The sequence below is a fragment of the Erwinia sp. JUb26 genome, from assembly GCF_003751505.1.
Lineage (GTDB): Bacteria > Pseudomonadota > Gammaproteobacteria > Enterobacterales > Enterobacteriaceae > Erwinia.
In genome coordinates this window covers 1,034,332-1,084,225 of record NZ_RJVB01000001.1, presented here as the reverse complement: position 1 = coordinate 1,084,225, position 49,894 = coordinate 1,034,332, and the positions used below count along the sequence as shown (strand labels likewise).

The 49,894-nt window shown below is 60.7% G+C and carries 40 protein-coding genes and 1 riboswitch (1 of these 41 cut by a window edge); of the genes, 32 read left to right on the top strand and 8 right to left on the bottom strand.

Going from position 1 to position 49,894, the window contains the following annotated elements; all coding sequences use genetic code 11:
* The first annotated feature begins 643 nt into the window (after nucleotides 1-643).
* Nucleotides 644-1,630, top strand: a complete 987-nt coding sequence (locus tag EC836_RS05100; RefSeq protein ID WP_123330683.1) for an IS110 family transposase — start codon at nucleotides 644-646, stop codon at nucleotides 1,628-1,630.
* Between the two features lie 397 nt (nucleotides 1,631-2,027).
* On the opposite strand, the gene EC836_RS05095 is transcribed toward EC836_RS05100, so the two are convergent.
* Together EC836_RS05095 and EC836_RS05090 are read right to left on the bottom strand one after the other, a co-directional pair.
* Nucleotides 2,028-3,161: an ABC transporter substrate-binding protein gene (locus tag EC836_RS05095; protein WP_123330681.1), complete on the bottom strand. Its 1,134-nt coding sequence runs from the start codon at nucleotides 3,159-3,161 to the stop codon at nucleotides 2,028-2,030.
* 91 nt (nucleotides 3,162-3,252) lie between these two features.
* A complete protein-coding gene (locus tag EC836_RS05090; protein ID WP_199735017.1) occupies nucleotides 3,253-3,390 on the bottom strand; it encodes a hypothetical protein in 138 nt (45 codons plus the stop codon).
* Between the two features lie 361 nt (nucleotides 3,391-3,751).
* Here EC836_RS05090 and EC836_RS05085 point away from each other — a divergent pair, with 361 nt between their 5' ends.
* From EC836_RS05085 to EC836_RS05035, 11 genes are all read left to right on the top strand, one after another.
* Nucleotides 3,752-4,690: a D-ribose ABC transporter substrate-binding protein gene (locus EC836_RS05085; RefSeq protein ID WP_123330679.1), complete on the top strand. Its 939-nt coding sequence runs from the start codon at nucleotides 3,752-3,754 to the stop codon at nucleotides 4,688-4,690.
* Between the two features lie 11 nt (nucleotides 4,691-4,701).
* Nucleotides 4,702-5,313 (top strand): DUF2291 family protein, encoded by a 612-nt coding sequence (locus EC836_RS05080; RefSeq protein ID WP_370346691.1) that lies wholly within the window; start codon nucleotides 4,702-4,704, stop codon nucleotides 5,311-5,313.
* On the top strand, nucleotides 5,313-6,833 hold the full coding sequence (locus EC836_RS05075) for a sugar ABC transporter ATP-binding protein (protein WP_123330675.1): 1,521 nt from the start codon (nucleotides 5,313-5,315) through the stop codon (nucleotides 6,831-6,833). The genes EC836_RS05080 and EC836_RS05075 overlap by 1 nt, the downstream gene beginning before the upstream one ends.
* 1 nt (nucleotide 6,834) lies before the next feature.
* On the top strand, nucleotides 6,835-7,944 hold the full coding sequence (locus tag EC836_RS05070) for an ABC transporter permease (protein WP_123330673.1): 1,110 nt from the start codon (nucleotides 6,835-6,837) through the stop codon (nucleotides 7,942-7,944).
* Nucleotides 7,945-8,126: 182 nt separating this feature from the next.
* A complete protein-coding gene (locus EC836_RS05065; protein WP_123330672.1) occupies nucleotides 8,127-9,119 on the top strand; it encodes a sugar phosphate isomerase/epimerase in 993 nt (330 codons plus the stop codon).
* A 337-nt stretch (nucleotides 9,120-9,456) separates the two neighbouring features.
* Nucleotides 9,457-9,960 carry an RNA polymerase sigma factor gene (locus tag EC836_RS05060; protein ID WP_123330670.1) on the top strand — a complete coding sequence of 168 codons (504 nt, stop codon included), beginning with the start codon at nucleotides 9,457-9,459 and terminating at the stop codon, nucleotides 9,958-9,960.
* A 102-nt stretch (nucleotides 9,961-10,062) separates the two neighbouring features.
* Nucleotides 10,063-11,010, top strand: a complete 948-nt coding sequence (locus tag EC836_RS05055; protein ID WP_233599106.1) for a FecR domain-containing protein — start codon at nucleotides 10,063-10,065, stop codon at nucleotides 11,008-11,010.
* Nucleotides 11,011-11,129: 119 nt separating this feature from the next.
* Complete coding sequence (locus EC836_RS05050; RefSeq protein ID WP_123330806.1) at nucleotides 11,130-13,844, top strand: TonB-dependent receptor; 2,715 nt, start codon at nucleotides 11,130-11,132, stop codon at nucleotides 13,842-13,844.
* A gap of 58 nt (nucleotides 13,845-13,902) precedes the next feature.
* Nucleotides 13,903-14,499, top strand: a complete 597-nt coding sequence (locus tag EC836_RS05045) for a biliverdin-producing heme oxygenase (RefSeq protein WP_199735015.1) — start codon at nucleotides 13,903-13,905, stop codon at nucleotides 14,497-14,499.
* 276 nt (nucleotides 14,500-14,775) lie between these two features.
* Complete coding sequence (locus EC836_RS05040) at nucleotides 14,776-15,555, top strand: Slam-dependent surface lipoprotein (protein WP_123330666.1); 780 nt, start codon at nucleotides 14,776-14,778, stop codon at nucleotides 15,553-15,555.
* Between the two features lie 170 nt (nucleotides 15,556-15,725).
* Nucleotides 15,726-17,243, top strand: coding sequence for a surface lipoprotein assembly modifier (locus EC836_RS05035; RefSeq protein ID WP_199735012.1), 1,518 nt, complete (start codon nucleotides 15,726-15,728; stop codon nucleotides 17,241-17,243).
* Nucleotides 17,244-17,256: 13 nt separating this feature from the next.
* On the opposite strand, the gene EC836_RS05030 is transcribed toward EC836_RS05035, so the two are convergent.
* From EC836_RS05030 to tenA, 5 genes are all read right to left on the bottom strand, one after another.
* Nucleotides 17,257-18,465: an FAD-dependent oxidoreductase gene (locus EC836_RS05030; RefSeq protein WP_123330664.1), complete on the bottom strand. Its 1,209-nt coding sequence runs from the start codon at nucleotides 18,463-18,465 to the stop codon at nucleotides 17,257-17,259.
* 88 nt (nucleotides 18,466-18,553) lie between these two features.
* Nucleotides 18,554-19,486, bottom strand: coding sequence for an ABC transporter substrate-binding protein (locus tag EC836_RS05025; protein WP_123330662.1), 933 nt, complete (start codon nucleotides 19,484-19,486; stop codon nucleotides 18,554-18,556).
* A 36-nt stretch (nucleotides 19,487-19,522) separates the two neighbouring features.
* On the bottom strand, nucleotides 19,523-20,284 hold the full coding sequence (locus EC836_RS05020) for an ABC transporter permease (protein WP_123330660.1): 762 nt from the start codon (nucleotides 20,282-20,284) through the stop codon (nucleotides 19,523-19,525).
* Nucleotides 20,281-21,012, bottom strand: coding sequence for an ABC transporter ATP-binding protein (locus EC836_RS05015; RefSeq protein ID WP_370346682.1), 732 nt, complete (start codon nucleotides 21,010-21,012; stop codon nucleotides 20,281-20,283). The genes EC836_RS05020 and EC836_RS05015 overlap by 4 nt, the downstream gene beginning before the upstream one ends.
* 5 nt (nucleotides 21,013-21,017) lie before the next feature.
* Entirely contained in the window at nucleotides 21,018-21,719 is a 702-nt protein-coding gene (gene tenA, locus EC836_RS05010) for a thiaminase II (RefSeq protein WP_123330658.1), read from the bottom strand.
* 64 nt (nucleotides 21,720-21,783) lie between these two features.
* Nucleotides 21,784-21,888: riboswitch (TPP riboswitch) on the bottom strand.
* Between the two features lie 1,319 nt (nucleotides 21,889-23,207).
* Between tenA and EC836_RS05005 the strand changes: the two genes are divergently transcribed.
* Nucleotides 23,208-24,242 carry a hemin-degrading factor gene (locus EC836_RS05005; protein WP_123330656.1) on the top strand — a complete coding sequence of 345 codons (1,035 nt, stop codon included), beginning with the start codon at nucleotides 23,208-23,210 and terminating at the stop codon, nucleotides 24,240-24,242.
* Between the two features lie 152 nt (nucleotides 24,243-24,394).
* On the opposite strand, the gene EC836_RS05000 is transcribed toward EC836_RS05005, so the two are convergent.
* Nucleotides 24,395-25,093 (bottom strand): extensin family protein, encoded by a 699-nt coding sequence (locus EC836_RS05000; protein WP_123330654.1) that lies wholly within the window; start codon nucleotides 25,091-25,093, stop codon nucleotides 24,395-24,397.
* A gap of 1,102 nt (nucleotides 25,094-26,195) precedes the next feature.
* On the opposite strand from EC836_RS05000, the gene EC836_RS04990 reads away from it, so the two are divergent.
* From EC836_RS04990 to EC836_RS04900, 19 genes are all read left to right on the top strand, one after another.
* Nucleotides 26,196-27,413, top strand: a complete 1,218-nt coding sequence (locus EC836_RS04990) for a nitrate regulatory protein (RefSeq protein ID WP_123330650.1) — start codon at nucleotides 26,196-26,198, stop codon at nucleotides 27,411-27,413.
* Nucleotides 27,414-27,694: 281 nt separating this feature from the next.
* Nucleotides 27,695-28,954, top strand: coding sequence for a CmpA/NrtA family ABC transporter substrate-binding protein (locus tag EC836_RS04985; protein WP_123330648.1), 1,260 nt, complete (start codon nucleotides 27,695-27,697; stop codon nucleotides 28,952-28,954).
* Nucleotides 28,955-28,966: 12 nt separating this feature from the next.
* On the top strand, nucleotides 28,967-29,878 hold the full coding sequence (gene ntrB, locus EC836_RS04980) for a nitrate ABC transporter permease (protein WP_123330646.1): 912 nt from the start codon (nucleotides 28,967-28,969) through the stop codon (nucleotides 29,876-29,878).
* Nucleotides 29,879-29,887: 9 nt separating this feature from the next.
* Nucleotides 29,888-30,682, top strand: a complete 795-nt coding sequence (locus tag EC836_RS04975; protein WP_123330644.1) for an ABC transporter ATP-binding protein — start codon at nucleotides 29,888-29,890, stop codon at nucleotides 30,680-30,682.
* Nucleotides 30,683-30,704: 22 nt separating this feature from the next.
* Nucleotides 30,705-34,913 (top strand): nitrite reductase large subunit NirB, encoded by a 4,209-nt coding sequence (nirB, locus tag EC836_RS04970; RefSeq protein WP_123330642.1) that lies wholly within the window; start codon nucleotides 30,705-30,707, stop codon nucleotides 34,911-34,913.
* Entirely contained in the window at nucleotides 34,910-37,579 is a 2,670-nt protein-coding gene (locus EC836_RS04965; protein WP_123330800.1) for a nitrate reductase, read from the top strand. Before nirB ends, EC836_RS04965 begins: the two co-directional genes overlap by 4 nt.
* A complete protein-coding gene (gene cobA, locus EC836_RS04960; RefSeq protein ID WP_123330640.1) occupies nucleotides 37,576-38,451 on the top strand; it encodes a uroporphyrinogen-III C-methyltransferase in 876 nt (291 codons plus the stop codon). The genes EC836_RS04965 and cobA overlap by 4 nt, the downstream gene beginning before the upstream one ends.
* A 362-nt stretch (nucleotides 38,452-38,813) precedes the next feature.
* A complete protein-coding gene (locus EC836_RS04955; RefSeq protein WP_105594307.1) occupies nucleotides 38,814-39,497 on the top strand; it encodes a response regulator transcription factor in 684 nt (227 codons plus the stop codon).
* A gap of 2 nt (nucleotides 39,498-39,499) precedes the next feature.
* On the top strand, nucleotides 39,500-40,963 hold the full coding sequence (locus tag EC836_RS04950) for an ATP-binding protein (RefSeq protein ID WP_370346674.1): 1,464 nt from the start codon (nucleotides 39,500-39,502) through the stop codon (nucleotides 40,961-40,963).
* A gap of 359 nt (nucleotides 40,964-41,322) precedes the next feature.
* Nucleotides 41,323-41,526: a Flp family type IVb pilin gene (locus tag EC836_RS04945; RefSeq protein ID WP_123330638.1), complete on the top strand. Its 204-nt coding sequence runs from the start codon at nucleotides 41,323-41,325 to the stop codon at nucleotides 41,524-41,526.
* Between the two features lie 5 nt (nucleotides 41,527-41,531).
* Complete coding sequence (locus tag EC836_RS04940) at nucleotides 41,532-42,083, top strand: prepilin peptidase (protein ID WP_233599104.1); 552 nt, start codon at nucleotides 41,532-41,534, stop codon at nucleotides 42,081-42,083.
* A gap of 32 nt (nucleotides 42,084-42,115) precedes the next feature.
* Nucleotides 42,116-43,000, top strand: a complete 885-nt coding sequence (gene cpaB, locus EC836_RS04935) for a Flp pilus assembly protein CpaB (protein WP_123330634.1) — start codon at nucleotides 42,116-42,118, stop codon at nucleotides 42,998-43,000.
* Between the two features lie 62 nt (nucleotides 43,001-43,062).
* Nucleotides 43,063-44,511, top strand: a complete 1,449-nt coding sequence (locus EC836_RS04930; RefSeq protein WP_123330632.1) for a type II and III secretion system protein family protein — start codon at nucleotides 43,063-43,065, stop codon at nucleotides 44,509-44,511.
* Between the two features lie 12 nt (nucleotides 44,512-44,523).
* Nucleotides 44,524-45,189: a CpaD family pilus assembly lipoprotein gene (locus EC836_RS04925; RefSeq protein WP_123330630.1), complete on the top strand. Its 666-nt coding sequence runs from the start codon at nucleotides 44,524-44,526 to the stop codon at nucleotides 45,187-45,189.
* Between the two features lie 15 nt (nucleotides 45,190-45,204).
* On the top strand, nucleotides 45,205-46,413 hold the full coding sequence (locus EC836_RS04920) for a MinD/ParA family protein (RefSeq protein ID WP_123330628.1): 1,209 nt from the start codon (nucleotides 45,205-45,207) through the stop codon (nucleotides 46,411-46,413).
* 25 nt (nucleotides 46,414-46,438) lie between these two features.
* Complete coding sequence (locus EC836_RS04915; RefSeq protein ID WP_123330626.1) at nucleotides 46,439-47,806, top strand: CpaF family protein; 1,368 nt, start codon at nucleotides 46,439-46,441, stop codon at nucleotides 47,804-47,806.
* A 9-nt stretch (nucleotides 47,807-47,815) separates the two neighbouring features.
* Nucleotides 47,816-48,793 (top strand): type II secretion system F family protein, encoded by a 978-nt coding sequence (locus EC836_RS04910; protein ID WP_123330624.1) that lies wholly within the window; start codon nucleotides 47,816-47,818, stop codon nucleotides 48,791-48,793.
* Nucleotides 48,794-48,805: 12 nt separating this feature from the next.
* Entirely contained in the window at nucleotides 48,806-49,774 is a 969-nt protein-coding gene (locus tag EC836_RS04905; protein WP_123330622.1) for a type II secretion system F family protein, read from the top strand.
* 14 nt (nucleotides 49,775-49,788) lie between these two features.
* Nucleotides 49,789-49,894 carry the beginning of a tetratricopeptide repeat protein gene (locus tag EC836_RS04900; RefSeq protein WP_123330620.1) on the top strand. It continues 749 nt past the right edge of the window, so 106 of the gene's 855 nt are visible here — the first part of the coding sequence; its start codon is at nucleotides 49,789-49,791; the stop codon falls past the right edge of the window.

Here is a 49,894-nt window from a genome sequence, read left to right as displayed (position 1 = left end):
CTGGGGCTGCGCAACTTCAGTCTGCCGGAGGACATTTTTAGCGTGGATGCTTCAGCCGCCGTGCAGGCGCTGACCGGAACAGAGAGCTCAGACGGTGAGAGGGAATAAAGGGTGTATCAACGATCTACTATGGCTCGATCTCGCGTGTCATTATGTTCGGGAAATCGCTTCAGTTCGTGCGCCTGGCTTATCGGGGTTGGTCGGAACGCGGACCCGCTGCCAGGTCCCTGTTCGCTCGGGAGCGTCGCCTTAATTTCCGCGCCTGGCGTATCGGGGATGGTCGGAACGCAGACCCGCTGTCACGTTCCTATCCGCTCGGTCTGCATATTACAGCACTTCAATCGCTATAGTTCGGGTGACTGGCGTATTGGTGCTATCCGGAACGCGGACCCGCTGTCACGTCCCTGTCCGCTCGGCCTCGCACATCCTTTGTATCTTGAACTGTGTGGTGGGTGGTGGTTAGCTACCATCACCTGAAACAGAGTGAATCTGGGCACCTCCATAAGGCATGACCTTGTAGCACAGCATAGATCCTCTGTTTCACCTTTCACGCCAGCATTAACTTTGAACGGTTGCCAGGAGCTCAGACTCCGTATGAACAAGGAAAACGGGCGTGATGGTTTATATGTGAAAGGAGACACGTATGATTCAGTTAGGAATTGATGTTGGAAAGAGCAAAATAGATTTATGCCTGAGACCGGATGGCCCGGAAGGACGCAGGAAAACCAAAGTTCTGCCCAACGGGCCTGATGTTGCAGCAAGAGTTCTGGAGTGGCTGACAAAGCAGAAGGTCAGTGGCACAGATGTCCAGGTAGTGATGGAGCCCACCGGGACTTATCATGAACATCTGGCTTACGGCCTTTACGAACGTGCCGTCCGGGTTGTCATAGCCAGTCCGGCCCGCGTCAGGGCGTTTGCACACGGCATGGGTATCCTCACCAAAAATGACACCGTGGATGCAGACGTCCTTGCGCGTTATGGTGCCCTGCGCCAGCCTGATGCGTGGCAGCCTCCTTCTGCAGCTATCCGGGAACTGAAGGCTTTACTCAGCAGGCGTGATGCACTGGTACGTGATGTTGGGCGCGAGCAAAACCGCCTTGAGAAACTGCTGTCATCCCGGCGTTCACAGCTTGTTGAGGCTTCGATCCGAAAAATACTGCATGCACTGGACGACGAGCTGCAGGTAGTACAGAAACTGATTAATGACCATATCAACAATCATCCCGGGCTGAAGCAGGATATGAAAAACCTGACGTCAGTGACGGGGATCGGACCGACAACGGGGAGTACCCTGCTGGCGGTTCTGCGCGGAAATCACTTCAGTAATGCGGAACAGGCGGCCTCGTGGGTGGGCGTGGTTCCGAGAGAAAAGCGTTCAGGCAGCTCAGTGCGTGGCCGGAGCCGGATGTCCAAAAACGGTCCGCCGGAGGTGAGAGCGAAACTGTATATGGCAGCCATGGCAGCAATAAAGCACAACCCATACCTGAAGGGACTTTATGAGCGGCTCATAGCCCCAGGGAAAGCGAAAATGTCAGCGCTGGGAGGAGTGATGAGAAAACTGGTACACATCTGCTACGGTGTGCTGATGAAACAGCAGACATATAACGAGAATTACGTGGCAGCAGCTTGACGTTTAACACGGTAGCTGTGCTCGGACGGTCTGCTTATCCGGATAGCACCGATTGCCTGTAGATACTGGTGTAGCTGCAAGAGAACGGTTTTTCTTCAGTTCTGACATTCTGACATTCTGACATTCTGATATTGCCGAGGAAGAATCGTTTTTTCCCCAGCAGCAACGCAACGAGCAGAAAGGGAGACCGCTACGGGACAGGTTAGCCGGGTGTCTGCCGCACGGATGCGGCAGCCAAGCCCCCAGGGACCGGATTCACGGCGCCCCGGCGATCTGCCCGTAACGGTCAACCCCTCCACCAATCCCGAAGCGATCTGCCCGTCACGGTCCCCACGCGGTCACCGAACATGCAGCAACGCCGCATCAGACACCGAACCTCCGGTAACCCACCACTAACTCACTCAGCCGGATGATACTCAATATTAATCGGCTCATCCGGCAGCCTGGTAAACTTCTGGATAATCTGATGGTAATCCGCCGTCGGATCCACATCCTTAAACTGCTGCGGATAGAAATCCTTCGCCAGCATCTCGATGCCGATAATATTGTACGGATGATTGTAGAAATGATGGTAAACCGCCGCCACCTTGCCCGCCTTTACCGCCGGAATATCCTTCACCCCGTTACGATTGCGCAGACGATCGAAGCTCTCTTTGATCTCCTCAACGCTGGTGTTGTAGCCCAGCGGGATCACCGTACTGGCCTTGCCACCGCGCTTTGAACCGCTCATCACGTAGTAATCAGGATTCATCGAAATCACTTTTTCCACCGCCACATTACCGCTGGTGCCCGGCAGCAGCTCGGAGCCGATATTGCGCGCGCCGGTGGCCTCAACCAGTGCTCCCCAGCCGTTACGGCCGTGGGTAAAGCAGCAGGCATCGCCGCCGCCGCCGATACCGGCAATCGGCTCAACGAACACCAGCGGCTTCGGTGAAATATCCTTCACCCTGTTTTGAATCGCCGTCAGCTTCTGCTGATAAAAATCGGTATAGGCCTTAGCGTTGTCTTCCTGATTCAGAACCTTGCCAAGCAGCGTGACGCTGGCGGCGGTGTTCTGTACCGGATGCAGCTCAACGTCCACAAACAGCACCGGAATATTCAGCGCCGCCAGCTGCTTCAGCACGCCGGTCTGCTGCAGTGAAGGCTTGGCACGCAGCTGGGCAATCATCAGGTCCGGATGCTTGGCGATCACCGTTTCCAGATTCACTTCACCCTGGTCGGAGAAGCCCATATCCAGGATTTGATCCGCCTGCGGCCAGCGGCTTTTCAGCATATTCCAGCTGCCGGTATCCTGCTTCTTCATCAGGTTGTTCCAGGACACCACGCGCTTAAACGGATCGTCGCGGTCGAGCAGGGCGAGGCTGAGGATCTCTCGGCCGTCCTGCAGGATAATGCGCTGCGGTTCCTGCTTGATCACCACCTGCTGGCCGTCCATATCGGTGACGGTCAGCGGATAGGTGGTGGCGAAAGCCAGCGCAGGCAAGGTGGTAACAAGGAGAGCAGAAAGCTTCAAAGCGGGAACAGTTTTCATATTCGGAAAGACTCAGAATAAAAAGGTGATGATAATTATTCTCATTTTTATCTAAACGGCATCTAAACTTTGTAACTTTTTTATAAAAAATTCACACTTTCCCCTGAGCCTGAGCCTGAGCCTGAGCCTGAGCCTGAGCCTGAGCCTGAGCCTGAGCCTGAGCCTGAGCCTGAGCCTGAGCCTGAGCCTGAGCCTTCACCGTCATCTGCACCTCCGCCTGCATCTTCACCCGTGCATCACCTTTATCAGCATCAGCATCTTCACCTGCACATCACCTTTATCTGCATCTGTAACTCAAACACCCTCCGTTTCCTTCAGGTGGCCTGCCCGGATACCGCAGGGCGTTTGCCGTTCGCAAGCCACGAAGAACCGCAGCAAACCACATTGATTATCTTTTGTTAAATCCATCATTACATTGAAATATAAGCTTAAATTTAAATAAACCTACTCATTAGTAATAAATTTAAACACAGATTGTGATCCCGCTCGCTTTTCCGTACGGATTGTTTGGACAAAAAAGGCGCAATAAATAATAGTGGTTGAATAATAAATCATGCTCGAATAATTATTCACAGCGGAGATAAAAAAAGATGAAACGTACCCTGCTTACCGGACTGTTGCTTTCTGCCATGAGCCTCTCTTCTGCCGCATTTGCGGCGGATAAAGGGCTGATCGTGATCATTACCCCGTCCCACGATAACCCGTTCTTTAAAGCCGAAGCCGACGGCGCATCGCAGAAAGCGAAGGCGCTCGGCTACACCACGCTGGTGGCCTCTCATGATGATGACGTCAGCAAGCAGAATCAGCTGATTGAAACCGCCATTGGCCGTAAGGCAAAGGCCATCGTGCTGGATAACGCCGGTGCGGATGCCACCGTTGGCCCGGTACAGAAGGCGAAAGATGCCGGTATCCCGACCTTCCTGATCGACCGGGAAATCAACAAATCCGGCGTCGCGGTGGCGCAGATTGTCTCTAACAACTATCAGGGTGCGCAGCTGGGGGCGGAGAAATTTGCCAAATTGCTTAACGGCAAAGGGGAATACGTCGAACTGCTGGGTAAAGAGTCGGACACCAACGCCGGGGTACGTTCGCAGGGCTATCACGACATCCTCGATGACTACCCGGATATGAAAATGGTTGCTCAGCAAAGCGCCAACTGGAGCCAGACCGAGGCCTTCAGCCGCATGGAAACTATTTTACAAAAAAATCCGAATATCGTCGGCGTGATCTCGGGTAACGACACCATGGCGCTGGGCGCGGAAGCCGCGCTGAAGGCTGCCGGAAAAACCAACGTGATCGTGGTGGGCTTTGACGGCAGTGACTACGTTCGCGACTCGATTATCAATAAGGGCAACATCAAAGCGACGGTACTGCAGCCGGGCTGGGCGCAGGCGCAGATGGCCGTTGAGCAGGCGGATTACTACCTGACCCACGGTAAAGCGCAGAAAGAAGAGAAGCAGCTGATGGACTGCGTGCTGATTGACGACGCCAACGCCAGCAGGCTGAAAACCTTTAACCTCGCCAACTGATCCGGGAGCCGATGATGGTGACGAAACTTCCGCTCGCCGTTCTGCTGGGTGCCAGCGTGCTGCTCAGCGGCTGCACGGTGGTCGACCTTGATGAAAACGGTCAGCCCATCCTGCCAAAGGATCCGGCAGCGAAAGCCAGCTTTAGCAGTCAGACCCCGCAGCAGATCGCGCAGGAGAACTGGGACAGCAGGGTACTGAAAGGGGCGCAGGAGCGCGCCCTCACCTGGAATGACATGAAGAATAAAGGCGCCGCGCTGAAGGCGGAGACCAGCAGCAGCGTCTTTGTGCAGGCTGCCGGAACGGTCACCGCGGTTAGCGATGCTGCCGACCGGGAACGCCTGTTGACGGTGACCATTAACGGCGAATCGGTGCCGGTCGCTATCGGCCCGGTGATCCGCAGCAACGCCATTCGCGATGCGGCCGGATTCAAATTTGAAGAATTCACCAACCAGGTGCAGTTCGCCAGGCTGACCAAAGCGCTGAACCAGCATAACGTTCAGCAGCTGCCGAAGATCGACGGCAGCTGGGTGGGCAAACCCGTTCAGCTGACGCTGGCCGTGACCCTGCAGCCGCAGCGGATTGAGGATGCGGTCGCCGTGGTGATCAAGCAGGAGCAGCCGTAATGAGCCAGAGCGATCCGATTATTCTGCACACCCGCGCGGTATCCATGCTGTTCCCCGGCACGCTGGCGCTGGACAACGTCGACTACCGCGTCTGGCGCGGCAAGGTCAACGTGATCATCGGCGAAAACGGTGCCGGTAAATCCACGCTGATGAAAATCCTCGCCGGCGTGCAGCAGCCGACCAGCGGTGAGATCTGGCTCAACGGCAAGCAGGTGCAGCTCAGCAGCACCCGCGCGGCGTCAAAGCTGGGGATTGGCATGGTGCACCAGGAACTGAACCTGTTTGAAAACCTGTCGGTGGCGGAAAATATTTTTCTTGGCCGCGAGCTGCAAAAAGGCGTACAGCCGATCGATGAAAAGGCGCAGGAGGCGCGCACGGCGGCACTGATGCAGCGGCTCGATCAGGCGATTTCGCCGCGTGAGCTGGTGGCTAATCTCAAGGTCGGCCAGCAGCAGCTGGTGGAGATCGCCAAGGCGCTGGCGGAAAACACCGACATTCTGATCCTCGACGAGCCGACCTCGGCGCTGAGTAAAACCGAGGTGGAGATCCTCTTCCGGGTGATCCGTGAACTGACCCGTCAGGGCGTGTCGATTATCTATATTTCGCACCGTCTGGAAGAACTGATGGCGATTGGCGACACCATCACCATCCTGCGCGACGGCCGCTTTCAGGCGGAAGCGCAGGTCAGCGACATCGACGTGCCGTGGATCGTGCGTGAAATGCTCGGCAGCGAGCCGGTCAGCAGCTTCCTGACCCCCGATCGCCAGTTCGGCGCGACGGTGCTGGAGGCGGAAAACATCACCTGCGTCGGCCCCGCCGGTAACGCGGTGGTCAACGACGTCTCGTTCAGCGTACGTGCCGGGGAAATCGTCGGCATTTACGGCCTGATGGGGGCGGGGCGCACCGAGCTGTTCGAATGCCTGCTCGGTACCCAGCCGTCGTATCTCGGCAAACTGTGGCTGGACAGCAAACCTGTGCCGCAGCGGCTGTCGACCGCCGACCGCATCCGGATGGGCATGAGTCTGGTGCCGGAAGACCGCAAGCGTACCGGTATTTTTCCCATCTCCTCGGTGGCCAGCAACCTGACCATTGCCAGCCTGTGGCAGCGGCTGGAGCACCGGTTTGCCATCTCTCACAAACAGGAAATGGCGGTGGTCAGCAGCACGGTCAGCAATCTGTCGATCAAAATCTCCTCGCCGGAGGTGGCGATCAACGCGCTGAGCGGCGGCAACCAGCAGAAGGTGGTAATTGGCCGATCGCTGTTAACCAATCCGCGCCTGCTGCTGCTGGATGAACCCAGCCGGGGCATTGATATCGGGGCGAAGGCCGACGTGTTCCGCATGATGGTTAAGCTGTCAGAGCAGGGGATTGCGGTGCTGTTTTCCACCTCGGATCTGAAAGAAATTATGGCGGTCTCCGACCGTATTCTGGTGATGTCCGGCGGCAAGCTGACCGCCGATATTCCACGCGCGGCGGCAGAAGAATCCGCGCTGGTGAAAGCAAGTGCACAGGGGTTCTGACATGACACAACTTTCCGGGAAAGCGCAGTCCGCGCCTGCGATGAAAGCCTTTAACTCGCGGGAGGGATTGATCCTGCTGCTGTTAAAAATGCGCACCTTTATTGCCCTGATTTTAATCGTTGGATTCTTTGCCATCACCGTGCCGGACTTCCTCGCCGTCGGCAGCATGGTGATCATGGTTAAACATATCGCCATCAACGCCTTCCTGGCGCTGGGCATCACCTTCGTGATTATTACCGCCGGGATTGACCTGTCGATCGGTGCCACGCTGGGGCTGTGCGGGATGATTGCGGGCTGGCTGATCACCAAAGGCATCGTGCTGCCCGCCTTCGGCATCGCGATTTTCCCCAGCGTCTGGGTGGTCGTGCCGCTGGTGCTGCTGATCGGCGGGCTGATCGGTGCGGCGAACGGCTGGATCATCACCCGCTATAGCGTGGCGCCGTTTATCTGCACGCTGGGCACCATGTATATCCTGCGCGGGGCGGCGATGCTCACCTCGGGGGGCGAAACGTTCCCCGGGCTGCAGGGCAATCCGCAGCTCGGCAATACCGGCTTTGACAAGATCGGCTCCGGCTACTTCCTCGGCCTGCCTTGGGCGATCTGGATGATGGTGCTGCTGGCGCTGGTGATTGCCTACGTCGCCCGCCGCCTGCCTTTTGGCCGCCAGGTCTATGCGATAGGCGATAACGAACGCGCCGCCGAACTCTCCGGCGTGCGGGTGAAACGCGTGAAGATCTGCGTCTATGCCATCTCCGGCCTTTGCGCGGCGATTGCGGGCATCGTGGTGTCCTCGCAGCTGGTGGCTGCCCACCCGGCAAACGGTACCGCCTTTGAAATGAACGCCATTGCCGCCGTGGTGCTCGGTGGCACCTCGCTGGCGGGCGGGCGCGGCACCATCCTCGGCACGCTGATCGGCGCCTTTGTTATCGGCTTCCTCGCCGACGGGCTGATCATGATGGGCGTCAGCGAATTCTGGCAAATGGTGATTAAAGGCATCGTGATCATCATTGCGGTGATTATCGATCAGATGCAGAGCCGGATGCAGCAGAAGGCGGCGGTGGTGGCGCAGAAGGCGCTGCTGGTTGAGGCCGAAGCCAGTCGGGCGGCCTGACACGCGCCGACGTTTACCCCGGGCGGCCCGACTGCCGCCCACGTTTTATCCGGGTCGGCCTGAGGCTGGCCCACGCATTCACCCCCGGGCGGCAGCGGCAGGTTAATCCGCAGCCGCCCGGCCAGTAAATTGACAACCTTGCAGCCCCGGCTGCGTGATATTCAGCATGGAGAAGACCCATTATGACAACCTACAACTACCCGAAATTTGGCGCTGGCCTCTGGCATTTTGCGAACTACGTTGACCGTTACGCGGTAGACGGTTACGGCCCGGCGCTCAGCACCCTGGAGCAGATCAAAGCGGCAAAAGAGGTCGGCGATCTCTCCTACGTGGATGTACCGTATCCCTTCTCGCCGGGCGTCACCATCAGCCAGGTAAAAGAGGCGCTGGCCGATGCCGGACTGAAAGCGATCGGCATCACCCCGGAGATTTACCTGCGCAAGTGGTCGCGCGGGGCCTTCACCAACCCGGACCCGGTGGCGCGTGCGGATGCGCTGAAGCTGATGAACGAAGCGGCAGACGTGGTGCGTGAGCTGGGTGCCAGCTACGTGAAAGTCTGGCCGGGCCAGGACGGTTGGGACTATCCGTTCCAGGTCGATCACAAGCAGCTGTGGAAGCTGGCGGTAGATGGGATGCGCGAGCTGGCGGCGGCCAACCCGGACGTGAAATTTGCCATCGAATACAAGCCGCGCGAGCCGCGCGTGAAAATGACCTGGGATTCGGCGGCGCGCACCCTGCTGGGCATCGATGAAATAGGCCTGGACAACGTCGGCATCCTGCTGGACTTCGGCCATGCGCTGTTCGGCGGCGAATCCCCGGCGGACTCCGCCCAGCTGATTATCGATCGTGGCCGCCTGTTTGGTATGGACGTTAACGACAACCTGCGCGGCTGGGACGATGACCTGGTGGTGGGTACCGTGCATATGACGGAGATCTTCGAGTTCTTCTACGTGCTGAAGATCAACAACTGGGACGGCGTCTGGCAGCTGGATCAGTTCCCGTTCCGCGAAGACAACGTTGAAGCGGCACGCCTGTCGATCCGCTTCCTCAAGCACATCTACCGCGCGCTGGATAAGCTGGATATCCCGGCATTGCAGGAAGCCCAGTCGCGCCAGGATGCGATGCAGGCCCAGCGCATTATTCAGAACGCGCTGCTCTCATCGATCGAAGAATAATCCTCAGAATATCAACCCGCCGGGAAACCGGTGGGTTTTCACCTTCCCTCCAATGTGTTAAATCCCCGTAATAATTAAGGTTTGATATCGAAAATCTTAATAAAAATACAAATGAAAATCATTACCATCTGTTTCAAATTTTATATATTCTAAACACACTTCGTTGACGTTGCTGCCAGCCAATAGCGATAAGGCCTTGCCCACTGCGCTTTTGCCGGATAAACGTTCACGTTTTACATATTTGGCCGCACAGGCTTTTAGCGGCCATCCCTGCTGGGAAACACAGCACTGCAGTAAAGATCGCTGTTATCCAGAGTGTTACTGCGAGGTTTGGTTGATGTGGAACCTGAAAAGCCTGTTTAATAAGCATGCTCAGGAAATTCAACGCTTTTTGCAGAAGCGCGGGCACGGCCCCGACGTGGCTGCGGATTTAACCCAGGATGTGTTTCTGCGTATTTTAGGTTCCGCAGCGCCAAAACGGGACGATAATCCACGTGCCTATCTGCATATGGTGGCGCGCAGCCTGTCGGTGGATCTCTATCGCCGCGAGAAAATTGCCTCGATCGACTACCTGTCGGAAGAGGCCTACTGCGAGCTGCCGGATGAATCGCCCGATCCGGAGCGAGTCACCTCGGATCGTCAGCAGCTGGCGGTGCTTGACCGTGGGCTGACGGCGCTGCCGGATCAGACCCGGCGCGCCTTTGAGCTTTATCGCTTAGGGGATATGACCATTGCTGAGGTGGCACAGGAGCTGGATTTATCGGTGTCGCATACCTGGACGCTGATCCGCCGCGCCTACCAGCATTTACGCACCACCCTGGATGATGATGCGAAGCACTAATGACTTTGCACAGCGACAGCGCGTGTAATTCCCTATAATCTGAATTACCTTTTCTTCCCGTCGCCGCCAGGCTGCCGGAATTTGCCAATAATGACTGAGAAAATGTCGCAACACGAAAAGCTGTTTGAAGAAGCCTTCGACCTGATCATTCGTCTGCACGGCGATCCGGGGAATCCGGCCGCGCGCGAACTGGCCGAACGCTGGCGCGCACGCGGCAAAGAGCATGAGGCAGTGTGGGCAGAAGCCGTCCATCTGCACGGCATGACCGGCAGGGTAGTACAGGCCCGCAGCCAGACAGTGCCGCAGCCGGTCGGAATTTCTCGCCGCCGCTTTGTGCTGGGCGGTTCCGTTGCCGTCGCGGCTGCCGCTACCGGTCTGGCGCTGGCACCCGGCATGCTGTTACAGATGAAAGCCAGTCATTTAACCTCCACCGGCGAAATCCAGCAAATCCCGCTGGAGGATGGATCGGAAATTATCCTTGGCCCCAACAGCGCTATTGCCTCCCGCTTCACCGCCGATGAACGCCGCATTGAACTCCTGAACGGAATGGCCTGGCTTAATGTTGCCGACGACGCCCGTCGGCCGTTTAACGCGGTGGTCGAAGGCATGCAGGTGGTGACGCAGAAAGGGGCTTTTGACCTCAGCCGCGATGCCGATCTGCTGACCGTTGCCGTTGAACAGGGCGTGGTGGACGTCGCCACTCCTGGCCTGTCGCTGTCGTTAAACGAATCGGTCACCGCCGGCAGCTGGCTGTCGCTGGATCGCGATGGCGGTCTGGTGGAACGCGGCACCCGCAATCCGCAGCAGTTTGCCTCCTGGCGCAGCGGCATGCTGGTGGCGGAAAGTGAAACGGTGGCCGCCGTGGTAGCGCGCATTTCCCGCTGGGTGCCGGGTAAAGTGCTGATTGCCAGCCGCGAGCTGGGCGAACAGCGTATCAGCGGTGTGTATAACCTCGCCAACCCGCAGCGTGCGCTGGCGGCGGTGATCCAACCCTACGCCGGAAAAGTGCGCGAAATCACCCCCTGGTTGACCATTATTTCCGCAGTCTGAAAAAAAATTTAAAATTTCTCAGAAAAATCTCAACTCTCGTTCGTTTTATTAAGTAAGAACTGGCTCGGATGCGAATCCGCAAAGCCAGCGTACTGATTAATAACGCCTGCGGGGTCAAAATGAAGTCTGTGAAGTGCAAACGCGCGAACTCGCGCAACGGCAAAAAGTGGCTGGTGGCAGCCGTGTTCCGTACCAGCGCGATCTCTCTGGCGCTGATGTCGATGCAGCAGGGTGCGTTTGCGCAAACTTCGCCAGTCTCCTTCAACATCCCGGCCGGTTCCCTTTCCGGTGCGATTGCCGAATTTGGCCGCCAGTCCGGCGTACAGGTCAGCTATCCACCGGAATTCGCCGCAGGCAAACAGTCGGCGGGCGTCAAGGGTGCCGTCTCGTCGGAAGCGGCGCTGGGGCGCATTTTACAAGGCTCCGGGCTTTCCTATCAGTTTGTGAACAGCGACAGCGTCACCCTGGTTAACGGCGGTGCGGCGGCCAACACGTCTGCGTCTGCATCAGCGGCGGACGACTCGCTGCTGCTGGGCACCATCACCGTCACCAGCCGCGCGGGCAGCGATCCGGCCGATGCGCCCTGGCAGGGGGCCAGCTCTCGCGCCCACCTCTCCGCCGAGCAGGTTGAGCGTTTTAGCGGCACATCTGTTGGTGATTTTTTATCGGGTATCCCGGGCGTACTGAACGGTGACGGCCGCAACTCCGGCGCGGTGGACGTTAACATTCGCGGCCTGCAGGGGCAGGGGCGTGTACCGGTGCTGGTTGACGGCGCCAGCCAGGAAACCACCGTTTATCAGGGCTATAACGGCTCCACGGCGCGCACCTATATCGACCCGGACTTTATCGGCTCGGTTGATATTGAGAAAGGGGCCAGCATGGGGGCCGATTCTACCGGCGCGGTCGGCGGGATTGTGCGAATGAGCACCATCGGCGTGAAGGATATCCTGCTGCCGGGCCACGATTTTGGCGTGCGTCTCAAAGGTAACTTTAACACCAACAGCCGCAGCGCGCCGTCGCCGGGCACCACCGGCGGCCTGACCAACCTCGGCACCTATTACAGCTGGGATGAGTTCCCGAGCGGCTTCGGTGATTCATCCGGGACAAATCGCCCGTCGGCGCTGAAGCCGACCGGCGGTTCCGGCAGCATCGCCATCGCTGGCACCACCGATGCGGTGGATGTGCTGGCCGCCTACGCCCAGCGTTATAACGGCAACTATTTTGCCGGTAAACGCGGTGGAGACGATGCTCACGCGGTGATTTCCGGCCCAACCGGGCCATTCGGAGAGGTTAACGTCACCGACGGTAATCCACTGACGGCATACCGTGCGGGCGAGGAGGTATTAAACACCTCGCGCGATACGGAGTCATGGCTGCTGAAAGGCACTTTCCGTTTCCAGGACAACCAGAAGTTTGAGCTGGGCTACTCACGCTATATGACCCGCTACGGCAATATTCTCGGTTCGCAGCTGATGAGCTACTTCAATTCGCAACCCTATCAGGGATTGCTGAGTACCATCGACCTGGCAACATGGACCGGTCGCTACAGCTGGAAGCCGGAAGACAGTAATCTGATTGATATCAAAGTTGATACTTTCTATTCCGACGTGGATAACCGAGTTAACTCGGTGTTTAACAGCAGCGGCACCCTGTATCCGCAATACTTCTGGCTGGCGTCGAATCGCTGGGGCGGCAACGCGTCGAACACCTCACGTTTCTACAGTGATATTGCCGATGTGACCTGGCAGTACGGCGGTTCATTTACCCGTGAAAACGTGGGATTGCCCGACGGCGTGGATGAAGCGACCATGTCCGGATCGCGTTTTGGCTGGCGCAAAGAGTACAGCGGATTCAGCACCCTGGAAGTGAAGCCGCTCGACTGGGTGACCCTGAGCGGAAACCTGCGCTATTCCACCTTTGAAAGCTTTGACCGCAGCCCGACGCTTGAATCGCCGTTTACACGCAAAGATCACGGCTGGTCACCGATATTCAGTCTGATGGTGGAGCCTCTGGATGGCTTCCAGGCTTATGGTAAGTACGGCAGCGTTCTGCGTTCGCCAAGCATCTTTGAATCGATCACCGGTCCGTCATTCTCGGTACCCACTGCGGATAATCCGGTGGCGCCTGAACGCAACAAGAGCCTTGAGTTCGGTGTTAACTATCTGATGGATGGCGTGTTCCTGCCGGATGATAAGCTGCGTTTCCACGGGGCCTGGTTCAGTAACCACATCGACAACTACATCACGCGCGGAAATATCAAACGCTATACGGCCAGTGGACGGGAAAACTACCAGCTGGGCCGCATGAATCTGGATTATGCAGAAATGCGTGGCATTGAGCTGTCCGCACAGTATGACAGCGGGCGGGTGTTCGGCAGCGTGGCGTGGAATCACTACACCGACATTATGTTCTGCGCCAAAGACGGCGTAATACATCCAGCCGCCAGCCGCTGTGCGCCGGGTGGCCTCTACAACAGCTTTGCGCAGCAGCAGGTCCCGCCAAAAGATACCGTGACGGTAAACCTGGGATCGCGCTTCCTGGACAGCGATCTGACTGTAGGAACACGTATTAGCTACATCGGCAGCCGTTTTGTTGAGGGGCTGGGTGCGGACGAAGGGCTCGGGCAGGTTTCAGGTATGTACTCCATCGCGCCGTCGGACTGGAAGCCTTACACCCTGGTCGATCTCTACGCCAGCTACAAACTAAACCAGAACGCCACCTTCGATCTGTCGGTGGATAACCTGACCGACCGTTACTACGTCGATGCGCTGAACACCATTCCGATCCCTGCGCCAGGCCGTACCGTGCGCGGTGGTGTGACGCTGAAATTCTGATGTTAAACAAATGCCGCCTGCCGCAGAGCAGGCGCATGGGAGAAAATCAATGAGCGATGTGAGTACCCAAACCGAAAACCTGACCCGCGCGCAGCGGCTGAAGGCGGCCACCACCAGCAGCCATGACAGCCTGGATCAGCGCATTATGGCGGGCGATCCGTTTGCCAGCCGCGAACGCTACGGTCTGTTTGTGAAGGTGCAGTACCAGTTTCATCGTGAAATCGATGCGCTGTATGAATCTGCGCTGCTGGAGCCGCTGCTGCCTGATTTAGCCGGGCGCCGCCGCTTCCCGCTGATTGGCCAGGATCTGGCCGACCTTGGGCAGGCTCTGCCGCAGCCGGAAAGCGCAACGGCATTCAGTACGGCGGAAATCCCGGATATTGCCAGTGCTCTGGGCTGGCTGTACGTCGCTGAGGGCTCCAATATCGGCGCCGGTTTCCTGATCAAACAGGCGGAGAAGCTGGGGCTGTCCGGCGAGTTTGGTGCGCGCCATCTTGCCGGTGCGCCGGAAGGGCGAGGCCGCCACTGGCGTACCTTTACCGCCGCGCTGGACCAGCTGCCGCTGGACGAAGCCGGGGAAGCGCGCGCTATTGCCGGTGCGCAGCAGGCCTTTGCCCGCGTGCGTGAGCTGGTTGAACACTATTATGCGCGTTAGACCATAGAGCCACTCAGGCAGTGAACAGTCGCCCAGGACGTTGAGGTTGTCAGTTAGCTGTTTTGCTGGTGGAAGGGATGCCTGCCAGCTGTCAGTCGTTGTGCCCGAACACAGGGAGTGTGAGGGAGTAAAGCAGTACCCGAAGTAAGCAGTACGAGTAAGCAGTAAATCCTCCCGCCGTCAGGGAGGATTGTACCTATATGATGTAATGATAATCATTTGTGTTTTCATTCAATGTATTTCCACTTTTAACTTATGCTTTTCAGGAAAAATGAAATGAATCAGATTATGAAGAAATCAGTACTTGCTCTTGCTCTGTTTGGCGCAGCCGGTGCTGCTCAGGCCGTAGTCGTCACTAACCAGAGCTACACGGAAACGGGTGGGATTCGCGTTGGTCAGACAACTGCAGCTGTACCGACTCCTGCCGCCGGTGTTGATGGTCAGCTGTATGGTGCCAAAGCTACCTTCACTCACTTTGCTTCACCGACCTATCAGGATGCGAGTGGGGCATTCCACTTCAGCGGTCGCGAAATGGTGGCGGATGGTGCACCGGGTCCTGCGGGTCCTGGCCCGGATCACACTAAACTGGGCGTCTGGTCATTTGCCAAAGTCGGCACTCAGGATGTCTGGTTCGGCGAATGGGATGGCGAAGCCACTTCAGGCGCCGTGGGCACCAAAACGGCCGGTACCCACACGGTGTTCTACGCGGGTGAAAACGGTGACGTAGCCACCACGCTGCCAACGGCTGCACCGGTTAGCTACACCATTAAGTCCATCAATCAGTACAGCGGCACGCTGCCAACCAGTACGCTGACCGCCAACTTTAATACCAAAGTGGCCAGCTCTTCCGGTGACATCAACTTCACCGGCGGTACCATCAGCACCGTGGGTACTGATGTGCGTCTGGCAGCAACCAGCGTAGGCGTGCTGAGTGCTTCCGGCACCGGCGGTACGCTGGACGGTAAATTCTTCGGCACCGGTGCCAGCGCAGTGGCCGGTATCGTTAAGTTTGCCGATCGTAACAAAGATACCGCATTCGGCGGTACCAAGAACTAATCCGGTGGCGAATCTCACCACCTTATATGCAGGGATCACACCCTCAGCGGGAACGACGCTGATGGCCTGATTCACTGCCTTCCCGGGAGCAAAGGCCGCTGGTCTTTGCTCTTTTTTGCGTCCGCTCTGCACGTTCCGAGCGGCACCGTTTGCCTCAGGGATCATGATCTATGCCGACCGTTCAGTTACCCGTTGCCCGCTACTTTACACCGCGCCGCGCCGCACTCAGCCTGATTGCGCTGCTGATGGCCTCCGTTACCGTCACGGCGGTGGCGCAGGAGCGTGAAGATACGCGGCGCATGCTTGAAATGAGCATTGAGCGCCAGGGGGCCGAACGCGAGCGTGAAATACTGAAAGACGAAACGGCCACTGGCCAGCGGCCCACGCTGACTATTGACGGCCAGACCTACCAGGTGGAGCACACCGCCAGCGCGCTGGGGCAGGCGCTCTATCTTTCACTCCAGCATCAGCAGTGGCAAGCGGCCAATCGTTTCCTGCAGGAGTACCTGACCCTGCCGGATCGCGACCCGCTGCTGGAACACTATGCCCGCGGAATGCTGGCGCGGGTAGTGGGCGATAACGACACCGCCATTACCGAGTTTCGCAAACTGCTGGCGCAGCAGCCGGACTTTATCCTCGGCAGGCTGGAGCTGGCGAGAACGCTGTTTGACGATGCGCAGGAGCGTGAAGCGAAAGAGGCCTTTGCCGATGCGCTGGCGATTATCGACGCCCGCGATCCGCAAACCGCCGGCGTGCGCAAAACCATTGGTGCCTACCAGCAGGCGCTGGAAAAACGCAGCGACTGGAACGGCGCATTCTCCTTCGGCCCCAGCTGGAGCGACAACGTCAACCGCACCTCCGCCAGCCGCACCTGTCTGATTAGCGACAGCACCGGTTTTTGCTACTACGAGCGCGCGCTGCCGGAGGCGTTAAAAGCCACCGGCACCGATTTTGACTTCAGCATTCAGCGCCGGCTGGCGATAAAAGGGCATCACGGCGTGTATCTGCGCTCGCTGCTGTACGGCACGCAGTATCGCAACCACGGTGAATTTAACGAAACCACCGTGACGTTACAGGGCGGCTACAGCTATCGCGATGCCCGCCAGCAGCTGATGCTGGCCCCGTCGTTTGAATATTACGAGTGGGGCAACGATGCGATGTACGGCGCGCCCGGGGTTCACGGCGAGTGGAGCTATATGCTGTCGCCCGCCTCGCTGGTGAAGCTGGAGGCGGACTATAAGGATATGCAGTATCGCCGCGCCGACTATGCCCGCAACTTCGACGGTGCGCAGCAGTCGCTCTACGGCACCTGGTACCGCGAGCTGACGCCGGGCTGGACGGTGTTTGGCGGGCTGGATTTCGTCAACAGCCACGCGGAAGATCCGACGGCGGAATATCAGCAGAAGGGTGTGCGGCTGGGGGCCTCGCTGCGCTTTGATGCCGGGTTTGACGGCACGCTTTCCGCCTCATACCGCCAGCGTGACTATGAGCTGTACAACCCGCTGATTGAAGTGCGCCGCCGCGACCAGGAGCAGAATTACACCCTGGTCCTGCGCGCGCCGCGCTGGGAGCTGGCCGGATTTGTTCCCAGCCTGACGCTGCGCCACAACCGGGTGAAAAGCAACGCCGACTGGATCTACTCCTACAACCGCAACGACGCCAGCCTGAAGCTGGAGTACAGCTTCTAGCCGGGTAATTCGGTCAGGCCTTCCCGACTCGGCGCGGCGTCTCGCGGCGGAAGCCCAGACCGATCATCCAGCCGAAAACGTAGGGCAGGAAGCGGTAGCGCTTCACGATGCGCGGTATCGGGCTGGTCTGGCCCGGCTCGCGTTTTTTGCCGCTCATTTTAATCTGAATAAACTGGGTGGCGCAGGTGGGGAACTGGCGGCGGCGCTGCACCTTATTCAGCTGGCGCAGGCTGACCTCGCCATTTAGCAGCGGACGAGTCAGCAGATTGGCGGTAGCCACCGCGTCCTGGATCGCCAGATTCACCCCCACGCCGCCAATCGGCGACATGGCGTGCGCCGCATCGCCGATGCACAGCAGCCCCTCTTTTGCCCAGCTGTCGAGCCGGTCGATGCGGATCTCCAGCAGCCGCAGCCGGTCCCAGCGGTCCAGCTCTGCCAGCCGGTCGGCGGGGAAAGGCGAAACGGTGGCGACCTGCTGCTTAAAGGCGTCAATACCTGCGGCTTCCAGCTCGCCAAACTGCCCCTTGGTGATGGAATAGCCGCACTGCCAGAAGCTGCCGCGATCGATCATAATAAAATTCTGCTTCGGCCCCTTATGGCCCATGCCCCACTGCGGATCGTCTTCGCGCTTATCCAGACGGAACCAAACCACGTCGCGCGGCGCGCCGAACGATTGCCCGCTCAGCTGCGCTTTTTCCCGCACCTTCGAATGGCGGCCGTCGCAGCCGACCACCAGCCGGGCACGAATTTCACGCGGCTGGCCGTCGGCGATAGCGCGCACACCGCATACCCGGCCATCGGCAGTGATCAGATCGTCGAAGGCGCAGGATTGCAAAAGGGTGAAACCGGGGAGCGCAGTGGCACGTTCGGCCAGAAAGTTCAGGAAGTCCCACTGCGGCATAAAGGCGATAAATTTGCACTTCACCGGCAGGCGGGTGAAGTTCGCCAGCGTCACCTCTTCGCCGCCGACCTCGGCCTGCAATTTTTCAGCGCGCTGGTGGGGCAGCTTCAGCAAATCCTCCAGCAGTCCGAGGTGATGCATGATCTGTAGCGTTGAGGGATGAATGGTGTCGCCGCGAAAATCGCGTAAAAAGTCGGCGTGCTTTTCCAGAACCACAACCTGCACGCCAGCCCGTGCCAGCAAATAGCCGAGCATCAAACCGGCAGGACCACCGCCGACGATGCAACAGTCGGCGGTGAGCGTTTCCGCTGTCCGATCCATACAATCCACCTCTGCAATGCGATAAGTGAATTATATGATAATGCTTATCATTATCTATATCGAGACATGATTCGCATTCAGCAGCGGATTATTTAATCTCCACCGCGTAGTCTGCCACCGGGGTGATTTTCTTGATCAGCTTATTATCAAACAGGAACTGTTCGTAGGCCTGATAACGCGCGGTGTCCAGATGTGCCGGATCACGGGCGAACAGCGGCAGCGATTTCTGCCACGCCTGGCGGTTCAGCTCGGTGTTCAGCTCCGGGTGGCTGCTGGCAAAGGCCTTCCAGGTTTCCTGCGGGTGCGCCTGAAGATAGTCATTACCCTTTTTCAGCGCGGCGAGGAATTTGGCAATTTTCGGCTTGTTGACGTCATCGCGGTTCGCGACGATCACCAGCTCGTCATAGGCCGGAACGCCGTAATCTTCCACCTTAAACACCTTGGGATCCTTACCCTGAATCTGCAGCTCCAGTGCCTCGATATTGCGATAGCCGCCGATCACCGCGTCCACCTGGCCCGCCAGCAGCGCGCCGGTCAGCTGGAAGTTGACGTTAACCGGGGTGATATCGGCAGAGGAAATACCCTCGTGCTTGAGCATGGTGCCCAGCGTGGCTTCTTCAATGCCGGTCACCGAGAAGCCGACCTTTTTGCCTTTCAGATCGGCAGGCGACTGAATATTTTTATCCAGCGTCATCACCGTATTCAGCGGCGTATTCACCAGCGTGCCGACGCGCACCAGCGGTAATCCCTGATCGGCGAAGAAGTGCAGCTGCGGCTGATACGTAATGGCGAGATCGGCTTTCTTCGCGGCCACCAGGCGCGGCGGCAGAGAAGGATCGGACGGCGGCACGATCTTTACGTCCAGCCCTTCTGCTTTAAACGCGCCAATCTGCTCGGCAACGATAATCGGCGCGTGGTCCGGGTTAACGTACCAGTCCAGCATCAGCGTGACGTTTTCCGCAGCGGCGGCGTGGCCCACGATGGCCGTACCCAGCAGCAGGGCGCAGAGGTTCTTTTTCATTTTGCTGTTATTCCTTGTTATGTCGTTTGCAGGTGGTTATTCCGCCGCCCAGTTAATCAGGCGGCGCAGCAGGCTATCGACGGCAACCCAGAGCAGCACCGTCATCAGAATTAAAATAAACAGCGCGGCAAACAGTTGGTCTGTCTGCATCCGCGCATTGGCGTTGAGCATCAGGTAGCCCAGCCCTTCGGCCGAGCCGACCCATTCACCGATAATTGCGCCGATGGGCGCCACGGCTGCCGCCATGCGCAGCCCGGTGCCGAAGGCGGGCAGCGCCGCCATCAGCCGCACGTGCCGCAGCAGCGCCCACGGCGAAGCTCCCATTGTGCGCGCCAGGTCGAGATAATCGTTATTCACCCGGCGCAGGCCGTCGAAGAAGGCCGAGGTGACCGGGAAGAAGATCACCAGCACCGCCATCGCCACCTTGGCGCTCATGCCGAAGCCGAACCACAGCACCAGCAGCGGCGCGAGGGCAAACACCGGGATTGCCTGGCTGGTCAGCACCAGCGGCATCAGCCAGCGCTGCAGGCGCGGGGAAAACACCATGCTCAGCGCCAGCAGTGCGCCGAGCAGCACGCCCAGCAGCAGGCCGCTGACCACTTCGGAAGCGGTGACCAGCGAGTGGTACGCCAGAAAACCTCGCCCCTCCCACAGCGCCTGCGCCACGGCGGCGGGCGTCGGCAGCAGAAACGCCGGAATATCGCTCAGCGTTGCCAGCCACCACAGCAGCACCAGGCCGATAAACACCGTCAGCCCGCGCCCCCATTTTGCCAGGCGGTCGTCCTGTTGATGGCTCATTCTGCCGCCCTCACCAGCTGTTGCAGCAGTTCGGCCTGGCTTTTCAACAGGTCGGCATCATCCGGCGCGCGCGGCGGCAGGCCGCCGATATGATGACTGTCATCAATACCCGCCGGATGCGGAGACAGCACCAGCAGCCGGTGGCTGAGGCGGCAGGCCTCCATTGGATCGTGGGTGATCAGCAGCACGGTATGATCGGCCAGCAGCTCGGCGGCGAGAGTCTGAATGGTGGCGCGGGTAATGGCATCCAGCGCCGAAAACGGTTCATCCATCAGCACAATCGGCTGGCGCTCGTACAGCGTGCGGGCAATCGCCGCCCGCTGGCGCATGCCGCCGGAGAGCGCGGCGGGGCGATCGTCGCCGTGGCCGCTCAGCCCAACGCGCGCCAGCAGATGTTCCGCCCAGGCACCGTCGGCTTTTTCCCCGCGCAGGCGAGGCCCGAGGGTGATGTTTTCCCGCACCGTCAGCCATGGATAGAGCAGATCCCGCTGGCCCATATAGGCAATGCGCCCCGGCACCGGCAGGCCGTCGCTGGCCGTGACCGTGCCGGAGGTGGCCTGCGCCAGCCCGGCGATAATCTTCAGCAGGCTGGTTTTACCCGCGCCGCTGGCCCCGAGCATGGCGACGAAGGTGCCGCCCTCAATGCTGAAGTTCAGCCGCTCGAAGATCACCCGGCTGCCGAAGCGCAGGGTCAGGTCGCGGATTTCGATGCCGGGGCGGGTATCCACGCCGTTCACCACGCGTTTACCGGTTTTTCGACGGCGTTCAGGCCCATCTGCCAGAAGGCGCCCTCCAGCCGGGTGGCGGTGGTAAAGATTTCGCTCAGCCGCTCAAAGCGGGCGTCGGCACCGCGCTGCTGGCCCACGCGGTCGAGCAGCTCAATTGCCGCTTTCACGCCGTCCAGATAGCCCTGGTCGCTGTAGTTCTGCATCCATGAGGCGTAGGGATTATCCGCCATCACCGTGGCCGGATCGGCCAGCAGGCGCAGGCCAACTTCCGCATAGCCCGCCACGCAGGGCAGCAGGGCGGCCAGCAGTTCCAGCGCATCGCCAGAGTGGCCGATGTCCAGCACGTAGCGGGTGTAGTTGATGGTTTCGGTGGCTTCCGGCTCGCGCGCCATCTGTTCTTCGTTCAGCCCCCAGCCGGCGCAGTAGCCGACGTGCAGCGGCAGTTCGGCGACGATGTTATTCAGCGATCCGGCAGCGGCGCGGATTTCCGGCAGGGTGTGGAATTTGGTGACCAGTAGGGCGTAGGCGCGGGCGAAGTGGACGAGGAACAGATAGTCCTGGGTCAGGTAGCGGCGGAAGGCGGCTTCCGGCAGCGTCCCGGCCCCAAGCTGTTGCAGGAACGGGTGGGCAACGTAGTGTTCCCAGTGCTGTCCCGCGTTCTGGCGCAGGCGACCAAACAGACCGAATTCGAACATTGAAGCAGGCATAAGATCTCCAAAATCGTGGTGGAGATCCGGGGTGCGGCGGCGGTGTGAAGAGGCAAATACCGATCAGTGTTTGCCAACCCGTCCCTTCGCTGGCATGACCCAGATCAGGTTCAAAGGGTTCGGCATTGCTGCCATCTCAGCCCGTTACAGGACACCCCTCGGAGGCGGTTGTTATACGATATTTATTTTTTGATTACAATCGATTGGTTGGTGGGATCGTGTTTCAACAGACTCAGTGTTCCACTGAAGCTCAGTGTTTCAGCTGACTGGCTGTTCCCCCGTTCGGACGTCCTCGCGCCGCTGCACGGTGCCCTCACTGCGTTCGTCAGCCTGCAGGACCGCCAGAGGCGGACTTTCCTGATAGCACGGTGTATCAGCTGACTGGTTGCTCCCCCGGTCGGGCGGTCCTCGCGCCGCTGCGCGGTGCCCTCACTGCGTTCGTCAGCCTGCCGGACCGCCAGAGACGGGCCGTCCATGGCCCGGCTCTGACTTTCACCCGTGTCCAGCGGGTGAATCCTGGCTTCCTCGCTTCGTTCAGCGCTGCGGATTGCCCGCTCGGGGGAACAACCAGTCTGCTTTTGACTCAGGAGTTGTTTGTAGAGGAAACATGGCTTTCGTGCTTTATGCCGCGTTGGCGCAGGATTAGAACGTTGGGGCTGTCTGTTTGCCTTTGGCTCCGGTTTATTTCTTCGGAGTTATATTCATTTTGGCTGTTTTTTGCTGGTATTCAGAGCAATTGCAGAAGTTTATCGTTTGTTGGCCGCTTAACAGAAATTCAGTGTTTCCACTGACTGGCGGCTTCTAACAGCCCGCACAATGCAAGAAAAGAGGGGCGGCCTCGGTGGCTGGCGGGTAATCCGCAGCGCCGAGGTGGAGGCATTACGCCAGGAGAAGGCAGCAGGGACGCTGCCGTCAGGCCGGGTTTGAACAGGGACGTTCAATCCTGGCCGGTCCGGTCGGCGAAATGCCGGAATCGAGGGAACCGCCACGCGGCGCGAGGACCTCCCGCCAGCCACCGAGGCCGCCCCTTTTTCACCGTTCTCATCGCGATAAAGCGATAAAGCGATAAAAAAACCAAACTACCCACTACAGATTTGTACATGGCCCGGCTCTGATTTTTCCTCACATTGTGCAGTTAACTCCTTGCTCCCAGGCTATTTAAAGCGCTGCGGATTGCCCCACCAAGGGAACAGCCAGTCTGCTTTAGGTTTGGGTAGGGGATGTCGGTAAACATGGCCTCTTTGCTTCGTTCTGCACTAATGCTCGGCGGCATGGCGTGCCTTAATAAAATTTAATGCTGGGGCGGGTCATCGCCGGGGGAAATCCGCCATCGATCCTTAGCTGTAGCGGGATGAGGCCGATACTCGCCTGCTCGTGCCCCCGGTGTGGATTATTAAGTTCTTTTCAGGTTGCCTGTTTTTACTTGTGGCCCTGAGCGGGCGGCGATCATACTGCGCGCAAATGCCCGATTCTGTAAGGAACCTCACCATGTCGCAGTCGCTTTATTCACGCTATGTTACCGCCCGTGCGGACCACCCTCAGCTTTATGCCCGCGATCTGGCGGCGATGCTGGAAACCAGCGAAGCACAGCTCGCCGCCGCGCGCGTGGGCCACGATGCCCGCCGTCTGGCCGATGAGCCAAAAGCTCTGCTCGGCGCGCTGGCGTCGGTCGGTGAACTGAAGGCGATTACGCGTAACGACTGGGCGGTGCACGAGCAGGTAGGCCACTACGTCAATCAGCAGCTGGATGGCCACGCGGGCCTGATCCTCAATCCCGGCGGCATTGATTTACGCCTGTTCCTCAAGCAGTGGCACAGCGCGTTCGTGCTGGAAGAATCCTCTTCACGCGGCGTGCGCCACAGCCTGCAGTTCTTCGATTCGCAGGGTGATGCTATCCACAAAGTCTATACCACCGAAAACAGCGATATGGCCGCGTGGCAGCAGCTGATTGCGCAGTATGCCCGCGAAGAGAATCCAGAGCTGGAAGTTGTTGCCGCACAAAAGCAGGCGTTCGCCACGGAAGTGGACAGCGTGCGGCTGGAAGATGAGTGGCGCGGAATGACCGACGTGCATCAGTTTTATATGATCCTGCACCGGCATCGTCTTTCCCGTCAGCAGGCGTTTAACAGCGTCAGCGACGATCTGGCCCGCCGGGTGGACAATCAGGCCGTTGAAGCACTGCTCAACCGCGTGCAGCAGGACGGGAATTCGATCATGGTGTTTGTGGCGAACCGTGGCGCGGTGCAGATCTTTACCGGCCCGCTGGCGCGCGTTGAGCCGATGCGCGGCTGGCTGAATATTTTCAATCCAGAGTTTACGCTGCATCTTCGCGACAGCGAGATTGCGGAGAGCTGGATCACCCGTAAGCCAACGGTTGACGGCGTGGTGACCAGTCTGGAGCTGTACGCTGCCGACGGTACGCAGATTGCGCAGCTGTACGGCGAGCGCAAGGAAGGCCAGCCGGAGCAGGCGCAGTGGCGCGAGCAGTTAGCCGAGTTGGAAGAGTCAGAGGTAACAGTCTGATTTGAGTGTGTGTGAAATAAGGTCTTTTTGAGGCCATTTAGCCGCTATCGATGGACGATGGCGGCTTTTTTTTGCCTTGTTTTGTCGCGATGGAAATGGCGGGAAGGGGGCTCTCGGTTCCATCATTTCGCTGACGGACCGGCCCGTACACGTCAGCGACAAAATCCGCTACCGCGCATGCCAAGATGAAAATGTGAAGCGTGAGCCGCGTTATAGTCAGGCCCCAGCGCATTACCAAAGCTGGCACAGCCATTACGCCAGAGAATATGCAGTGCTGCTGACTCGCTGGCAGGCTCTTGCCAGTTTTTCGCTACCCGCAACCAGCGCCCGTCAGCCAGTTGAAAAGCGGTAATATCCCAGGCATCTGCGGTGGCATGTTCGCTGCGCCGTCCCTGCTGACGATGATAAATATTGCGACAGGCGAAGCTGCCAACATGTTCAATACGCCGCAGCGGGCTAGCTACCTCCGCCTGTTGCAATAATTGATGACTGCGTGTGACATACATCGTGCTGGCGACGGCCATGGGGCAACTCGCCAGAAAACTACTGCTCAGTGACACTGGACCAAATTTGCTGATGCGAACGGGTTGCGCGATAGTGCATTCTCCTTTGGGCAGTGGCGCTTCACGAAAACTGACCAGTCCCTGGGCACTGGCGCGCTGCAACACCGCCAGACAGGCTTGCGGATCGTCTTCTAGCTGCTGCAATTTATAGCGGGTTATCCAGCTCGGCGGGTCGGTCACTTCAAGCGGAATGAAGGGGTTCCACTGTGGAGGAAGATGAGATTTCAACCAGGGAAGGCTCCACCAGGCCGCCAGCGCCAGAAGCGTTATCACGATAAGTACGCGCACAATAGGTTTCCCGTCAGGTTGCAAATAGAGATAAGTGTAGCTCTATCGTTATTTTATCCACCCGACTGGTGCCATATCGCTCCAATGTGGTTTTTTTTGTTGCGATAGGAATGGTGGAACTGGGGTGGCCTCGGTGGCTGGCGGGAGGTCCTCGCGCCGCGATGCGGTTCCCTCGATTCCGGCATTTCGCCGACCGGACCGGCCAGGATTGAACGTCCCTGTTCAAACCTGGCCTGATGGCAGCGTCCCTGCTGCCTTCTCCTGGCGTAATGCCTCCACCTCGGCGCTGCGGATTACCCGACAGCCCCCGAGGCCGCCCCTCTTGTATTGCACTGTACTGGCTGTTAAAAGCAGCCAGGCCGCTGAAACACTGCGTTTCTATAGAGCTACACGCCCACAAAAACACCGAACTTCTGTAAGGCAGTAGGAAGAACTACACCCGGTTTTCCTTATAGACAACGCTTAAGTAAAAAGCAGACTGGTTGTAGCCCCGAGCGGGCAATCCGCAGCGCTGAACGGAGCGAGGAAGCCAGGATTCACCCGCACGGACGCGGGTGAAAGTCAGAGCCGGGCCATGGAAGGCCCGTCTCTGGCGGTCCGTTCGGCTGATGAACGCAGTGAGGGCACCGCGCAGCGGCGTGAGGACCGCCCGAGCGGGGGAACAACCCGTCGGCTGAAACACAGAATTTCTACTGAGCTACATGCCCACAAAAACACCGAACTTCTGTAAGACAGAACGAAGAATTGCACCATGTTTCCTCCACAGACAACTCCTGACTCAAAAGCAGTCTGGTAGTAGCCCCGATCGGGCAATCCGCAGCGCTGAACGGAGCGAGGAAGGCAGGATTCACCCGGATGGACGCGGGTGAAAGTCAGAGCCGGGCCATGGAAGGCCCGTCTCTGGCGGTCCGGCAGGCTGACGAACGTAGTGAGGGTACTGCGCAGCGGCGTGAGGACCGCCCGAGCGGGGCTGCAACCAGTCGGCTGACACACCGAGTGTCTATCGAGCAGCCTAACCAGCATTCCAGGAAACCCACGTCATCTTTCCCCGGCACGCTTCTTGCTTAATCACCTGAATCACCATGACCAATCAGGCCCGCCTATGCCACTTTCTGCACTCAGCTTCGTCCTCGCCTCCAAAAAAAGTGAAATCGCCTGCCTGCAACAGCTGCTGGAAATGGGCAGACTGGTCGGCGCGGTCAGCCAGCTGATCCACGTCCTGCAACGCGAACGCGGCACGGCCAATATCTTTCTGTGCTCCCACGGCGAACTCTGGGCCGAACGGCTCAGCGAACGGGCGCTGCAGGTACAGCTGGCTGAACGGGCGGTGGACGAGCGCCTGCAGGCACTGGACCTGACCGGGCAGAGCATGGCTAACGCGCCGCGCCTGTTCAGCCGCATTGCCGCCGTCCTGCACAGCCTCAGCACGCTGCCGCTGCTCCGTCGCCAGGTTCAGGCGCAGACGATCGGCCAGCCGGAGGCCATGCGGCAGTACAGCGACGCAATACGCACGCATCTGGCGCTGGTATTTGAAGCGGCGGATATCTCCGGCGACCCGCCCATATCGCGGGCTTTGCTCGCCATGTTCAGCTTTATGCAGAGTAAAGAGCTGGCGGGGCAGGAGCGTGCACTCGGCGCGGCGGGGTTCGCCGCCCGGCGTTTCGATGAGGCGACACAGCAGCAGCTACTGGATCTGATTGAAGGCCAGGAGCGCTGTTTTCAAACCTTCAGCGAGTTCGCCGATGCCCGTTGTCTGGCGCTGTGGCAGCAGCAGCTGACCGCCGACAGCAGCGAGTTCGAACGCCTGCGGCGCATTGCCTGTACCCGCACAACACCGGCGGAAAACGGCGGCGACACCGCGCTGCGCTGGTTTGAGGTCACCACGGCACGTATCGACGGTATGAAAGGGGTGGAGGATCTGCTGGAGGACGTGCTGATGGCCTGCTGCCGTGAGAGGATTCGCGATGCGCAGGCGTCGCTGGCGATGCAGCAGCAGGACATTGGCGAGATCCCGCCGCACGAGCCGCACTATTCGGCGCTGATCCCGCCGCAGCTCAGCCGGTCGGTGCTGGAGCTGGTGGAACAACAGTCCCGCCAGCTGCAGGCGATGGATACCGAGCTGGCCGGATTACGCGCCACCCTCGCCGAGCGCAAGCTAGTGGAACGCGCCAAAGGGCTGCTGATGCAGCATCACGGCATGACCGAACCGCAGGCGCATAAAATCCTGCGCGATATGGCGATGAACCAGAACCGTAAACTGTCGGACGTGGCCGAAGCGATGCTCGCCATGTCGGCGGTATTGGGTAAAAAGGGCAGCTAATACTAAAGGAGTAGCTGCACTGTTGGTGTGCCATTGTGATGTGCAACGCGTGCCGTTGCGGTGCAGTAAAGCGCGGCAAGCGGACAAAGAATACGCTAAGCGGCTGATTTTACGCGGATGCGCGAAGTTGGCATACAAGCTGCATTGTTACTAACCATAACGACTGAGCCAACGGCGGTTTAGTCAGAGTTACGGATAAAGGCGTCCGTCAGCGTTCAGGAAACTGAGCGCTGACAGGACGCTTTTTTTTTGCTCATTTTTCAACATTACAGGAAGCCGCAATGACGCAAGATAAGAAAATGCCCGCGCAGTTTACCCGCCGCCGCTTTATCGCCGGCAGTGCGGCGCTGGGCGGCAGCCTGCTGGTGCCGGGCCTGATGAACAGCGTCTGGGCGGCCGGTTCCGATGCCCCCGAAAAGAAAGAGATCCGCGTCGGCTTTATTCCGCTGACCGACTGCGCCTCGGTGGTGATGGCGGCGGTGAAAAAGTTTGATGAGAAGTACGGCATCAAAATCATCCCCAGCAAGGAGTCGAGCTGGGCGTCGGTGCGCGACAAGCTGGTGTCCGGCGAGCTGGATGCCGCGCACGTGCTGTACGGGCTGGTGTACGGCCTGCAGCTGGGTGTTTCCGGCCCGCAGCACGATATGGCGATGCTGATGACGCTGAACAATAACGGCCAGGCGATCACCCTGTCGAATCAGCTGAAGCAGGCGGGCGTCACCGATGCCGCCTCGCTGAAGAAGGTGGTCGATGCCAGCGCGAAAGGCACCTACACCTTTGCGCAAACCTTCCCGACCGGCACCCACGCCATGTGGCTCTACTACTGGCTGGCCAATGCCGGTATCCACCCGTTTAACGACGTGCGTAACGTGGTGGTGCCGCCGCCGCAGATGGTGGTGAACATGAAAATCGGCAACATGAGCGGATTTTGCGTGGGCGAACCGTGGAACCAGCGTGCCATTCAGGACGATATCGGCTTCACCGCCGTCACCACGCAGGAGATCTGGCCGGATCATCCGGAAAAAATTCTCGGCACCACCGCCTCCTGGGTCGATGCCAATCCGAACGCCGCACGCGCGCTGACCGCCGCCGTGCTGGACGCCTCGCGCTGGATTGACACTTCGGACGCAAACCGCATTGAAACCGCCCAGACGGTGGCGGCCCGCGCGTACATCAACACCCCGGTGGAAACCATTCAGGGGCGGATGCTCGGCAACTATGAGAACGGGCTGGGCAAAAAGTGGCAGGACGCCCACGCCATGCGCTTCTTCAACGACGGCGCGGTCAACTATCCGTACCTCTCTGACGGCATGTGGTTCCTCACGCAGCACAAACGCTGGGGGCTGCTGGACCATGACCCGGACTATCTGGCGGTGGCGAAAAAAATCAACCGCACCGACGTCTACAAACAGGCGGCCAGCGCGGTTGGCGGCATCAACCTGCCGTCCGGGGAGATGCGCAGCAGCACGCTGATTGACGGGAAGGTCTGGGACGGCAGCAATCCTGCCGACTACGCCAACAGTTTTGCCATGAAACGCTAAGAGAGGTCGCCGATGTCCGTCAATGTAAAAGCTCATACCGTTGTACCGATTGAACCGACGAGCGCAGAAATTGTGTCGATTGCCCCGGCTGCGCTGAATGCGGCGCCACCGGCGGCGGTGAAAACGCGGCCTGGTGTCTCGCTGCGCGCGATGATGCGCGGCGCGTTGCAAAAAGCCATTCCGGCGCTGCTGGGGGCCATTGTACTGATTGCTCTCTGGCAGATTGCCGCGATCGGAAGTAAAGGGTTCCCGACGCCGTTGAAAACCTGGGAAGCGGCGAAGGTGATATTCGCCGATCCGTTTTACGTCGCCGGACCTAACGACATGGGTATCGGCTGGAACGTGCTGGCCTCGCTGAAGCGCGTGGCGATCGGCTTCGGGCTGGCCGCGCTGGTCGGCATTCCCGCTGGCTTCCTTATCGGGCGCTTCAGCTTTATCGCCAGCATGCTCAATCCGATTATTTCCCTGCTGCGCCCGGTCAGCCCGCTGGCGTGGCTACCGATTGGCCTGCTGCTGTTCCAGCGCGCCGAACCGGCCTCGGCGTGGACCATTTTTATCTGCTCGATCTGGCCGATGATCCTCAACACCGCCGAAGGCGTGACGCGTATTCCGCAGGACTACCTCAACGTGGCGCGGGTGCTCAAGCTCAGCGAATTCACCGTGATGCGCAAAATTCTGTTCCCCGCCGTGCTGCCCTACATCCTCACCGGCGTGCGCCTGTCGATTGGCATCGCCTGGCTGGTGATCGTCGCCGCCGAAATGCTCACCGGCGGCGTCGGCATCGGCTTCTGGATCTGGAACGAGTGGAACAACCTCAACGTGGAAAACATCATCATCGCCATCCTGCTGATTGGGGCGGTGGGCATGGTGCTGGAGCAGGGGCTGATGGCCATTGCTCGCCGCTTCAGCTACGACAACCGTTAGGAGCCTGAGATGAATAACAAAGCCATTATCCGCGTGCAGAACGTCAGCCAGAGTTTCCCAACGGCCAAAGGTCCGTTCCTGGCGCTGGATAACGTCAGCTTCGATATCGCGCAGGGCGAAACGGTCAGCCTGATCGGCCACTCCGGCTGCGGTAAATCCACGCTGCTGAATCTGATCGCCGGGCTGAGCCGCCCGACGGAAGGGGTGCTGCTGTGCGACAACCAGGAAATTACGGGCCCCGGACCGGAACGCGGGGTGGTGTTTCAGAACCATTCTCTGCTGCCGTGGCTGACCAGCTTTGACAACGTGGCGCTGGCGGTCAACCAGGTGTTCAGCGGCACGATGAGCAAAAGCGAAATGCACGACTGGATTAACCACAACCTCGAGCTGGTGCATATGGCGCACGCCGCCGACAAACGCCCGGGCGAGATCTCCGGCGGTATGAAGCAGCGGGTGGGCATCGCCCGCGCGCTGGCGATGAAGCCGAAGGTGCTGCTGATGGATGAACCCTTCGGCGCGCTCGACGCCTTAACCCGCGCCCACCTGCAGGACGCGGTGATGGAGATCCAGGCGCGGCTGAACACCACCATCGTGCTGATCACCCACGACGTTGATGAAGCGGTGCTGCTCTCCGATCGGGTGATGATGATGACCAACGGACCGGCGGCGAAAGTCGGCGAAGTGCTGCAGGTTGAGCTGGCGCGGCCACGCTCGCGGCTGGCGCTGGCGAACGATCCGCTGTTCCATCAGTACCGTCAGCAGGTGCTGCAGTTCCTGTATGAAAAACACCGGGCGGTGGCCTGATTTATCAGGCGGGATACGCGCAATGGAGAAACTCACCCTGATCGTCGTTGGTAATGGTATGGCGGGCGCGCGGCTGGTGGAGCGGCTGTGCGAACGTGCGCCGGGGCGCTTCCGCATCCTGATCGTTGGCGAGGAGCGGCAGCCCGCCTATAACCGTATCCAGCTGACGCCGGTGCTGTCCGGTGAGAAACGTTTTGAAGACATCATCACCCACGACGCGCAGTGGTATGCGGCGCACGGCGTGACGCTTATTGCCGGTGCGCCGGTCACGGCAATCGACCGCGATGCGCGGCAGGTCAGCATCGGCGATCGGACGCTGGCCTATGACCATCTGGTGCTGGCTACCGGCTCGCGGGCGTTTATGCCGCCGCTGCCGGGGGACGATCTGCCCGGCATCCACGGCTTTCGCGATATGCGGGATGTGGAAAATATCCTCAGCGGTGAGGTTTCCGGGCAGCCTGCGGTGGTGATTGGCGGCGGCGTGCTGGGCGTGGAAGCCGCAGCGGCGCTGGCGCTGCGCGGGATGCGGGTCAGCCTGCTGCACCGTGGTCCGCATCTGATGGACGCCCAGCTGGATGCGCACACCGCCGAACTGCTGCGCACCGACCTTGCGCAGCGCGGCATCACCTCGGTGTTGCAGGCGCAGACCGCCGCTTATCTCGCCGATTTTTCCGGCCACGTGCGGGCGGTGGCACTGCGTGACGGTCGCGACATTCCGGCGCAGCGCGTGGTGGTCGCCGCCGGAGTGCGGCCCGAGATCGCCCTGGCGCAGGCGGCCGGGCTGGCCTGCGATCGCGGCATTCTGGTCAACGATCGGCTGTACACCTCCGACCCCGATATTTCCGCCATCGGTGAATGCTGCCAGCAGGGGCAGCTCACCGTTGGGCTGGTCGCCCCGTGCTGGCAGCAGGCCGACGCGCTGGCCGCCCGCCTGGCGGGGGAGCCGATCGCGGCCACCGTCGCCGTCAGCCAGGCGCTGGCGCTGCGCCTGAAGGTCACCGGCATCGACCTGTTCTGCGCCGGCGAGCTGCACGGCGGCGAGGGCGCGCAGATCCACAGCGCATCCGATCCGTTCGACGGCCATTACCGCCGCCTGCTGCTGCGCGATAACCGGCTGTCCGGCGTGGTGCTGTGGGGCGATATCAGCGACGGCCCGGACTATCTGGCCCGTATCAACCACACCGCTTTTCCGCAGACGCCACCGAGCGTCTTCAGTCCCGGCGATGAACTGGCCGAGCAGGGCCCGTCGCCCGTTAAATCAGAACAGTTGCCCGCTGAGGTAACGAGGAGCAAAGCAATGTCGAAACCCGTATTAGTGATGGCCGGACACGGCATGGTCGGACACCATTTCCTGCAGCAGCTGGTGGAGCGCGAGCTGCATCTGCAGTATCAGATTGTGGTGTTTGCGGAAGAGAAAGCACCGGCCTATGACCGGGTGCACCTTTCCGAGTATTTCTCCGGGCGCAGCGCGGAATCGTTGTCGATGGTGGAAGACGGCTTCTTTGAGTCGAGCGGCATTGAGCTGAGGCTGGGCCACTGCATCGGCCATGTCGACACCCGACACCGCTATGTCGTCGACCAGCAGGGCAGACAGACCGCCTACGATGTGCTGGTGCTGGCCACCGGATCCTATCCGTTTGTGCCGCCGATCCCGGGCAACGATGCCCCGGGCTGCCTGGTATACCGCACGCTGGACGATCTGGCGGCGATCCAGGCCTGTGCTGCGAAGGGGAAAGTCGGCGTGGTGGTCGGCGGCGGCCTGCTGGGTCTGGAAGCGGCCAATGCGCTGAAGCACCTCGGCCTGCAAACCCACGTAGTGGAGTTCGCCCCACGTCTGATGGGCGTGCAGCTGGATGAAGGCGGTTCGGCGATGCTGCGGCGCAAAATCGAAGCGCTGGACGTACAGGTGCACACCGGGAAGGAAACCCGCGCGATCGTTGCCGGGGAAGCCGGAGGCTACCGCATGGAGTTCGCCGACGGCGGCCATCTGGATACCGATCTGGTGCTGTTCTCCGCCGGTATCCGCCCACGGGATCAGCTGGCGAAAGAGTGCGGGCTGGAGGTCGGGCCGCGCGGCGGGATTGTGATTAACGATCGCTGCCAAACCTCCGATCCGGCGATTTTTGCCATCGGCGAGTGCGCGCTGTGGAACGGGCAGATTTTTGGCCTGGTCGCGCCGGGTTATCAGATGGCGCGCACCCTGGCCGACACGCTGTTGGGCAGTGAAGTGGCCTTTAAAGGCGCGGATATGAGCACCAAACTGAAGCTGCTGGGCGTGGAGGTGGCGTCGGTGGGCGATGCCCATGGCCGTACCCCAGGCAGCCAGAGCTATAGCTGGGTGGACGGCCCGGCGGAAGTGTACAAAAAAATCGTGGTGTCGGAGGACAAAAAGCGTCTGCTCGGCGCGGTGCTGGTCGGCGACAGCAGCGAATACAGCACGCTGCTGCAGATGATGCTCAATGATATGCCGCTGCCCGCCAGCCCCGAAGCCCTGATCCTCCCCGCCGGTTCCGGCGCGGCCCCGCAGACGCTGGGCGTGGCGGCGCTGCCGGACGGTGCGCAAATTTGTTCCTGCCACAACGTCAGCAAGTCGGATATCTGTGACGCGGTAAAGAGCGGCTGCGGCGATATGGCGGCGGTTAAAGCCTGCACCAAAGCGGCAACCGGCTGCGGCGGCTGCGCGGCGCTGACCAAACAGGTGATGGAGTTCGCGCTGACCGAAATGGGCGTGGAGGTGAAAAAAGACATCTGTGAGCACTTTGCCTTCTCCCGCCAGGAGATCTATCACCTGGTGCGCGCGGGTAACATCCGCAGCTTTGATGAACTGATCCACAAGCACGGCCAGGGCAGCGGCTGTGAAATCTGCAAGCCGCTGGCCGGATCGATCCTCGCCTCCTGCTGGAACGACTACCTGCTGAAGCCGCAGCACCTGCCATTGCAGGACACCAACGACCGCTATTTTGCCAATATTCAGAAAGATGGAACCTATTCGGTGGTGCCGCGCATTCCCGCCGGTGAAATCACCCCCGACGGGCTGATTGCCATTGGTCAGGTCGCCAAGCGCTATAACCTGTACACCAAAATCACCGGCGGGCAGCGGGTGGATCTGTTCGGCGCACGGCTGGAACAGCTGCCGGAAATCTGGCAGCAACTGGTGGATGCCGGGTTTGAAACCGGCCACGCCTACGGCAAATCGCTGCGCACGGTGAAGTCCTGCGTGGGATCCAACTGGTGCCGCTACGGCGTCCAGGACTCTACCGGTCTGGCTCTGCGGCTGGAGAACCGCTACAAGGGGCTACGTTCACCGCATAAAATCAAAATGGCCGTTTCGGGCTGCACCCGCGAGTGTGCCGAAGCGCAGAGTAAGGACGTGGGGGTGATCGCTACCGACAAGGGCTGGAACCTCTACGTCTGCGGCAACGGCGGCATGAAGCCGCGCCACGCCGACCTGCTGGCGCAGGATATGAGCACCGAGGATCTTATCCGCACCGTGGATCGCTTCCTGATGTTCTACGTGCGTACCGCCGACCGCCTGCAGCGCACCAGCACCTGGATGGATAACCTGGAGGGCGGCCTGGACTATCTGCGCCAGGTGGTGCTGGAAGACAGCCTGCACATCGGCGCGGAGCTGGAAAGCGAGATGGACGCGGTGGTCGGCACCTACCAGTGCGAATGGCAGACCACGCTGGCGGAACCGGACCGGCTGGCGCTGTTCCGTCCGTTCGTCAACAGTACGGAACCGGATGAGGCGGTGGTGATGGTCACCGAGCGCCAGCAGATCCGCCCGGCAACGTCGCAGGAGCGCGGCGAACTCTCCACCGGCGCGAGCGGTCAGCCGGTGAGTGCGGTGCAGGGCTGGGTGGAGCTGTGCGACCTGCAGGCGATCCCGGCCAATGCCGGTATGGCGGCGCGGCTGGCGAACCGACAGATTGCGCTGTTCCACCTGCCGACGCATCCGCAGCAGGTATTTGCCCTGAGTAACCACGAGCCGGACAGCGACGCCAACGTGCTGGCCCGTGGGCTGGTGGGCGACGTGAGGGGCGAGCCGGTAGTGATCTCCCCGCTGTACAAACAGCGCTTCCGCCTGCACGACGGTCACAGCGTAGACGGCGGCCCGTCGGCGCTCAGCGTCTGGCCGGTGAAGGTGGAAAACGGCCGCGTGTGGGTGCAGGAACAGCCGGTCGCGTCGGCGGTGAAAACCGCGGAGATCATCGCGACGGTCAGCGTATGAAAGCGACGCCAGCAGCACCGACGCAGACCACCTGCGCCTACTGCGGCGTCGGGTGCGGCGTCAGCATGCAGCCGCAGGGCGACGGCTTCAGCGCCAGCGGTATCACAAACCATCCCGCTAATCTGGGGCGGCTGTGCGTGAAGGGCAGCGCGCTGGGGGAAACGCTGGATCTGCAGGGGCGGCTGCTGCAGCCGGAGATCGACCGCCGGCCGGTCAGCTGGGCGCAGGCGCTGGATGCGGTAGCGGAGCGCCTGCGGGCGATTATTGCCGAACATGGCTCGCAGGCGGTGGCATTTTACGGTTCCGGCCAGCTGCTGACCGAGGATTACTACATTGCCAACAAGCTGATGAAGGGCTTTATCGGCGCGGGAAATATGGATACCAATTCGCGGCTGTGTATGGCCTCCGCCGTGGTGGGCTACAAGCGGGCGTTCGGCGCCGACGCGGTGCCGTGCCGCTATGAGGATCTGGAACGAGCGGACTGCGTGGTGTTAACCGGTTCAAATACCGCGTGGGCGCATCCGGTGGTCTACCAGCGGCTGGCGCAGGCGAAGAAAGAGCGGCCGGGAATGCGGATTATCGTGATCGATCCGCGCCAGACCGCCACCTGCGACATCGCCGATATGCATCTGGCGCTGCGGCCGGGCAGCGACGCCGCGCTGTTCTGCGGTGCGCTGCAGGCGATGGCGGAGCGTGGCAGGCTGGATGGCAACTTTCTCCAGCAGCATACGCAGGGTGCAGAAGACACGCTGCGCGCGGTGCAGGAGTGGACGCTGGCGCGCACCGCCGAATTCTGCGGCCTGGCGGAGGCGCAGCTGCGGGACTTTTACCAGCTGATCGGCGACAGCGAAAGGATGGTGACGCTCTATTCGATGGGCATCAACCAGTCCAGCTCCGGGGTGGATAAATGCAACGCCATCATCAATCTGCATCTGGCTATGGGGCAGATCGGGCGCGAGGGCTGCGGGCCGTTTTCGATAACCGGTCAGCCGAACGCCATGGGCGGGCGGGAAGTGGGCGGGCTGGCGAATCAGCTGGCGTGCCATATGGGCTTTACCCCGGAGGATATCAGCCGGGTAGGGCGCTTCTGGAAGAGTGACAATGTCACGCATTCGGCCGGGCTGAACGCGGTGGACCTGTTCCGGGCGGTGGAAGCGGGGCAGATCAAGGCGGTGTGGATTATGGGCACCAACCCGCTGGTGTCGCTGCCGGATGCCGACCGGGTGCGGGCCGGGCTGATGCGCTGCCCGTTGGTGATTGTCTCCGATATTATGCGCGACACCGATACCACCCGCGTGGCGCATATCTGCCTGCCCGCGCTGGGCTGGGGCGAGAAGAACGGCACGGTGACCAACTCCGAGCGGTGCATTTCGCGCCAGCGTGGATTCTTACCCGCGCCGGGCGAGGCGAAACCTGACTGGTGGATCCTCAGCCAGGTGGCGCAGCGGCTGGGGTTTACTGACGCCTTTGCGTATCGGCATCCGGCGGAGATCTTCCGCGAGCACGCGGCGCTCTCGGGCTTTGAAAACCACGGTTCTCGGGCGTTTGATATCAGCGGCCTGGCGCAGCTGACCAACGCGGAGTGGGACAGCCTGCAGCCGGTGCAGTGGCCGGTTAACGCGCTTCACCCGCAGGGCACGGCACGGCTGTTCAGCGATAAGCGCTTTTATCATCCCGACGGCAGGGCCCGGCTGATCCCCGTGACGCCGCGCCTGCCGCTGAACAGACCGGACGACGTGTACCCGCTGGTGATGAACACCGGCCGGGTGCGCGACCAGTGGCACACCATGACCCGCACCGGCAAATCGGCGCGGCTGATGCAGCATATCAGCGAGCCATTTTGCCAGTTCCATCCCGACGATGCCCCGCAGATCCGCGCCGGCGATCTGCTGCGCGTCTCCTCCTCGCACGGCTGGCTGCTGCTGCGTGCGCAGCCGGACCCTTTGCAGCCGCGCGGCAGCGTGTTTGTGCCGATGCACTGGAACAGCCAGTTCAGCCAGCAGGCGCGGGTCGATGCGCTGATTGAGGCCCACGTCGATCCGCTGTCCGGGCAGCCGGAAAGCAAACATATGCCGGTCAGCCTGCGCCGCTGGCGCGCCGCGTGGCAGGCGGAACTGTTTGTGCGCGGCGAAGGGATTGCGCCGCCGCTTGCGCAGTACTGGAGCCGGATTACCCAGCCGGGCGTTAGCCATTTCACACTCGCGGATTCGTCACGGCCCGCTGACTGGCCGGCGTGGCTGAGCGAGCAGAACGCCACCGACGGCTGTCTCTGCCAGATCGCCGATCTGGGCGACGACGGCTACAGCCTGCTGGCCTGGGCCGATGGTGAATTACAGCTGGCGTTTTATGCCCGCCGCAGCGCACCGTCCGTAGATCGCCAGGCGGTAGTGGCGGCCTTCAGCGTGCCGCCGCAAACCGCCGCGCAGCGTCTGGCGCTGCTGGCCGGGCGCGCCGGGGGCGATAAAGCACCAACCGGTGCCATCATCTGTAGCTGCTTTTCCATCGGCGAAATCCCGATTGCGGATGCCGTACGCCAGGGCTGCCGCAGCGTGCAGCAGCTGGGCGACACACTTAAATGCGGCACCAACTGTGGATCCTGCATCCCCGAACTCAAAAAAATCATTGCCGTTCAGCTCAGCACGCTGACGGCGGGAGAGGCCGAATGAATACGCTTGAATACGCTCTGAAGTTACAGCAGATAGCAAACATCCTGACTGCGGGCGATCGGCAGCAGCCGGTACGCGGCGGTGAAGTCTGGCTGGTCGGCGCGGGGCCGGGCGACGTTGAGCTGCTTACCCTGAAGGCGCTGCGGGCGATCCAGCAGGCGGACGTGGTGGTGTTTGACCGGCTGGTGTCTCCGCCGGTCATGGCGCTGATCCCCGATGAAGCGCTGCGCATTGACGTCGGTAAATCGATGCGCAATCACACCCTCGGGCAGGGTGAGATTAACCAGCTGCTGGTCGACCTGGCGCACAGCGGTCACCGCGTGGTGCGGCTGAAAGGGGGCGATCCGTTTGTGTTTGGTCGCGGCGGCGAGGAAATGGCGCACTGCCAGCGGTACGGCGTGCCGTGCCATATCGTGCCTGGGATTACCGCAGCGATGGGCTGCGCGGCCGCCAGCGGTATCCCGCTGACCCATCGTGACCTGGCGCAGTCGGTGCGCTTTGTCACCGGCCACGGCGCGCAGGGTGAACCGGACGTCGACTGGTCGGCGCTGGCCTCGGCGCGGCAGACGCTGGTGTTTTACATGGGCATTACCCACAGCGGCCATATCAGCCAGCGGCTGGTGGCGCACGGCCTGCCAGCCGCCACGCCGGTGGCGGTGATCGAACGCGGCACCCAGCCGGAGCAGCGGGTGCTGACCGCCACGCTGGATTCGCTGGCGCAGATTGTCGCCCGCGAAAAGGTGAAAACGCCTGCACTGTTAATCGTCGGAGAGGTGGTGAAAATGTACCGGGACGCTGGCCCCCGGAGAAGCGGGGCAGCGGACGCCTGCGTGGAAAATCACCCGCAACCTTCAGCGCTGGCGCTCGGCTGAGGCGGTGTTGCCGCAACCGCGCTTTCCTCCTCGGCACAGCGACTGCTGAGGGGCAGGGCGAGATCATATCGCGCCAGCATTAAATTTCGTTAAGGTTACGGCGCTCGCCCGAACGCCGTTCGCCGCCATCCCTTGCCCGCCGGGGCTTACACCCTGAATCCGCCTGTGTGCAAACGCTTACACAATCATTGCAAATATCTTGTAATCAAATGATAATGATTGTTATTATCTGTTAGAGTATTTAGTCGGTTGTTACCGGCCGCCTCCCTTCCCGAGTAGTAAAGTAATAACTGATTCATATTAATAACAAGTACCTGCATTCAGCGGGCGGGCTGAAAGAAAGTGCAGTTCAGGGGAATTTTATGCGCGTTTTAGTGGTTGATGATGATTCCACGCTTTGCCAGTGGCTGAGTGAGAAATTACACGCCCACGGACACTCCTGTCGTCTGGTTCACGACGGCGCGCTGGCGCTGGAAGCCATCGAACAGGAGGTCTATGACGTGGTTCTGCTTGACCGAATGCTGCCAGGAATGGACGGCTTCAGCGTCCTGCGCGCGCTTCAGGGCCGCCAGCACCCGCCGGTTATGCTGCTGTCGGCGCTCGATCGCGATATCGATCGGGTGATGGGCCTGGAACTGGGGGCCGAGGATTATATGGGCAAGCCGTTCAATATGAACGAGCTGCGCCTGCGGCTGGATATTATCGTCGGCCGCGACAAGCGCCGCAGCGAGCACAGCCAGGTGCTGACCTTTGCCGATCTGAAGGTCGACTGCCTGCAGCGATCCGCCTGGCGCGGCGGCAAGCGCATCGAACTGACCGATAAAGAGATCAAGCTGCTGATGCTGCTGATGGAGCATCCCGGCAAAGTGCTCAGTCGCACGCTGCTGCTGGAGCGGGTCTGGGGCTATCAGTTCGACCCGCAGACCAACCTGATCGACGTACACCTGTCCAAGCTGCGCGCCAAGATCGATAAGGGCTTCTCGCTGCCGCTGATCCGCACCCTGCGTTCGGTGGGGTACTGCCTTGGTGAAGTGGAGAAGAGGTAAGGGTGTCGTCCGTTAACAATCTGCGCGAGCACGGCCTGCGCCTGCGGCTGTTCCGGCGGCGAACGCTGATGAAGCTGCATCAGTGGCAGGCTATTCTTGCCAACTACGATCCGGCATTTCTGTCGACCTCCAACTTTCGCCAGGCCATCACCATCGCCTATCTGTTTATGATGATGATGCTCGGCTGCATCGTTGGTGTGAGTGTGCTAAGTGAATCACTGTTACGCACCCACGTGCATGATATTATCACCAACGATATCTACAGCTATTCAGCCCAATCGCGCCTGAAAACCAGCGAGAGCCTGGTGGAATTTCTGCGCCAGGAGCGGGACGAGCAGAGCGGCGAACTGCCGATGGTGATGGTGCTGGCCGCCGACGGCGCGCTGATTTACCACAACGCGCCGATGATGCCCGCGCGCGGTCACTGTGGCATGGATATTGAATGTCTGAAAGGGCTGCTGGGCGTGGCGGGCAGCAACCAGGTGATCGCGCTGGCGGTACGGCTGGACGACGGTGCCACCTTCTTCCGCGCGTATAACATCGTGCCGATGATGGAGCGTCTGAGGACCATCCCGCTGGTGGCGGGGGCCGGGGTGTTTATTCTGCTGATGTGCTGCCTGCTGGTCAGCAGCCGCTTCAGCCAGCGTAACCTCAACAGCGTGCGGCAAATACGCGAGGCGCTGCGGCGCTACAGCACCGGCGAGCAGCACGTGAGGATGCCGGTTTCACCGTGGGGCAACGATTTCGACGGACTGTGCACCGATATTAACCAGAATCTGGAGCGTATCGATCGCCTGATGAATCAGGTGCGCAGTACCGCCGGGCACGTGGCGCATGAGCTGCGGACGCCGCTGACGCATTTGCAGAACCGGCTGTTCAGCCTCGGTGAGCGCGACGATCTCAGCGGCAGCGTGCGGCGGGAGATCGACGCGGCGACCAGCGAAGTACAGGACGTTCTGGCGCTGTTCCGCAACGTGATGCGCATTGGTGAAATTGAAAGCGGCCGCTGCGTGCACCAGTTTGAACCCTTCAGCGCGCAGGACTTGCTGAATGATTTAGCCGAATACTATCAGCCGCTGGCGGAAGAGAAGCAGTGCCTGCTGGCGGTTGAACTGAACGCCTCGATGCCGCTGTTTGGCGATCGGGCGCTGGTGTTCCAGGCGATGGCGAATCTGATTGAGAATTCGCTGAAGTACGCCGCCGAACGTGGACGGATCACTCTCAGCGTACAGCTGCATCGCGGCTGGCTGGCGCTGGTAGTGGCGGATTTGGGCCCGGGTATTGCACCGGACCTGTATCCGCGGGCGACGGAGCGCTTTGAACGACTGGGGCAGGACGGTACGCACAGTGGTTTTGGGCTCGGACTTTCGCTGGTAAAAGCGATTGCCGAATTACATCATGGTAAACTCTATTTTGGATCTGCCGATCCCGGGCTGGTGGTCTATTTGTGTCTTAATCGCAGCTAGTGAAGGATATCTCCAGGAAAGTCTTAGCATCAATCTGGCTATATTTATGCCGTTTGTTCTCTGTGTAATATTATTCACCATTAAGAATTATTAATTCTCCCTCTGCGCGCAGGGAATTATTCCCTGCGCGAATCCCCTGCAAATTATAATCCCTTCGTGAAGTCCGGTTATATTTTTCCACGCAACGTTTTTCATCGCGTAAATTACGGTTATTCCGGCAAGAAAATAGCGAAAATTAACGTATCTTAATCTTCGGCATCTTGTTGTTCGTGAGAATAAGTCTCATTATTGACGCCTCTGGTTGTGCTTCTGCCGTGCGCGGAAGGCAACGCAATAACCTGAAAGAGAGTAGCGGAATAATGAAACAGTTAAGTGCAAAGCTGCGTGCCTTTTTCCAAGACGAAAGCGGCGTAACGGCCATTGAATACGGCATTCTGGCGGCGGCGATGGCGGCAGCGATTGCGGCGATCTTCGGCGATGACGGTATCTTTGTTAAGGCGCTGAACGATAAGTTCACGCAGATTGCCGATCAGATCACCGGCTCAGGCACCACCACGAAATAATGGTGATGCAGTCAGGCGTACAGCTTGCCTGGTATGTCCTGCTGGTTGTCGGTTTGCTGTGGTGCGTGATTAGCGATCTGCTGTCGCGGCGTATTCCTAATCGCGCCGTGCTGCTGCTGTTACTCGGTTTTCTGGCGCTTTGCGCGCTGGCGGCTGAAGGAATCGCCGGGCCGCTACCGCGTATTTCAGGTTCGCTACTGCAGGCATTACCCGGTGCCGCGCTGGTGTTTGTCGTGGGTTTCGCCATGTTTCTCACCGGCCGTCTGGGAGCCGGAGATGTGAAGCTGATGAGCGTGCTCTGCCTCTGGGTGGGTTACGGGCACCAGACGCGATTTGTGATGATCACCGCGATAGCGGGTGGGGTACTGGCGCTGGCGCTGCCGCTGCTGAATACCTTAACCACCGGCATAGCGTTGTTTATTGAACGATTGAACAGCAATCTGCGGATAAATATTACACCGCCGCCGGTATTACCCGATGAATTATCGCGGGGTATTCCTTACGGAATTGCCATTGCCTTTGGTGCGGCTTATATCCTTATTTGGCCTCAGTTCTGAATAAAAGAATCTGAACCGGTAAATATAAAAAAATGAAAATAAATTCAACGGTACTATTAGCCGGGGCGCTGATTGCTGCCGGTGTGGTCGCGCTGGTGGTTCGCAGCCAGCTCTCTGCACCGGTGGTTAAACAGGCGACAAAGGCGCCAGTGGAAAAAACGGCGGTATTAGTCGCCGCGCGCGATCTCTCACCGGGTGATTTTATCGATCCCTCTGCCCTACGCTGGGAAGAAACGTCGGAGTCCGTTTCCCGCTCGTTTTATTTCGTCAGCGGTAAAGATTCAGAAAATAAACTGTTCGGCGCCACGCTGCGCGAACGTATTCCGGCAGGCACGCGCCTGAGCAGCAATATGCTGGTGCGTCCCAACGAGCCTGGATTCGTTGCCGCCGTGCTGCACCCGGGCATGCGTGCCATCTCCATTCCCACCAGCGCCGTCGCCAGCAGCTCCGGTCTGGTTTCCGCCGGTGACCGTGTGGATGTGATCCTCAGCCTGCGACGTGACGAACAAACGCAGCAGGCCCCGTCGGCAGCCGCCCCGATGCTGGCCGCCCAGACCGTGGCCCGCAACCTGCGGGTGCTGGCGATGAACAGCCAGACCGACACCGATGTGCGTCCGCGTCAGGACGTTGACGGTGATGCGACGGGTAAGAACGCCCCGGCGCGCCCGCGCAATCCGGTCTATCAAACCGTCACCGTTGAAGCCACGCCGCAGCAGGCGGAGGTGCTTGCCGTTGCGAAAGAGGTTGGCCTGCTCCAGCTGGCGCTGCGCAGCCCTTTAGAGTCGGATGATGATGCCGATGCGGGCCCGTCAGCGGTCACCCGACTGGCGGACAGCACCGCGATCTTCGATTCGAATGTGAAGGTGAAAACGTTCCGGGCCGATAAGCAGAACGTACAGCAGTTCCAGGCAAGATGACAGCGTGCTGCCGCACGCTGCGGCAGCACGGATGAGATAATCCCAGTCACGGATATTCCTAAATGAAGATGAAACCTACCGACTTTTGCCGCCGCCCGGCTGGCAAACGATTGCTGACGGCCCTCAGCTGGCTGTTAGCCACCCTGGCGCTGCCGGCGGCTGCGGTCACCCAGATTGACGCCACCAGCGAGATCCACCTGAACGTGCACCAGGGCCGCATGCTGCAGCTGGATGAAGTCCCGGACAGCGTGCTGGTTGCCGACCCGGAAATCGCCAGCTTTGAGCTGCCGTCACCGGGCAATGTGTTTGTCTATGCCAAAACCGTCGGCACCACCACGCTGTATGCGATGGACGCCGACGGCCAGGTGATCAGCGCGATCCGCCTGGTGGCCGAGCATGACCTGGCGGCGCTGAAAGAGCGTCTGCGCCGTGAGTTCCCGGATGCGCAGATCCAGCTGGAAGCCTCGGTGCCGAGCGGCGTGATCGTGCGCGGCAGCGTGGAAACTCCGCAGGATGCCAAAAAAGTGATCGACAGCGTGCAGGCGTGGATCGGGTCTTCCGGCGGCGCGGGTGGCGGTGGACAAGGCGGGCAGGGCGGCGGTGCTGGCGGCGGCGGTGGTGGTTCAGGCAACGCACAGCCGGGCTCCAGCACCACGTCACCTAACGTGGTCAACCAGCTGAAGGTGCGTACGCCTTCGCAGATCAACATTCGCGTTCGCGTGGTGGAAGTCTCCCGCAAGCTGACCCACGAGCTGGGCTTTAACTGGGATGCCTCGCTGAATCGCGGCGGCAACAGCTTCGGCTTCGGCAGCGGTGCGCTGACCGACTTCTTCAGCGCCACCAGCAACACCTTCACTCGTGAAGGCGGCAGCGGCATCCTGGGTTACAGCAGCACCGGCAGCGACGGCTCGCTGAGCACGCTGCTGTCGGCGATGAACTCGCAGGGCCTGGCCTCGGTGCTCGCCGAGCCGAACCTGACGGCGATGTCCGGCGAAACCGCGGCGTTTGCCGCCGGTGGCGAGGTGCCGATTGTGCTGGTCACCGGCAACAGCATCAGCATCGACTACAAATCTTACGGCGTGATCCTGCGCATGACGCCAACTCTGCTGTCGGGTAACCGCATCAGCCTGCACATTGCGCCGGAAGTCAGCGAGCTGACCTCGGTCGGATCGGTCCAGCTGGAAGGCGGCTCCACCATTCCTGCCCTGACCGTGCGCCGCGCCGACACCACCGTCGAGCTGGCCAGCGGCCAGAGCTTCGCACTCGCCGGGATGCTGCGCAGCAGCAACAGCCAGACGGTCGACGGCGTGCCGGGCCTGTCATCGATTCCGGTGGTGGGCCGCATGTTTGAGAAAGAGTCCACCAGCAGCGAAGAAACCGAACTGGTGATCATCGCCACCGCCTACGTGGTTGCGCCGGTCAGTGCCGGTCAGCTGCAAACTCCGGGCAGCGGCGTGAAGATGATCGATGCCGTAACTCCTGAATTCGGTGCCGCTGGCTACCTCTACTGACAGGCGAACAACATGAAAACCTCTTCTTTATTTACCCTGCGCCTGAGCGGCATGGCGCTGCTGATGACCACGCTGGTCGCGTGTAGCGACCGCAACATCAGCGCCGAACGCATGGCGCGTTTCAATCAGCCGGATCTGGCGGCGGTGAAGGTGAAGCCGTCCTCGCTGGCGGTCAATCTTCAGGTCGATCGCAACGGCCAGGGGCTGACCCCGGAATCGCTGGCGGCGGTCAATCAGCTGCTGAAACAGCAGGGCAGGCTGGAAAAACAGACCCTGACGCTGACCCCGTGGACCCCACGCGGCGAACAGCTGGCGAATCGTCTGGCGAACGCCTTACAGAACGCCGGTGCCGACAAGCGTCACGTACGGGTGATGGGCCGCGTGCCGTCCGCCGGGCGCGGTGGCGATCTGCAACTTCAGTCGCAGGCGCTGGCGGTGACCAATACCCGTTGTCAGATCAACGATCCCAACCTGCTGATGGTCAAGCCGTATGAGGCAGTGGGCTACCTCGGCTGTGCCAACCAGAGCAACCTGGCGCAGATGGTGGCGGATCCGCGCGATCTGATTCAGGCGCGCAGCCTGGATGATGCCGACGGCGTGGTGATCGTCAACAGCATCGAACGCTACCAGCAGAACGAGGTGAAAGACCTCATCGACATTAACTTCGACGAAGATTAACGGAAGGTTAAGCGTATGAGCGAGCCAACGAATTCCGCCCAGCAGGAAGGCGAAGAGTGGGGCACCGGACTGGTGGCGTTTATCCAGGGCAGCGGGCCGCAGAGCCAGCTGCGTGAGGATCTGGCGCGGCTGAAGCGCAGCGATGCGCAGGTGCTGGCCGGTGGCCTGAGCGCCGCCGCGCAGTGGTGCGAAGTGAATCTGCCGCCGCAGGTGCTGCTGGTGGATCTGGACGGCGAAGCCTGGCCGCTGCCGGGGCTGGAAAGCCTGATGGCGATGTGCGGCCCGCAGACGCGGATTATCGCGCTCGGCCAGGGTCAGGATATCGGCCTGTATCGTGCGCTGCTGCAATTGGGCGTCACCGACTATCTGGTGAAACCCTGCACCCTTGACCTGCTCTCCGCCACCCTGGCGAAGTGCGACGGTCAGCAGTCCGGCCCGGAATATGCCCGCACCGGGCGCACCGTGGCGGTCGTCGGTGCCAGCGGCGGCGTCGGCACCAGCACCATTGCTGCCGGACTGGCGCAGCTGATGTCCGGCGAACGGCATCTGCCGGTGGCGCTGGTGGACTTCGATCGTCGCCACGGTGATCAGCTGCTGCTGCAGGGCGTCAGCGAGAGCGGCGGCCTGTCGGCGGTGCTGGAAAGCAGCCAGCTGGATACCCGTCTGCTCCAGCGCGCGATGTTGCAGGTGGATACCCGCCTGCATTTGCTGGCTCAAAAACCGGATTTAGGTCCGCTGAACGAGCCGGATGCCGACGCGGTGCTGCACCTCGGCGGCAGCCTGTGCCGCATGTTCAATCAGGTGGTATGGGATCTGCCCGGCTCGTTCCCGAACGGCGCGCTGGATGTGATCTGCTGTGCCGACCTGCGGATTATCGTCACCGAACTGACGGTGCAGGACGCGCGCAACGTCAAGCGCATCATCCAGGCCATCGGCGACGAGAGCGAAGGGCAGCGGCTGATGCTGGTGCATAACCAGAGCCACTATGCCGCCGCCGCGCCGCTGACCCGCGCGCAGTTCGAAGCGCTGGTCGGCCGTCCACTGGACCTGGTGCTGCCGCATGCCGGCGTCGGGCTGGGGCAGAGCCTGAGCCTGGGCGCGCTGGATCTGGCCGCCAGCGGACCGTTCCGCCAGGCGATGCGCCAACTGGTGGATCTCGCCTGCGGGCAGCGCCTGCAGCCGGTGAAAAAGAACTGGCTGAACGGCCTGCTTAAGCGCGCCTGAGCGAACTAACGTGAGGAAAAATCCCATGCTGATGCGTAAACCCGCGACCCCGCGCCGCGAAGAACCGGTCAGAAAGCCGGATGCCGCACCGCAGGCGGCCAGCGTTGCCGAGGTGCCGGAGCCGCGCCAGGTTTCTGCCGCGCCGCGCCCGCAGGCGGAAAGCCGCAACGGCAACCGTCGGCTGATCCGCTCGCAGCTCTATGACCTGATCGATGCCGGTCGCGCAGCGGCGATGTCCCGCGACAAGCTGCTGCTGCAAATCCAGTCGGCCATTCGTCAGCTGTGCGATGACCAGCGCCTGCAGCTCTCACGGCAGGAAGAGGAGCTGATCGCCGGTGAAATGCTCGACGAGATGACCGGCATCGGCCCGATCCAGCCGCTGCTCTCTGACGACACGGTCAACGATATTCTGGTCAACGGTGCCGGACAGGTGTTTGTTGAGCGCTTCGGCAAACTGGAGCTGTCGCCGATCACCTTTATCGACGAAGAGCACGTGTTTAACACCGCCCAGCGCATTGCCGCCGGGGTGGGCCGCCGCATCGATGAATCCAGCCCGATGGTGGATGCCCGCCTGCCGGACGGCAGCCGCGTTAACGTCATCACCTATCCGCTGGCGATCGACGGCACCACCATCTCGATCCGTAAATTTATGCGCCGCAACCTGTCGCTGGAGCACCTGGCCTCGCAGGGCTGTATGTCTCCGGCGATGGCCGACGTGCTGAACAAGGCGATGCAGGCGCGGCTGAACGTGATTGTTTCCGGCGGTACCGGTGCCGGTAAAACCACGCTGCTGAACGCGCTGTCGCAGAAAATCGACAGCACCGACCGCATTATCACCATCGAAGACGCCGCCGAGCTGCAGCTACAGCAGGAGCACGTGGTGCGTCTGGAAACCCGTCCGGTCAGCGCCGAGGGCAGCGGTAAAGTTGACCAGCGCGACCTGATGCGTAACGCCCTGCGTATGCGTCCGGATCGCATCATCCTGGGCGAGGTGCGCGGCGGCGAGTGCTTCGACATGCTGCAGGCGATGAACACCGGCCACGACGGTTCGCTGTGTACCGTTCACGCCAACACCACCCGCGATGCGGTTCAGCGCCTGGAAAACATGGTGATGATGGCCAACATGCAGCTGCCGCTGATGGCTATTCGCCGCCAGATCTCCAGCGCGGTGCATCTGATCGTCCAGATCGAACGTATGCGCGACGGCATGCGCCGCGTGGTGGCGGTCAGCGAACTGTGCGGCATGGAAAACGAGGTGCTGCAAATGCAGGACCTGTTTAACTTCCGCATTACCGGCTCGGACGGCCAGGGACGCATCACCGGCGAATACGTGCAGACCATCCAGCGCCCGCAGTTCTATGCGGACAAAGCGCACCTGTTCGATGCGCACTAAGGGAGCCTGATGAACGCGTTTAAGCTGAATCTGATCACCGGGCTGGTATTTCTCAGCGTGCTGATTGTGGTGCTGGCCGTCAGCCACTGGCGGCGTCAGCGCCAGCTGGATGAACAGCGCCGCCTGCGCTTTGCGCAGATCCTCGGTGAGGGAGCGGAGGCCGCCGGGGAAGAGGATGTGTCGATTCTCCGCAGCCAGGCGCAGACCCCGCTGGCCACGGTGCCGCTGCTCGGGCCGCTGCTGGCAAAACTGTGGCAGCAGCTGGCGTTTATCGGCTGGCAGCAGACCCTGCGTAAGCGCCTGCTGATCCTCTCTGCAGTTGGGCTGCTGGTGGGAATGACCCTCGGTCAGCGCACGCCGCTGCCGCTGACCTTCGGTCTGCTGTTCTCGCTGCTGGTCACGCTGGTGCTCGGCGTGATGCTGTTCCGCAGTACGCTGCAAAAGCACCTGCACCAGCTGCGCGAAGGGCTGCCGGATGCCATTGACGCCATCACCCGCAGCGTACGCGCCGGGGTGCCTGTCGCCAACACCTTCGGTCAGGTGGCCTCACACCTCAGCGGCCCGCTGGCCACCGAGTTCCGCACCATCGATCACTGGCTCAAGCTCGGCATCCCGCTGCGCCAGGTGATCCAGACCTCCGCCGGACGGGTGCCGATGGCCGAATACCGCTTCTTTGCGGTGATCCTGATTATCAATCAGGAAGCGGGCGGTCGGCTGGGAGAAACCCTGGAACGCCTCGCCACCACACTGCGCCAGCGCCGCGAGCTGGCGATGAAGGTGCAGTCGAAAACCTCAGAGGCCCGCGCGTCGGCCAAGATTGTCGCCGCGCTGTTCCCCTGCTGCCTGGGCTACATGTACCTCAAGTCGCCGGAAGATATCACCTTCCTGTTCAGCGATCCGGTCGGCAGCACCATTCTGATTTACGCGCTGTGCAGCATCACGCTGGGCATGTTGATCACCCACCTGATGGTTAAACGCATCGCGTAAGGAGCCGTAACCATGAGTCATAACCCGGATTCTATGCTGTGGCTGTCGCTGCTGCTGATTGTCGCCGGCCTGTGGCTGCTGCTGAGAAGCCGCCGCAGCGGTGCGCTACAGCGCCTGCAGGCGCGGCTGGCCCCACACCTCGGTGCCGGTGACGCCGGGCAGGGCGGCACGGCCGACGAACTGAGTATTCTGCGCAACCAGGGCGCGGCGCTGTCGCCGCAGCTGGAAAAAGTGCTGCTGCCGGTGGCGCGTTTCGGCGAGCGCATGGCGGGATCGGATCGCGATCGCCAGCAGCTGCGCCGCCTGCTGGACCTGGCCGGATTCCGCCGCGTGGAAACGCTCGGCTGGCTGCTGAGCGGCAAGCTGGCGTTCGGCGTGGCGTTGGGCCTGCTGCTCAACGTCGGCGCGCTGCCCGCCGGTGACCGTTTCAGCCTGACCGGACTGGCGGCAATGCTGATTGGCTTCTTCGTGGGTGGGCTGCTCCCGGAGTTCTGGCTGAAGATGCGCGCCGCCGGTCGCGGTGAAAAGCTGGCGCGTGCGGTGCCCGATGCGCTCGATCTGATGGTGGTCTGCGCCGAAGCGGGCCTGCCGATTGGCCGCGTTTTGCAAGTGGTCTCGAAGGAGCTGGGGCTGTCCGCCCCGGAAATGGCCGACGAGCTGCGTTACACCGCCGCCGAACTGCAAATTCTTGCCGACCGTAACACCGCGCTGTATCACCTGGCCGAACGCACCCGGGTGGCGGAAATCGAAAGCATGGTCGCCACCCTGCTGCAGGCGGAGCGCTATGGCACGCCGCTGTCTCAGGCGCTGCGCACCATCGCCGATGAAAGCCGTAAAACCCTGCTGCTGACCCTGGAAGAGAAGGCGGGCAAGCTGCCCGCGCAGCTCAGTGTGCCGCTGATGGCCCTTATTCTGCCACCGATTATCGCCATTATGGCCGCTCCCGCGCTGCTGCGCGTGATCCGCCTGCTGGCCCAATAACGAGAGAACCCGACATGCCGATCAAAAACGCTCCATCACTGTTTACCCCGCGCCTGCTGCTGGCGCTGATCTGCGGCCTGATGCTGGCCGGGTGCAGTTCCGGCCTGACCCTGAAGGGCA

Bases quoted from the DNA above. Each gene is read 5' to 3' on its own strand.
- EC836_RS05100 (WP_123330683.1), top strand. From the start codon at position 644: ATGATTCAGTTAGGAATTGATGTTGGAAAGAGCAAAATAGATTTATGC.
- EC836_RS05095 (WP_123330681.1), bottom strand. From the start codon at position 3,161: ATGAAAACTGTTCCCGCTTTGAAGCTTTCTGCTCTCCTTGTTACCACC.
- EC836_RS05085 (WP_123330679.1), top strand. From the start codon at position 3,752: ATGAAACGTACCCTGCTTACCGGACTGTTGCTTTCTGCCATGAGCCTC.
- EC836_RS05080 (WP_370346691.1), top strand. From the start codon at position 4,702: ATGATGGTGACGAAACTTCCGCTCGCCGTTCTGCTGGGTGCCAGCGTG.
- EC836_RS05075 (WP_123330675.1), top strand. From the start codon at position 5,313: ATGAGCCAGAGCGATCCGATTATTCTGCACACCCGCGCGGTATCCATG.
- EC836_RS05070 (WP_123330673.1), top strand. From the start codon at position 6,835: ATGACACAACTTTCCGGGAAAGCGCAGTCCGCGCCTGCGATGAAAGCC.
- EC836_RS05065 (WP_123330672.1), top strand. From the start codon at position 8,127: ATGACAACCTACAACTACCCGAAATTTGGCGCTGGCCTCTGGCATTTT.
- EC836_RS05060 (WP_123330670.1), top strand. From the start codon at position 9,457: ATGTGGAACCTGAAAAGCCTGTTTAATAAGCATGCTCAGGAAATTCAA.
- EC836_RS05055 (WP_233599106.1), top strand. From the start codon at position 10,063: ATGTCGCAACACGAAAAGCTGTTTGAAGAAGCCTTCGACCTGATCATT.
- EC836_RS05050 (WP_123330806.1), top strand. From the start codon at position 11,130: ATGAAGTCTGTGAAGTGCAAACGCGCGAACTCGCGCAACGGCAAAAAG.
- EC836_RS05040 (WP_123330666.1), top strand. From the start codon at position 14,776: ATGAATCAGATTATGAAGAAATCAGTACTTGCTCTTGCTCTGTTTGGC.
- EC836_RS05035 (WP_199735012.1), top strand. From the start codon at position 15,726: ATGCCGACCGTTCAGTTACCCGTTGCCCGCTACTTTACACCGCGCCGC.
- EC836_RS05030 (WP_123330664.1), bottom strand. From the start codon at position 18,465: ATGGATCGGACAGCGGAAACGCTCACCGCCGACTGTTGCATCGTCGGC.
- EC836_RS05025 (WP_123330662.1), bottom strand. From the start codon at position 19,486: ATGAAAAAGAACCTCTGCGCCCTGCTGCTGGGTACGGCCATCGTGGGC.
- EC836_RS05020 (WP_123330660.1), bottom strand. From the start codon at position 20,284: ATGAGCCATCAACAGGACGACCGCCTGGCAAAATGGGGGCGCGGGCTG.
- tenA (WP_123330658.1), bottom strand. From the start codon at position 21,719: ATGCCTGCTTCAATGTTCGAATTCGGTCTGTTTGGTCGCCTGCGCCAG.
- EC836_RS05005 (WP_123330656.1), top strand. From the start codon at position 23,208: ATGTCGCAGTCGCTTTATTCACGCTATGTTACCGCCCGTGCGGACCAC.
- EC836_RS04990 (WP_123330650.1), top strand. From the start codon at position 26,196: ATGCCACTTTCTGCACTCAGCTTCGTCCTCGCCTCCAAAAAAAGTGAA.
- EC836_RS04985 (WP_123330648.1), top strand. From the start codon at position 27,695: ATGACGCAAGATAAGAAAATGCCCGCGCAGTTTACCCGCCGCCGCTTT.
- ntrB (WP_123330646.1), top strand. From the start codon at position 28,967: ATGTCCGTCAATGTAAAAGCTCATACCGTTGTACCGATTGAACCGACG.
- EC836_RS04975 (WP_123330644.1), top strand. From the start codon at position 29,888: ATGAATAACAAAGCCATTATCCGCGTGCAGAACGTCAGCCAGAGTTTC.
- nirB (WP_123330642.1), top strand. From the start codon at position 30,705: ATGGAGAAACTCACCCTGATCGTCGTTGGTAATGGTATGGCGGGCGCG.
- EC836_RS04965 (WP_123330800.1), top strand. From the start codon at position 34,910: ATGAAAGCGACGCCAGCAGCACCGACGCAGACCACCTGCGCCTACTGC.
- cobA (WP_123330640.1), top strand. From the start codon at position 37,576: ATGAATACGCTTGAATACGCTCTGAAGTTACAGCAGATAGCAAACATC.
- EC836_RS04955 (WP_105594307.1), top strand. From the start codon at position 38,814: ATGCGCGTTTTAGTGGTTGATGATGATTCCACGCTTTGCCAGTGGCTG.
- EC836_RS04945 (WP_123330638.1), top strand. From the start codon at position 41,323: ATGAAACAGTTAAGTGCAAAGCTGCGTGCCTTTTTCCAAGACGAAAGC.
- EC836_RS04940 (WP_233599104.1), top strand. From the start codon at position 41,532: ATGCAGTCAGGCGTACAGCTTGCCTGGTATGTCCTGCTGGTTGTCGGT.
- cpaB (WP_123330634.1), top strand. From the start codon at position 42,116: ATGAAAATAAATTCAACGGTACTATTAGCCGGGGCGCTGATTGCTGCC.
- EC836_RS04930 (WP_123330632.1), top strand. From the start codon at position 43,063: ATGAAGATGAAACCTACCGACTTTTGCCGCCGCCCGGCTGGCAAACGA.
- EC836_RS04925 (WP_123330630.1), top strand. From the start codon at position 44,524: ATGAAAACCTCTTCTTTATTTACCCTGCGCCTGAGCGGCATGGCGCTG.
- EC836_RS04920 (WP_123330628.1), top strand. From the start codon at position 45,205: ATGAGCGAGCCAACGAATTCCGCCCAGCAGGAAGGCGAAGAGTGGGGC.
- EC836_RS04915 (WP_123330626.1), top strand. From the start codon at position 46,439: ATGCTGATGCGTAAACCCGCGACCCCGCGCCGCGAAGAACCGGTCAGA.
- EC836_RS04910 (WP_123330624.1), top strand. From the start codon at position 47,816: ATGAACGCGTTTAAGCTGAATCTGATCACCGGGCTGGTATTTCTCAGC.
- EC836_RS04905 (WP_123330622.1), top strand. From the start codon at position 48,806: ATGAGTCATAACCCGGATTCTATGCTGTGGCTGTCGCTGCTGCTGATT.